This window comes from Celerinatantimonas sediminis (assembly GCF_046054195.1).
Classification (GTDB): Bacteria; Pseudomonadota; Gammaproteobacteria; order Enterobacterales; family Celerinatantimonadaceae; genus Celerinatantimonas.
In genome coordinates, this window is sequence record NZ_JBEQCS010000016.1 from 1 (window position 1) to 57,671 (window position 57,671).

A 57,671-nucleotide genomic window follows, 5' to 3' on the forward strand; every position below is an offset into this window, starting at 1 on the left:
AGAGCCAGAGCCAGAGCCAGAGCCAGAGCCAGAGCCAGAGCCAGAGCCAGAGCCAGAGCCAGAGCCAGAGCCAGAGCCAGAGCTAGAATCTGAACCAGAGTTCGAGTCAGAACCTGAACCAGAGCCTGCTGCGGATGCTTATGATGAAACACTAGCCGATAAAAGTGTCGAAGAAGCTCTAAAAGAACTAGATGAACAAGATATTGATGATGACGTCTTTGATTTAGGTGTTGATCAAAGCGATGATGACACTGAAAGTGATTTACCACCTATTCAGGCTAGTACCCCAGAAGATGAAGAAATTGATTCTATTTTTTCTGGATTTTCTGAAGGGGCATTTGATGAAAGCGAAGATGAACAGCCGGAGCTTCCAGGTCGCGATGAAGTGGATGAACGTGAGTTTGTCGATATCGATAAACTCATGAGTAGTGATGATGAAATCGCTAGCGATCATAACCCGTATACCGAGCCTAAATTAGATGTGGGTTTGGATGAATTCGCGGACATTCTTAACCGGGACAGTAATGATCCCGTTGATGTCGACGAAGATTCCGATGGGGCATCTAAGCTAGATCTGGCGCGAGCTTATCTGGAAATTGATGATGCTGATGGTGCAAAAGATATTCTCCAAGAGTTATTATCAGCACCGCAAACGGACGCTGTTCGTGAAGAAGCAGAGAAGTTATTAGCCCAATTACGTTAGAAAAAATCTAATGTAACGAGTGTGTTAACGGGTGATTCACAAAAAGGCGGTGACAAATGTCACTGCTTTTTTTATTATTAGCCGCTGATTGTTAAGTGGAAAGTAGTATGCGTATAGCTCTAGGCATTGAGTATGACGGTTCGAATTATTATGGCTGGCAGCGTCAACAAGAGGTTCCTTCGGTTCAAGAGTGTGTCGAAAAGGCCCTAAGTAAGATTGCCGATCAGAAAGTCGAAGTGTTTTGTGCCGGGCGAACGGATGCCGGAGTCCATGCAACGGGGCAGGTGGTTCATTTTAAATTGAACTGTCAGCGCCGTCTTGCGGCTTGGACTCTGGGGATGAACGCGAATTTACCAGGTGATATTGCAGTACGTTGGGCCAAAGAAGTCGATGATGAATTTCATGCACGTTTCTCGGCAACTGCAAGACGCTATCGTTATATCATCTATAATAGTGCTCATCGTGGCGCAATTCTTGGCAAGGGTGTGAGCCATTACCATTTTCCACTGAACGAAACATTAATGCATCAGGCTGGTCAATGCCTGCTTGGTGAACACGATTTTACGTCGTTTCGTGCGGTACAATGTCAAAGTCGAACACCATTTCGTAATGTTCACCATCTGAATGTTACCCGACAAGGTGATTTTGTTGTCATTGATATTAAAGCAAACGCTTTTTTGCACCATATGGTTCGCAATATTGCGGGTAGCTTAATTGAAATTGGACAAGGCAATCAAAGTGTTGATTGGATGGCAGAGTTGCTTGCGCTTAAGGATAGAAATAAAGCGGCAGCAACGGCTAAAGCGCAAGGGTTATATTTGGTTGAGGTTGATTATCCATCACAATATGGTATTCCTCACCCACATCCTGGGCCGCTATTTTATCAGGATTGATAAACTTTGACGCAGGTGTGCTTTACTTAGTACGAGTGCGTAACGATATATATTTAGAATAATTAAATCTGATAGATAAATGAATTAAGGATTCCGATGAGCTGGTTAGAGAAAATTCTTCCGAAAAGTAAAAGCGTCTCCTCACGACGTCGGAATATACCCGAAGGGGTTTGGACCAAATGTTCGTCTTGTGACCAAATTCTCTATCGTGCCGAGTTAGAGAGAAATTTGTATGTTTGCCCTAAATGTGGACATCACCACCACATTGGCGCGCGGGATCGGTTGGAACACTTTCTTGATAAAGGTTACGAAGAGTTAGGTTCAGAGCTCGAGCCTAAAGACATCCTTAAATTCAAGGATGCAAAACGTTATAAAGACCGATTAAGTGCGGCTCAAAAAGCAACCGGAGAAAAAGACTCTGTTGTTGCAATGAAAGGGGCTTTAAAAGGTATTCCGGTTGTTGCATGCGCATTTGATTTTAAATTTATGGCGGCATCAATGGGCTCTGTCGCTGGGGCAAGATTTGTTCGGGCTGTTGAATGTTGCCTTGCAGAAGGCCGTCCGTTGGTGTGTTTTTCTGCCAGCGGCGGGGCGCGTATGCAAGAGTCATTGTTTTCGCTGATGCAGATGGCTAAAACGAGTGCTGCGTTAGGTAAATTGCGCCAAAAAGGGCTGCCGTATATTTCGGTGATGACATACCCAACCTATGGTGGCGTTTCGGCTTCCCTTGCGATGTTAGGTGACATTAACGTCGGTGAACCTCGTGCGATGATTGGTTTTGCTGGTCCTCGCGTCATCGAACAAACGGTACGCGAAAAGCTTCCAGAAGGGTTCCAACGTAGTGAGTTCTTATTAGAGCATGGCGCGCTGGATATGATTGTTGATCGCCGCCAAATGCGCGAAAAACTGGCTTCAGTGATTGGTAAACTCGTTAATCAAGTTCCAATGGATGAAACAGTAGAGATTGCAGCTTCTGCCGTTTCCATGGAATTTGACGGTGAGTCAACTGACGAATAATCCAACATGACTCAAACCCAATTGATGAGCCGGTCTTTAGAAGACTGGCTCAGTTATTTAGAACATCATCACCCAATCGCCATTGATTTGGGGTTAGAACGAATTCGGATTGTCGCCCAGCGTATGCAACTCGATTCGCTAGCGATGCCTGTCATCACTGTGGCAGGAACAAATGGTAAAGGTTCCACTTGTCGTCTAATAGAGCAACTGCTTTTAGCCAACGGCAATAGTGTTGGCGTATATAGCTCTCCTCATATTCTAGATTATCGCGAACGAGTTCGAATTAACGATGGCCTTGTCGATGCCGAATTATTTTGTCAGGCATTTAGCGAAATAGAAAAAGCCCGTGCTGAGATAAGTTTGACCTACTTTGAAGTAGGCACCTTAGCAGCATTTTGGTTATTTCGCCGCTTTGCACCTGATTTTGTGGTGCTTGAGGTTGGCCTTGGCGGACGACTAGATGCGACCAATATTATCGATGCCAATGTAGCGGTTGTAACGACAATTGCCCTGGATCATGAAAAATTCTTAGGTAATGACTTGGCTCAGATTGGCCGAGAGAAAGCTGGCATTTTTCGCAGTCATGGCAAAGCCGTCACTGGCGATCCCCATATTCAATCCAGCGTTTATGAAGTTGCCAAATCTCTTGATTGCGAATTATTGGCAAATGGCGTGAATATTCATGCTAAGGTAAGTGCTGATGGTCAAACATGGCAATATTTAGGCAGTCAGGTTGAATATTCGCAATTACCCGTGCCCGATCTACCATTAGATAATGCAGTTGCAGCGCTAGCGGCAATCGAGCAACTTGGCGTAAGCTTAAACCAACCTCTGGTGCACGATTGTATCGCACATTGGCAGCTGGCTGGTCGAATGCAACGCTTACAAGATGCTCCGGTTGTTTATATCGATGTGGCCCATAACCCGCAGTCAGCCCAATATCTGGCGACTCAACTTAAGCGCCATCAATGGCATGGCAAAACCTACGCGGTTTGTGCCATGTTAGCCGATAAAGATAATAGCGGTGCCGTGAGTGAGCTTGACGGTATATTTGATAACTGGTTTATTGCCGGCTTATATGGTGATCGTGGTGATGACGGCAGTAAATTAGCCCAGGCACTGCAAGGTAAGCCTTTTGAGCGATTTGAACATGTTAATCAGGCTTATGAACATGCCTTAGCAATGGCGGATGTCTCTGATAGAGTGATCGTCTTTGGTTCGTTTGTGACGGTCGCTGAAGTTTTATCAGCACGTGGAGGTTTGTAGCGTGACATCTCAATTCAAGCATCGGCTGATTGGAACCATTGTTCTGGTTGCTTTACTGGTTATTATTTTGCCGGACATCATCGATGGCCACAAAGAGCCGGTTAAAGAACAGTTCAGTACCATTCCGTTTGCACCGCAACCGGCGCAAGAAAAACCACTGATGCTTGATTTGAGCAAACCATCTAATGGGGCGACCCAAACAGCTAAAGCTAACGTCACTGCTGAGCCCGAAGCTGCCTTACCTGCTAAGACCGCTGCGAGTACAACCGAACAATCTGACAACTCTGCAGCATCTGATAAAGCAGATGAAACTCACTCACAAGGGTTTACTGGAAATGGTTGGATTATCCAACTGGCCACACTTAAAAGCGCTGATAGCACAGAGCGGCTGATGGAAAAATTGCGCAATGCTGGATATCAGGCGCATAGTTATCCGCAACAACCAGTTGATGGCAAGCTGAACCGCATTTTCGTGGGGCCTGAGCTCTCTAAAGATGCAATGCAAGCAAAAATTGCTAAGTTAAAAGAGTTGACTGGTTTAAAAGGCTTTGTCAGACATTTTGACCCATTGGATAAATAGCAGACGTTTTTAACGTCTTAGTAACTATTTCAGTAAATTCTATTTTGCAGCGCACACTTTAGGTATTTTTCTGATAAAATGCCTTCGTTTTATAACAACCAGCTTCCTTATGAATTGGATTGATTACGTTATTATAGGCATTATTGCCTTATCGGCACTGATTAGTTTGGTGCGAGGTTTTGTTAAAGAAGCCGTTTCATTGGCCAGCTGGATTGCAGCTTTTTTTGTCGCCAGCCACTTTTATAGCGATGTGGCAAGTTATTTTACGTTGATTGAAAATCCGTATTATCGAAGTGGGGCGGCTATATTATGTTTATTTATTGCGACATTATTGATTGGTGCGTTATGTAACTATGTCTTGTCGCAACTTGTCTCGACCACTGGTTTATCAGGAACAGATCGCGTATTAGGAATTTGTTTTGGCGGTGTTCGAGGCGTATTTGTCGTTGCTGCTTTGCTATTTGTGTTGTCGTTTACAGCATTAACGAAGACACCGTGGTGGCAGCATTCGCAACTGATTCCAGAATTCACTGTCATAGTGCAGTGGTTCTTTGAGTTTTTAAAAGACTCATCGAGTCTTTTAACCCCCCCATAACTCTTGAAGCAAGAAGGAATCCCCTCATGTGTGGTATTGTCGGAATCGTCGGCTCAACCCCAGTTAATCAAAGCATCTATGATGCGCTTACTGTCCTGCAACATCGGGGACAAGATGCTGCTGGGATTGTGACTATCACTGATGGAAAATTTAAACAACGTAAAGCAAATGGCTTGGTTCGAGATGTGTTTGAGTTACGCCATATGCAGCGACTGAGCGGTAATATTGGTATCGGCCATGTTCGTTATCCGACCGCAGGGAGCTCGAGCGCAGCCGAAGCCCAACCATTTTATGTTAACTCGCCATATGGTATTGCACTTGCGCACAATGGTAATTTAACGAATGCTCACGAGCTTAAAGATGTGATGTTGACTAAAGCTCGTCGCCATATCAATACAACCTCTGATTCAGAAATCCTGCTCAATCTGCTCGCTTTTGAAATCGATAACCAGCTTGATAAAACGGATAAAACCGGACTTGAAATGCAGCCAGCTGATTTCTTTGCTGCGATTCGTCGGGTGAATGAGCAGACCCGTGGTGCATATGCGGTTGTCTCATTGGTGATTGGCCATGGGATGCTAGCATTTCGCGATCCTAAAGGGATTCGGCCGCTGATTTTAGGTCGCCGTCAAAGCGAAACTGGCCAGGTTGAGTATATGGTTGCATCAGAAAGCGTTGCTCTTGATGCGATTGGCTTTGAAGTGATGCGCGATGTTGCACCTGGTGAAGCTATTTTCGTCACTGACGATGGCCAGTTGTATACCGAACAGTGTGCTGAAAACCCAAGTTATCATCCATGTATTTTTGAATACGTTTATTTTGCCCGCCCTGATTCTACTATCGATAAAATTTCGGTATACGATGCGCGCGTTCGTATGGGTAGTAAATTAGGCCATAAAATCAAACAGCAATGGGATGATTTAGATATCGATGTGGTGATTCCAATTCCGGAAACTTCTAACGATATTGCTCTGCAAATTGCGATGATTCTTGATTTGCCTTACCGTCAAGGTTTTGTGAAAAACCGTTATATTGGTCGGACATTTATTATGCCTGGTCAATCTCAGCGTCGTAAATCGGTTCGCCGTAAACTCAATGCTATTGATGTTGAGTTTAAAGGTAAAAATGTTCTGTTGGTTGATGACTCAATCGTTCGTGGTACAACCTCAGAGCAGATCATCGATATGGCTCGTGAAGCTGGTGCGAATAAAGTGTACTTTGCCTCTGCATCACCGGAAATCCGTTTTCCAAATGTGTACGGAATTGACATGCCATCGGCAAATGAACTGATTGGCCATGGCCGTGAAGTTGATGAAATATGTCAGCTTATTGGTGCTGATGGATTGATTTACCAGTCTATCGAAGATTTGATAGCTGCTTGTCAAGAAGCCAACCCAGAGATCCGCGAGTTTGAAACATCAGTCTTTACTGGTCAGTACATTACCGAAGATATCGATCAACAATATTTAGATTATATTGATCAGCTTCGTAATAACGACAGCAAAGCGGTTGCAGCACAAGAAGAGGTCGCAAACTTAGAGATTTACAATGAAGATCACTAAGCTTTAAAGCTTTTCTTGGATACAAAGCCGCCTCATATTGGCGGCTTTTGTTTTACAACAAAGATTAACGAGATAGTCTACATCCTTTCTTTTTCACTCGCGTGGTTTTTGGTAAATTCATAGTCTATTCCCACTCAATGGAGGTTCTATGACCTTTCGTGCGTTGGTTGTCAATAAGAGTGATGACCACTACCAATGTGAGCTTACCCAATTATCCTCTGAGGCTCTTCCTGATGAAGATGTCCATCTTAAGGTCTTATATTCTTCTCTAAATTACAAAGATGGCTTGGCCATTACAGGTAAAGCTCCAGTTGTTCGCAAATTCCCAATGATTCCAGGGATTGATTTAGTCGCAGAAGTTATCCAAAGTCGTGATGAGCAATTTAAAGCAGGGGACAAAGTTGTTTTAAATGGCTGGAGCGTTGGTGAAAAATATTGGGGTGGGTTAGCAGAGTACGCCAATTTACGGGGTGATTGGCTGATTCCTTTGCCGAGCAAACTGAGCGCCGAACAAGCTATGTGGATTGGTACTGCCGGATACACCGCTATGCTCAGTGTGATGGCGTTGCAACAACACCATATTTCACCGGAGTCAGGACCAATTGTGGTCACTGGCGCTGGCGGTGGCGTGGGGAGCTTTGCCGTTTATCTCTTGGCCAAACTTGGCTTTAAAGTTATCGCTGTGACTGGCCGAGAATCATTGCATCCTTATCTTAAAGAGCTCGGTGCGTCTGAATTTATGGCCCGTGAAGAGTTAGATAAACCGGGCAAGCCTTTGCAAAAAGAGCAGTGGGCTGGGGCAATTGATTGTGTTGGGAGCCACACATTGGCGAATGTCTGCGCTCGAACCCAATATGGCGGCGTTGTTGCCTGCTGCGGGCTTGCTCAAGGGATGGATCTTCCTGCTTCTGTCGCGCCATTTATTTTGCGAGGAGTCACTCTTGCCGGCATCGACAGTGTCATGCGTCCTAAAGCAGACAGAATCAAAGCATGGGCACAATTGGCCGAACTAGTCGATGCGAATATGCTTGCTAAAATCGGGCAAACAATTCCTTTAGAACAGGCGCTGGATTATGCACATCAATTGATGGATGGTCAGGTAAAAGGGCGCGTAGCGGTTAAAATTGCCTAGAAATTTTACCAGATGAGATTGGTAACGGACTGTTCGAGCTGTCGATTAGTCCGTTTTTTATTGGCTATTGCTGGCTCTTTTTCGCAAATTTAATTCGATAGGTACTGGTGATTATTGCAAAACTAGCAAAGGTTCCTGCGCTAATTAATGCCGCATGTGTACCGTGACCTGCAAATAGATTAAATAACAAAGCAACTAACGCTGCTCCAGAGGTTTGCCCGACAAGGCGTGATGTGCTTTGCATGCCACTGGCGCCGCCACTTCGATGGGTAGGTGCTGCACTAATTAAAGTGTGATTGTGAGGAGCTTGGAAAAAACCAAATCCAATGCCACAGGCGAACATGCATATTCCAACGAAAACTAAAGGGACTCCTAGTGGCAATAATGCGCTGATGACAAGCCCAGAGGCAAAAATAAACATGCCAATCCCACCTAGCAGCCCACCATGGATCTTATTAACCCAACGCCCGGCTAACGGCGCCATGATGATAGTGCCAATGGGCCAAGGCGTTAGAAGCAATCCTGTTTGAACCTGATCGAGATGTAATACTCGTTGAAAATAAAATGGTAGCGCCACCATGGCTAACATTTGACTTGAAAATGCCAAAATACTCGTGATGACCGACCAGCGAAACATGGGCAGTTTTAAGAGATCTAATGGTAAAAGCGGGGCATCTAAATGCAGTTGGCTGCGGACAAAAACGCTGCCAACAACTATAAATATAGCCAGACTGATTAGAACCCAGCTTAGCGAAAATTGCTGCGCATAGCCCATCAACGCAAACATCAATGCACCAAAGCTTACCGCATTTAAGATAAGTGCAGAGAACTTAAATTGCTGTTTCCCTTTGATTGGATTGTCAGGTAAAAATCGATATCCAATAATAGCTGCGATAATCCCAATTGGGACATTGACCGCAAATAGCCAGGGCCAGTTTGCAATGGATAAAATAGCTGCCGCCAAGCTTGGCCCAGCAGCAAGAGAGCTTGCTACAACAAGCGAATTAATCGCCATCCCTTGGCCTAATAACCGTTTAGGATAGATGGTGCGAATAAGTGCGGTACTGACGCTCATGAGCGCTGCTGCTGCAACACCTTGCAAAATTCGAGCAATTGTTAATTCAGTGAGTGAACCGGCTTGAGCACACATTAATGAGGTTAGTGAAAATATCACTAATCCACACAGATAGATGCGCCGATAGCCAATCCGTTCGCCTAATGACGAAAGCGGTAAGAGCAGCATCACAATAGCTAGTTGATAAGCGTTGATGATCCAGATTGATGCGCTGTCGGCTATATTTAACGAATGGCTGATACTCGGTAATGCAACATTGGTAATGGTGCCATCCAATACGGCCATTATCAGCCCTAAAACAACGGTGAGCACGGCACCGATTCGTCGTGGCGAGGCAAGACCATCAAACGAATTACTCATTACTAATGTACCCCTTATGAACAGCTGTGATGTTATTCATCGTTTTTGGTAAGCAGGCAAGATTTGTCGTGCAAAATATGCCCTAACAAATCAAGTTAAGAGCACGGATCATAAAGGAATTTGTCGGTTCCGTCATATTCTTTGCAAAGCTATTTAAATAGTCGTTGTGTTTTCGCAACGCACTGTTATACTCAACTTAGCTTGAAAGTTAAGTTATTTATACCCACCATTTCGAAGTACCCTAGGGTGTGTGACAGCTAACTAGATGTTTAGCTTTTTGTATACTCTAAATCGTCCTCGTCCTGTAGTTGTAAGTAATTTGTTGCACTTCTGGCTGAATGACGTGTCTGGTAGGTTCCAGACACAAGTTATATTGTTTTATTGTTAGGAAATATTATGTCAAACACAGTGACTGGTACTGTTAAATGGTTTAACGAAGCAAAAGGTTTTGGTTTCATCGAACAGCCTAATGGCCCAGACGTTTTTGCTCACTTCAGTGCCATCGTTGGTGACGGCTTCAAAACTTTGAAAGAAGGTCAACGCGTTGAATTCGTAGTGACTCAAGGTAAAAAAGGCCCTCAAGCTGAAAATATCGTTGCCCTGTAATGGTGTGACTTCGAATTTTTGATAAAAAGGTCGCGTTTTGCGGCCTTTTTTGTTTGTGCAATTTCTCTAACTTTTTGTTAAATCACCAATATTTGATATAAAACACGCATTTTTTTGCTATATCAATGGACATAAATGCTGCGCTTGCTGAAGTGGAGCTACATCACCTTTCCCTTACTATTGCTCTTCTATATTTAACTAACCTTAAAGCCAACGTTGTTTTGAGTTTTCAAATGGCTGCGTTCATAGGCGTGTTGATGTCTCTGGGCCACAAGTTTGATTTCACGAGATAAAGCGGTCCGTTTAATCCCTTCCGGCTCAGATATAAGTGATTATAAAAATACATTTATTTATGAGGGATAGACAATGAAAGCGACTGTATCGATTCGAAACCTCGCGATAGGGATGTTAGCTGTTGCAACAATGGCTGTCACACCAATTGCTTCGGCGTTAACCGTAGGTTTTTCGCAAATTGGTTCAGAAAGTGGTTGGCGTACTGCTGAAACCCAATCGATTAAATCAGCTGCTCAGGAACGCAATATCGACCTTAAGTTCTCTGATGCGCAGCAAAAACAAGAAAACCAGATTAAAGCATTGCGCTCATTTATTGCCCAAGGCGTTGATGCCATTATTTTAGCTCCAGTGGTTGAAACAGGCTGGGACCAGGTTTTAAAAGAAGCAAAACGTTCAAAAATTCCAGTTTTTTTGGTTGACCGTGGCGTTAAAGTTCGTGATAGCAGCCTCTATGTCACAAAAATCGCGTCTGATTTTGTTGAAGAAGGTCGTTTAGCTGGCGCTTGGCTCGCAGCTAAAACCAGTGGTAACTGTAAAATTGCAGAGCTACAAGGCACGGTTGGCTCAAGTGCCGCTATTGACCGTAAAAAAGGTTTTGCTGATGTAATTAATCTATTCCCTCGCATGAGCATTATTCGTTCACAAAGTGGCGACTTTACTCGTAGTGGCGGCAAAAAAGTAATGGAAAGCTTCTTAAAAGCTGAACACGGCGGAAAAACTATCTGTGCCGTTTATTCCCACAATGATGATATGGCTCTAGGCGCTATTCAAGCGATTCAAGAAGCCGGGCTCCAACCTAGCAAAGACATATTTATGATCTCAATTGATGGGGTTCCAGATATCTTTAAAGCGATGATGGAAGGCCAAACAAACGCCTCAATTGAACTTAAATCTGATCTTGGCAAACCTACTTTTGATGCAATTAAAGAATATCTAGCCGGTGACAAACTGCCGAAATGGATTAAAACACAGGGAAATTTATATTTGCCCGATACTGCTAAAGAAGAATATCAGCGTCGTAGTGCTCAGTAACTTTCTGTTGCCTTAGTGTTCATAGGAGACAAGCCGTGTCTGATCCAATTTTACGTCTAGCCGGTATCGACAAGATTTTTACCGGAGTCCATGCCCTCAGTGATGTCAGCATGAGCATTGAACCGGGGGAAGTACATGCGTTATTAGGTGAAAATGGGGCTGGAAAATCGACCCTAATTAAAGTGATTACCGGGGTGTATTCGCTTGATGGAGGCAATATGTGGCTCGAAGGCCAACCTTTTGCTCCTAAATCATCTAGCGATGCCCAAGCGCATGGCGTCAGTACTGTCTATCAGGAAGTGAACCTGATTCCGACAATGTCAGTTGCCAGTAATTTGTTTTTGGAACGCCAACCAAGGCGTTTTGGACTCATCAACTGGAAAAGTGTTCATAACCAGTCTGTCGATTTACTCAGGCGGTTAAAACTTGATATTGATGTGGAAAGGCCGCTTGGCTCCTATTCAATTGCTATTCAACAGTTGGTTGCTATTGCGCGGGCTCTCGCGCTAAAAGCAAAAATCTTAATTTTAGATGAACCTACCGCAAGCCTTGATTCTAGAGAGGTGAAAATTTTATTTGATCTAATGCGCGAGCTAAAAAGCCAGGGAATGGCAATTATTTTTGTGACTCACTTTTTGGACCAAGTTTACGAAGTGAGCGATCGAATCACGGTGTTACGTAATGGCGAACATGTCGCGACGCATTTAACCAAAGAGTTGGCTCAGATAGAGCTAGTATCACTGATGCTCGGCAAAGCATTTGATAAAAATGCTGGAATGCAAAAACATACGAAAGTTCATGCAGATACCCCCTATTTAGATGTGGAGGGAATCGCTAAAAAACGAGTTTTAGACCCGATTAACTTAAAAGTCCACGCAGGCGAAGTGCTCGGATTAGCTGGGTTGCTTGGCTCAGGGCGAAGTGAGACTGTGAACCTGATTTTTGGTGCAATGCGCTCAGACCAAGGCAAAATAAAAATTAATGGTCACAACTGTCATATTCACTCACCTCGCCAAGCTATTCGCCAAGGGTTAGGGTTTTGTCCAGAAGACAGGCGCCATGATGGATTAGTTGGTGAACTCTCCGTCAGAGAAAACATTATATTAGCCCTGCAGGCTAAACGAGGTTGGCTAAAACCGGTTAGCGAAGCTCAGCAGCATAAAATTGCGGATTCGCTAATTAAACAACTCGGAATCGTCACTCCGGATGCCGAAAAACCAGCGGGCCAATTAAGTGGCGGCAATCAGCAGAAAGTAATTTTAGCGCGGTGGTTGGCGGCTAATCCTAACTTGCTCATTTTAGATGAACCGACACGCGGCATTGATATTGGCGCTCACGCTGAAATTGTGGCACTTATCCGCCGATTGTGTGAAGAGCAGGGAATGGCGCTCTTGGTCGTGTCTTCGGAATTGGATGAAGTGGTTAGTATTAGTGATCGCATCCTTGTGCTTCGAGAACGCCATCAGGCTGCTGAGCTTGAAGGAGAGCAAGTTAATCAACAGCAAATAATTGAGGCAATAGCATCATGAGTGATATTACAAATCATCATCGCCACATGCATTCCCCAGTTCAAAAACGATGGAATATGGCTATGTTACGTAAAGCTACGCTGCCTGTGACCGCTCTGATATTAATTTTTGTCTTTGATGCGATTTTTACGCCAGCATTTTTTAACCTTTCGTTTGTCAACGGCCATTTATATGGCAGCCTCATCGATATTTTTTATCGTGGTGCTCCGCTGATCTTGATGTCGGTGGGGATGGCTGTGGTCATTGCCACGGCAGGTATTGACTTGTCTGTTGGGGCGGTGGTTGCAATTGCTGGTGCGGTGATGGCGGTGATGGTTGATGCCAATCAGTATCCTGACTGGCTAATTGTACTGGCCACTTTGGGGGCTGGTTTATTGTGCGGCTTGTGGAACGGAATTTTAGTCGCCTTTTTGAAAATTCAACCGATTATCGCAACCTTGATCCTTATGGTCGCAGGCCGAGGAATAGCCCAGATGATCACAGGCGGACAGATCATTACTTTCCATAGTGAGTTATTTAAAGGACTTGGGGAAGGGTATTTCTTAGGGTTGCCGATGCGCGTTATTTTAGTTGCTTTGGCAGTTGTTGTAATCGTGGTTTTAATTAGGCGAAGTGCCTTGGGGTTATTTGTCGAATCAGTCGGAGGAAATGTATCAGCCAGTCGTTTAGCTGGGATTGATAGCCGTGGGATCTTAATTGGTGCTTACATGCTCTGTGGCTTATGTGCGGGCTTTGCGGGGATGATTATTACCGCTGATATTAGCGGGGCTGATTCAAATAATGCCGGGTTGTGGATGGAAATGGATGCCATTTTAGCAGTTGTGATTGGCGGTACATCACTAGCAGGTGGTCGGTTCTCCTTGTTATTAACTGTCCTTGGTGCATTGGTTATTCAGAGCCTTACTATTTCTATCTTAGTTAGTGGCCTGCCAGCTGAATATACCTTGCTTGTTAAAGCGGTGGTGATCGTTTTGATACTGTTAATCCAATCACCGCAGATGAAGCAAAAAATTATGACAAAATGGAGGGCTCGCCATGCGCGTCGATAAATGGATTTCAGTGATAGCAACGTTTGCTGTATTTATCTTGATCTGTGGCTATGGCGGCGTTAAATATCCAAATTTTGCATCAACCCTAGTCCTTGGCAACTTACTTACTGATAATGCTTTTGTGATCATCGCCGGGGTCGGGATGACGCTGGTAATTCTAACGGGAGGAATTGACTTATCAGTTGGCTCAATGATCGCGCTAGTTGGTGTTTTAACGGCAACACTGATTACGAAGTACCACTGGAATCCACTTTATGCAATGGCGTTTGCGCTGGTTTTAAGTAGCGCTTTTGGAGCCTTGATGGGGTACTTAATTGATGCTTTTGATCTACAGCCTTTTATTGTGACGTTGTCAGGAATGTTCTTTTTGCGAGGCCTGGCGTTTGTCCTCAGCCTACAGTCAGTGCCGATTTCAACGCCACTTGTGGATGATATTGCATCATTTGCGATTCCACTACCGGGCAGGGGATGGTTAACGTCATCGGCGATAATCATGTTAGCCGTTTTAGTGTTAGGTATCGTGATTGCGCACTTTACCCGTTTTGGCAACAATGTTTATGCCATTGGCGGCGATCGAACATCAGCTGAACTGTTAGGTGTACCTATTCGTAAAACTCTCGTAGGAGTATATGCATTTTCTGGTTTTACCAGTGGCATGGCAGGGGTCGTTTACACACTTTATACCTCTTCAGGGTATCCACTGGCAGCATTAGGTGTCGAGCTAGACGTTATTGCCTCGGTGGTCATTGGTGGCACGTTGTTAACGGGGGGCGTCGGTTTTGTCATAGGGACGCTATTTGGCGGACTTATTCAAGGGGTGATTCAAACGTTAATTACATTTGATGGTTCATTGAACAGTTGGTGGACAAAAATTGTAATAGGATTTTTGCTGTTCATCTTCATTGTTTTGCAGCGGATATTAACGAGTTCGTTTGGTAGAGCCTCACCAAGCCCTGCTTAAATATTGCTTTCAATTTTTTTATAACGGCTATACATTTGATTTTACTAAGATGTATAGCCGTTATGTTAATGCCATCAATAAATCGGTCAGTGCCTTTTCGGTGTCCGGGTATCAAAATATAAAGAAAACTGATGAATTAACATATTGATCATTTATTAGGAGTCTTTATGTATGCTGCCGCATCGGACAAGGTTGAAGATTTTGCCATCATGAAGCAATTGATGATGCAGTTTCCTTTTGCTCAGATAATTGATAGTTCGTTAAACGCCAGTAGCGTGCCAGTTGTTTGGCAAAATGATGAAAGTCGATATGGACACTTAATTGGTCATTTGGCTGCGGGCAATTCGTTATTAGAAACGGCTCAACAGCAGCGATGTTTAGTGATTTTTCAGTCAAATGATCACTATATTTCACCGAATTGGTATGAGAAGGGGCCTGCAGTTCCAACTTGGAATTATGCTAGTGTCCATGTTTGGGGAACCTTCAATACAGTGAATGATGAGCAGACAGAACAAATCTTAAAAGAGCAGATCCAGTGTTTTGAACCTGAACTAGTATCATCATCAAAAATGGCTGATGAGCAAGTTCAACAATCGCTGTTACACTCTATTGTTGGTTTTACTTTGTCTATTGAACAAATAAGAGCGAAGAAAAAATTAGGTCAACATCGAAGTGACGCTGACCAAAAAGGGGTGTATCAAAACCTATTGCACAGCAGTGAGCCGAACTCTCAAGCAATGGCTCAATTTTTAGCTCGTAATGGCATGGATAAAGGTTAATCACCATTGGCAAAAGGTTTACGAGCGATCATGACGGCTCGTTTAGGCGCTGGCAATCCTTCAACCGTTTTACTGGGATCGGTTGGGTCTAGAAATTGTTCGAGCGATTCATTGGTCATCCATTCAGTTCGCCGTTGTTCTTGGATACTTGTCACGCTGACATCGACACAGCGAACTTGCTCAAAACCACATTTTTCTAGCCATAAAGCTAGCAGATCAACGCTTGGTAAAAACCACACGTTATTCATTTTCGCATAGCGATCTTGCGGAGTAAGAACAGTATCTTTGTCTCCATCGACCACCAATGTTTCTAAAATTAACTCACCGCCTTGAACGAGCTGATCTTTGAGCTGAAAGATGTGTTCAATTGGTGAGCGACGATGGTATAAAACACCCATCGAAAATACGGTATCAAATGCTTTAAGTGCTGGTAGCTGTTCAATACCTAATGGCAACAGATGAATATTTTCTGGGTTGCCAGCGAGTTGTCGGATGGCTTCAAATTGCGCTAAGAAAAGTGACGATGGATCAATCCCTACAACAAATTCAGCATCAGCCCCGAGCATGCGCCACATGTGATAGCCGTTGCCACAGCCCACATCTAATACTTGACGATATTTAAGCGGACTAATGTGCTCGATTAGTCGCTCCCATTTCCAATCGCTACGCCACTCGGTATCAATATCAAAATCAAAAATATGATAAGGGCCTTTTCGCCAAGGGTGATAACTGCGCAGTAGATTTTCAACTTTGCGAATCTGTCCAGATTCTAAACCATCGACAGGCTCGATGGTTACGCCATCTTTGAGGTTAACTTTAGCACCGCTTTGATTGGGAAGTTTTGCTAATACTTTTTCCCAATTTGGGAGCAAGCCATGAGCTTGTTCATCTCGCCAAGTCTTCAGCTGTGCGGGCAAGACTTCCAGCCAACTGGCTAACGAACGCTTTGCTATTTGTGCGTAGAAATCCCCAAACTCAATCATTACTACTTCCTTTAATGGCGATTAATGACAAAAAGTTAAAGCATTGGAACCAAGTTTGCGCGTGTGCAAATCCAGCCGTTTTAAAACGCTCTATATGTTGATCAGAGGTATCGGTAAGAAGCACATTTTCAATGGCCGTGCGTTTTTGGCTAATTTCTAATTCGCTATAACCATTGGCGCGTTTAAAATCGAGATGCAATTCGCTAATCAAGGTCTGAATGTCAGAATCTTCAAAATGAACTTTCTCACTAACAATGAGGATGCCCCCTGGGAGCATGCCCTGATAAATCGACTTGATTAATTGGTCTCGCTCTTTTGGGGCGATAAATTGCAAAGTAAAGTTTAAAACGACCACACTCGCATTCTGAATTGAAACATCTTGAATATTTTTACATTGCAGAGTTACTGGCGTGTCGGAGCGAAAAGCATCAAGGTGGCTACGGCATCGCTCAATCATCGGTTGTGAGTTGTCCACCCCGATAATTTCGCAGCCATCTAAGTTAACATTGCGGCGCATCGCGAGTGTTGCAGCTCCCAAAGAACAGCCTAAATCATATAATTTTGAGTCTGCTTGATGGTAGTGAGCTGTGAGCTGACCTATGACTTCTAAGATTGTCGTATAGCCGGGAACAGAACGTTGAATCATATCTGGAAAGACTTCAACGACCTGCTGATCAAAGCGAAAATCACCGACATGGGCGATGGGTTTAGAAAAAATATTATCTGAGCGATGCATAGTTTTTACTATCTGTGGATGAAACAAGCCAAAATGCGCGGCAACTTTTGCCGCGGCATTTTAACGCGCTTTGTGGTGGCTGTCTTGTCTAATTGTCTATGGCAAGTAAAGTCAATTCGATTCGTTGCTAAGAGGATTAAGCATGAGCCTTAAGATAGTTAATGGCTCCTAATAGCGATGCAATTTGAGCTTGATTACAGATATCATCGTTGGCTTTGGGGCTGTCTGGATACACCTCGGTAGTGGTGTGATAGTTGGCATTAGTTAAGCTGCCACATAATCCTAATTCTTGCATCGCATACATGATGACGCCTTCGCTTAGGACTTTTGAGCCAATAATTTGGCCTTTAGCATCGGCTGGCGCAATATGCGTTACCGTTTTAACCGATTCAATGACCGCTTCAAGAAATCCTAACTGCGGGTTTTCAGTTTTACCAACGCAATAAAAGCCATCTGGGATCTGCTCGGGTTGAAACTCTTCGCCATCTCGAGCGGCCAGTGCAGGGCGAAATTCTTGTTCGTCGCTATCGGTTGTTTCATGAAGATCCATATGCAGTACGATAGGGCTTTTAATGGTTGCTACATATTCGCTCAATAATCTGGCTTCATCGGATGGTGTGTTCGGATAAAACGAGCGGTTAGGATCGACTGCATTAGGATTCCAGCGCTGAATATGTTCGTATCCCCAAGGGCTCACGCACGGCGTAATGACAATGTTAAACTCGTTTTGATATTGCTCGAGATACTCTTTGGCGAACAATAACGCACCTTGCACGCCGCTTGTTTCATAACCATGTACACCGCCAGTGACTAAAATTGTTGCTCGGTTAGCCACCCACTGAGCGCTTTTGATAGCCATCAGCGGGTAGCTTTTTTGATACTGAAGTTCGCCGTATTGCTCAGCAACACACGCAGATGGCAATTGTTGCAATTTATCTAAAACCTCATCTTTATAGCTGCGCTGATATTGTTGGCGTGCTCGCCATTGTTCTATTTGCTCTTTGCCCCATTTCTGACCGGGTTGTCCAATTGGATATTGCGTTGGCATGGGTTACGTCCTTTTTTATTTGTCCAAGACCTGGGTAATTTTCCCCAAGAGTAGAAGCGTTCAAATAGCGATGCAACTAATATTATTTAGCTATGAAAGCAAGCCACATTGTCGAAAAGTATTGGAGAATTGAGTGCTCTTTTTTATCGAATGGATGTGACTCGGGTGTTTTTTGAGCACTTAGGCGTGCTCCGGATAGTTTTATGGGCTGGCTATTCAGTTTTAGGTCGAAAATCCTATATAATGACTGCCTTTGGTAAGTCTGTATCAGGTTAGTTTTAAGTTGCTTTTCATCTTTATAACCATCAGACAAGAGAATCGAATTTTAATCTGCAACGGGAAGGCGTTATGCGCACTGTGTACTGTGGACAAGTCACATCTGAATATGAAGGCCAGGAAATTGACCTGGTTGGTTGGGTTAATCGACGTCGCGATTTAGGCGGTGTTATCTTTATCGATCTGCGAGATCGCGAAGGCATTGTTCAGGTGGTATTTGACCCGGATCGTGAGGATTCCTTTGCTGTTGCGAATACTTTGCGTAACGAATTTTGTGTAAAACTGCGCGGTAAAGTGCGTCTTCGCCCAGAAGGTCAAGTTAATAAAGATATGACCACTGGTGAAATCGAAGTGTTGGGCATAGAGCTTGAAATTCTAAACCGTTCTGCACCAGTGCCATTGGATAGTAATCAGGAAAACAGCGAAGAGCTGCGTCTTAAATATCGTTATATCGATTTACGTCGCCCTGAAATGACTCAGCGCTTGATGTTTCGTTCTAAAGTAACAAGCTTTATTCGTCGTTATATGGATGATCATGGCTTTTTAGATATTGAAACACCGATGTTAACTAAAGCGACTCCTGAAGGGGCCCGTGATTACTTGGTTCCGAGTCGAACGAACCGCGGTAAATTCTTCGCACTTCCGCAGTCGCCTCAGCTGTTTAAACAGTTGCTGATGGTTGCAGGTATGGATCGTTACTATCAAATTGTGAAATGTTTCCGTGACGAAGATTTACGTGCGGATCGCCAACCTGAATTTACTCAGGTTGATATTGAAACTTCATTCATGACCAGTGATGAAGTTCGCGAAATCACCGAAGCACTGCTTCGCAATCTGTTTAATCAGTTGCTCAATGTCGATTTGGGCGATTTCCCAATTATGACCTGGCATGAAGCGATGCGTTTGTATGGCAGTGATAAGCCAGACCTGCGTAACCCTATGCAGTTCATTGATGTCGCTGATTTATTAAAAGACGTTGAATTTAAAGTTTTTGCCGGACCTGCGAACGATCCAAAAGGGCGGGTTGCGATGCTGTGTGTCCCAGGTGGTGCTCAGTTATCTCGTAAGCAATTAGATGAATACACTAAATATATTGGCAAATATGGTGCTAAAGGCATGGCATGGATGAAAATCAATGATGCCAGTGCTGGCGCTGAAGGCGTCCAGTCGCCTGTTGCTAAGTTCTTAACTGCCGATATTATTGAAGCACTGATTAAACGAGCGAATGCTCAATCGGGTGATATTCTGCTCTTTGGTGCTGACAGCTACAATGTTGTTTGTGATGCCATCGGTGCTCTGCGCCTGAAAGTGGGCGAAGACTTAGGACTTGTTGAAAAAGGCTGGAAACCACTGTGGGTGGTTGATTTTCCAATGTTTGAAGAAGCGGATGGCCGTTTATGGGCAATGCATCATCCATTTACAGCGCCTGTCCCTGGTGTGACACCACAACAACTGCGTGAGAATCCAGCAGATGTTTTATCGAACGCCTATGACGTGGTGTTAAATGGCTTTGAAATTGGTGGCGGTTCAGTTCGTATTCATCAACAAGAAATGCAGTCTGCGGCATTTGAGGTATTGGGTATTAATGAAGAAGAAGCGCAAGATAAATTTGGCTTCTTGTTACAAGCTCTGCAGTTCGGTGCGCCACCACATGCAGGCCTTGCATTAGGTCTGGACCGATTAGTGATGTTGATGACGGGCGCTTCCAATATTCGTGAAGTAATGGCATTCCCTAAAACGACCACTGCTGGGTGTCCGCTCACCGATGCGCCAAGTGTTGCCAACCCTGAAGTGCTCAAAGAGTTGGGAATTGAAGTTGTCGCTAAAGAAAATAGCGATGAATAATTTTAAGTTCAATAGCTCGCTTTTTTAGGGAGTTATTTACTAAAAATGCAGATAAAGGCCGTGTATTCGGCCTTTATTGCAAATTAGATATTTAAAACTGAAGTGGAGAACCGTTATGGCAGGTCACAGTAAATGGGCCAACATTAAACATCGTAAAGCTGCACAAGATGCCAAACGTGGAAAAGTCTTTACCAAGTTGATCCGCGAGCTTACCGTCTCTGCTCGTGAAGGCGGCTCTGATGCCGACAGCAACCCACGCTTACGTGCGGCTATTGATAAAGCTTTATCCAATAATATGACACGAGATACCGTGGACCGTGCAATTAAACGCGGTGCCGGTGAACTTGATGGTCAAGAATTAGAAACCGTTACCTATGAAGGCTACGGCCCGGGTGGCACGGCGGTGATGGTTGAGTGCATGACCGATAACCGTAACCGTACCGCAGGAAGTGTGCGTCATGCCTTTAGTAAAAGCGGTGGCAATTTAGGAACCGATGGTTCAGTGGCTTACCTTTTTGATAAAAAAGGTGTCATTAACTATGAACCGGGGCTTGATGAAGACGAAGTCATGGAAGTTGCCTTAGAAGCGGGTGCTGAAGACATTATTACGAACGATGATGGTAGTATTGATGTCTATACGACACCAGAGGATTTTGGCCACGTCAAAGATGCGTTAGACAAAGCCGGTTTCAGCTCAGTCAATGCCGAAGTGACTATGGTGCCATCAACTACCGCAGAATTAGATGCGCAGACTGCTCCAAAACTGATGCGGTTAATCGATATGTTAGATGATGACGATGATGTTCAGGAAGTTTATCACAACGCTGATATTTCAGATGAAATCATGGAAAGTCTCGATTAATGGCTATTTTTTTGGGAATTGACCCCGGATCGCGGTTAACTGGTTTTGGGGTTATTCAGTATCAACATGGCAAGGCTGAATATTTAGGCAGTGGTTGCATTCGCATGCAAAAAGAACCGTTACCTAATCGCTTAAAAACAATTTATCAGGGGGTTAGTGAGATTATCACTCAGTATCAACCTGATGAATTTGCGATTGAGCAGGTGTTTATGGCGCGCAATGCTGATTCGGCATTAAAACTCGGTCAAGCCAGAGGTGCAGCTATTGTCGCGGCAGTCAATTTTGATCTTCCGGTTTTTGAGTATTCTGCCCGGCAAATTAAACAGTCAGTAGTAGGCACCGGCAGCGCCGAAAAAACACAAGTTCAGCAGATGGTAATGCAGATGCTTAAATTAAATGCAACGCCTCAGGCTGACGCCGCTGATGCTTTAGCTGTTTCTCTTTGCCATGCTCATACTCGCCAAAGTTTAATTAACATGTCTGGCCAAGCAAGGAAGACAGTGCGACGACGGCTGCGATAATTTAATAGTTAAGGTGGGCTGTCGTGGTTTCTTTTTATAGGGATTAGCAAAGATAAGCCACGGTGAAATAATATATTATTTTAACTTTAAAGAGTTAACTTGCTAGCTATATAAAAAATATAAATTTAATTAATTACCAATAGATACAGTGAACGGCGTTCCATATTGATGCCAATGCACAGCACTTAAATAGGCAACGACTAATAACAGATTCATGGCCGCTGCTAATATATTGTGCATCACCATTAACCAATCTTTATAAAGAACTAATAATGCTAACAAAATAAAAAGTTCAATGTCTAACATGACCATCGGGTTGGCTTGGGGGCTGTGCAGGGCAACATAGCCATACATCAGGTAAACCAATAACACTCTAAACCTTGCGTGATTAAGAACAATAATCGATGCAGAAATTAACGCCGCAATGGTTCCTTGGTAGCTTCCGACACCAGTAGGGTATAGACTAGCTACACTGAGCATGAGCAAAGGAAACATAACGACATATGTTTTTTGCTCAAACGAGAGAGTATTAGCACTGCTCAGTAACATATTATTTAACAATCCGTTGCTAATTAACCATGAAAAATGAGTTTATCCAATTAGCAAATTTAAAAATGTTAACTTGGTAGGCTCGGCTATTTTTATGACGAATAATTGTTAAAAATGTGAAGTTAGGCAGGTTGTTACTTGCTGCTTAAATTTGTACGAATGAGTTAATAAATTATATTTTTTAGTTTGTTATAAGTATTTAACGCATTTCTAACAGCAGCGTAAACTTGTGTTTAGTATAATTCAAACGCTCAATCTGAGCTGTACTATAAGAGAGATTATATGCCACATAAAATGAGTGAAGCGTGGAGTCTGTTCTCGCCTGTTCAAGGAGAAGATTTAAATGTGTTTGCAAGCTCAATGAAAGGAGGCAATGTACACTATGAGCCGTTAGAAGCTGCTCATCAAAGTGGTAATGGAACGAACTATGCGTTCTTTTGTAATGCTACAACTGATGAGAAACAATACCCTGTCATGGTTAATATTTATTGTAGTGCCAATGGCCATGTGAACGAAATAAAAGTAATCCGGCTCGAATACTAATTTTGACCGACAGACATAACTGTCTGCCGGTTCAAGTTGTCCCGAAATTAACGATTTCTATATTTATTCAATAGCTCTAAAGGAATATGACAATAGTCATCAGGGTGAAGGGTCAACCGGTCTTGATGTTCGTCATCACTGCGCACGTAATTTTTTAATGGCAACACTTCTACTGCTATTTTTGCTGAGTCATCGCGACTATCAATATAATCTCTTGCTCGCGCTAAATGTTCACTGTTGCGGCTATAGATACCGGTTCGGTATTTTGGTCCTTCGTCAATACCTTGCTTATTAATGCTATAAGGGTCAATGATTTCAAACAAGTAGCCTATGATTTTTGAAATACTGAGCACATTCGGGTCAAATACTGTTCTGACACACTCTGCATAGCCATCATATTCGCCTTGGGTGGTTTTATTATATTGGCCATTGGCTCGGCCAGCTTCTGTTTCGACAACTCCTGGTAGATGTTTAACAAACTCCTGAACGCCCCAAAGGCACCCACCAGCGATGTAGATCTCTTGCATTTTGTTTCTCTAGATTTCTTGATTAGTTAAGTAAAATCCTATCATAATTTAACTAATTTATAAAAAACAACCACATTGAGGCTTTTGTATATTTGCTATCGCGTAATTAAAGCGATTGGTTAAGTGAATATGCTGATTTTGGGAGCAGTGATATGGGAATAAAGTCAGTGCCAGAATATGATAGGGAAGTAAGCGGGCCAGTTGTACGAGTCTGTTGTTGAGCTGTATTAGTGCCCCGCAAATGCCATCGGCGAGCTTGACATAAATCCGTGCCATGTCCCTGCCGTTAGAAATGCCAAAATAACTACAATATTAATAAATCCAGCAAATAGATTATGAGCAACCATTAGCCAATCGTTATATAAAAGAAGTAGGGCCAGGAGTAAGAAAAGCTCTAAATGAAGCATTGTAAGCGCTGTTGAATGACCATTATGCAGTGCCACATAGCCATATAGTAAATATGCAAGCCAATAGCGAAACTTAGGCTGGTTGAGCCCAATAATTGCGATTGTTAGCCCGCCAATAAATAGAACTTGTAAACTGGTATCGTTTGTTTGTTCGATATAAATAAGATTTAGCACAACAAAAGGCAAAAGCAGGACGTAGGTCTTTTGTTGAAAGCTTAGCTGGTTTGCTAAGGATAAGATCATTGTATGATTCCTGCCCAATCCATTGTTAAGCTAAGTGTAGCCTAACAAAGACCTGCAAAAGACTGGCTTGCCAAGAGCTATTAAGAATTTTGATTAAAATGAGAGATTCTGCTCATTATTTGAGGCTGTTGCTTAAATTTATAAGCTAAAGTTATATTTTTTTGCGTAATTATGCGCTGAGACAATGTGGATTTTAGTAAAACGAGCCTCTATCTATTAGTAGGCTCGTCTATGGTTTAGAGATGGCCGTTTTATTGAATATATGGGTTGTGGGCTCGTTCTTCACCTATGGTTGATTCAGGGCCATGTCCAGGGATAAACACATACTCATCTTCTAAGCTCAGCAGATTGGTTTTAATCGAAGAAATTAAATCTGGGTAACTGCCTTGCGCAAAATCAGTGCGACCAATTGAATGATGAAATAACACATCACCCACCCAAGCGAGGCGGTGTTGATGGTCAATAAATATGATGTGTCCTGGTGTGTGTCCTGGGCAGTGTTTGACACTTAATGTCAGCTTGCCAATATGAACCTCTTCTCCAGCATCAAGCCAGCGCTGAGGCGTAAACGGCTTTGTTTGACCAAAACCAAACATCTGGCACTGCTGCTCTAAACTATCGAGCCAGAACTTATCGGCAATATGAGGCCCTAAAATCGGCGCTTTAAAGTATTCAGCAATTTCTGTGGTGGCACCCACATGATCCAAGTGGCCATGAGTGAGTAGGACATATTTGATTTCAAGACGTTTACGTTCAACTGCATCAATAATCGTTTGAGCATCCCCTCCGGGGTCGACAATTGCTGCTTCATTGGTTTGGTCGCACCATATTAATGAACAATTTTGTGCAAACGGCGTGACGGGAATAATTTGATAAGCCATAAATAATCTTAATTAACAACAGATAATTTAAGTGTAACGCAATCACGTCAATAGCTGAAATGATAAGGACTTATTTAATAGAAGAGAGAACGTATGAGATAAAATGGTTGCGGGGGCCGGATTTGAACCAACGACCTTCGGGTTATGAGCCCGACGAGCTACCAGACTGCTCCACCCCGCGACAGGGGACTTAAATTGGTTGCGGGAGCTGGATTTGAACCAACGACCTTCGGGTTATGAGCCCGACGAGCTACCAGACTGCTCCATCCCGCGACAATATAAGATTATCGGATTGGTTGCGGGGGCCGGATTTGAACCAACGACCTTCGGGTTATGAGCCCGACGAGCTACCAGACTGCTCCACCCCGCGTCCGATGCTGCGCATGATAGGGGTTCGGCTTTTTAAAAGCAAGAAGAATTCCAATATTTCGATTCAACCGATTAATTTACGATCAATTCGTGAAATACTACGTCTCAAAGCCAAAGCAAGCTATACTAGGCGCCAATTTTTAATGTAAGTAGATAAGAGCATATGCCAGAGTATTTTGCATCGGCCGCCAAAGGTTTAGAGCCATTAGTTGAATCAGAATTACGCTCGCAGGGGATTACCGACCTAAAAGTGACCGGTGCCGGCGTGCAATTTAAAGCCAGTCAAGAGCAGGCTTATCGGTTTTGTTTATGGAGCCGTTATGCATCACGGGTGATGCTTCAGCTTTCTAGTTTTGCCATTAATGATGTCATGGATTTGTATCTAGGTGCTAATTACATCGGCTGGGAGCAGCTGTTTAGTGCCGAACAGACATTCGTCGTGCATTGTTCTGGTACAAACCAAGTCATTAATAATAGCCAGTTTGGAGCGCTTAAAGTTAAAGATGCGATCGTGGATCGCTTTAACACTAAAGCGGGTACTCGGCCAAATGTCGATCGTCAGAATGCTGATATTCGCATTGTATTACACATCCATCGCGATCAAGGTGCTATTTATTTAGATTTAGTCGGTGCGCCACTGAATCAGCGTGGTTATCGTCAGGTTCAAGGCAGCGCGCCACTTAAAGAAAACTTGGCTGCGGCATTGGTTACAAGAGCTGATTGGCAAAATGGGCCACTGGTTGACCCCATGTGTGGCTCGGGTACTTTACTTATAGAAGCGCTGCTCATCAAAGCCAATATTGCACCAGGCTATTTTCGAAACGAATACCTGTTAGCAAACTTAAGTGACTTTGACAGCGTTGTTTGGCAAAAGCTTAAAGATGAAGTTAATGAAAGCGCAGAGCAGGGGAAAGCTCGATTAGATTGTCACCTTTACGGGTATGATATTGACTCGGCAATGGTGAAGATGGCTCGGCGTAATATTCAAGATGCAGGCCTTGCAAAATGGATTACGGTCGAGCAAAAAGATGCGAAGAATCTAGTCAATCCAGAGCCCGAAGCGCAAACAGGTTTAGTGCTTTCAAACCCGCCATATGGTGAGCGTTTAGATGAAGTCCCGGCGTTAACGGGATTATTTAGCTCGTTAGGACGCCAGCTTAAAGCTGAATTTGCAAACTGGCGTGTAGCAATGTTGTCTTCATCGGTCGAGCTGTTGGACTATTTACGTTTGCGCTCAGACAAGCAATATAAATTTTCCAATGGTCCACTTGATTGTACGTTTAAGTTATATCAACTATCGAAAACACCAGTTGTAAGCGATGGTCAACGTTATGCTCAGGACTTTATCAACCGATTGGCTAAGAATCAGAAACGTTTGAACAAATGGCTTAAACGCGAAGGGCTTGAATGCTATCGACTCTATGATGCGGACTTACCTGATTACAATATGGCCGTTGATCGTTATCAGGATTATTGGGTGATTCAGGAGTACCGAGCGCCTAAATCGATAGATGCCAAAAAAGCCAGCCAACGTTTATTTGATGCTGTTAGCGGCATTGTTGAAGCGGGATTAGCACAAGCGGACAAAGTGATTGTAAAACAGCGTGCTCGTCAGAAAGGGCGTGATCAGTATCAGAAGATGGATACACAGAGTAACCGCTTGGTAGTCAATGAATATGGGGCGAAATTCTACGTTAACTTGCAGGATTATCTCGATACTGGCTTATTTTTAGATCACCGTAATATGCGCCGTTATTTAGCGCAAAATAGTCAAGATAAACGGGTGCTGAACCTATTTGCTTATACCGGAACAGCCAGTGTGCAAGCGGCCCTTGGTAAAGCGAAATTAGTTACAACCGTTGATATGTCCAACACTTATCTTAATTGGGCAAAAGATAACTTTCGTCTCAATCATCTGACGATTTCTGATCATGAGTTTATTCGAGCAGATTGTTTAAAATGGCTAAGTGAACAGAATAATCGTCAATATGACCTGATTTTCTTGGACCCTCCAACATTTTCTAACTCGAAAAAAATGGAAGATGTCTTTGATGTCCAGCGTGACCATGTACAGTTGCTAAGCGATGCTATGAAACTTTTAAGTGAGGATGGCACGTTGATATTTTCCAATAATAAACGGCAATTTAAGCTTGATGAAGATGCGCTTAAACAAGCTGGTTTTACCTGGACCAATATCTCCAAAGATTCGCTTAGTGAAGATTTTCAGCGTAATAAAGTAATTCATCAATGTTGGTTAATTGGCCATGATAAGGCACAATGATGGCCAATAGATACATGTAATGTTATCCATTTAAAGCAATAGCGTTAAACGCGCTGTTGCTTATCATCGAAAGAAGAATTAATCGTGTTATTAAGTTTACAAAATGCCATGTTGGCATATGGCGACCATCCACTTTTAGATAATGCAGATCTAAAAATCCATCGCCAAGAGCGGGTTTGTTTGGTCGGGCGCAATGGTGCTGGTAAAAGTACCTTACTTAAAGTTCTATCGGGTGATGTTCTGCTTGACTCAGGCGATCGGCAGGTCGTCAATGGTGTCGTAATTGCAAGATTGCAGCAAGACCCACCGAGCGCAACAGCGATGAGTGTGTATGAATATGTCGCCAGTGGTAATGAAGAACTCGGGCAGATGCTCTCGGACTTTCGTCAGATAAGCCTTAAAGCGGCCACAGATTCAAGCGAGCAAACGTTAAACGCAATGGCTCGACTCCAAGAACAAATTGAATCTCGCGATGGTTGGAATTTTGATAATCAAATTAACCGTGCTATCTCATGGCTTGGTCTTGATCCTGAACAATCACTTCAGGGATTATCGGGCGGTTGGCTGCGTAAAGTCGCTTTAGCCAAGGCATTATCTTGTCAGCCTGATTTATTGCTCCTAGATGAACCAACCAACCATCTGGATATCGACACTATCAGCTGGCTTGAAGATTTTCTGCTTAATTTTTCTGGCACTATTGTCTTTATCAGCCATGACCGAGCATTTATTCAGCGTCTAGCGACACGTATTGTCGATATTGATCGCGGTGTTTTGACTTCTTGGCCTGGAAATTATCTGCAGTATCTCGAAGGTAAAGCAGAGTGGCTGCGGGTCGAAGAAGAGAAAAATGCTCAGTTTGATAAAAAATTGGCAGAGGAAGAAGCGTGGATCCGTCAAGGAATTAAAGCGCGGCGAACTCGTAACGAAGGACGGGTTCGAGCATTAAAAGCATTGCGCCAGGAGCGCCAAGATCGAGTTGAGCGCCAAGGTGTTTCACAAATGCAACTGGATGAAGGGGCTCGTTCTGGCAAATTGGTCTTTGAGGCTGAGAATCTTGGGTTTTCTTGGGGCGATAAAACCATCATTAATGATTTTAGCTTTCAAGTGCAACGCGGCGATAAAATTGCACTGGTTGGCCCTAATGGGGTTGGTAAATCAACACTACTTAAATTACTGTTAGGTGATCTGCAGCCAACTCAAGGCCATCTTCGAGTTGGGACAAAGCTTCAATCTGCCTATTTTGATCAGTATCGACAAACGCTAGATGAAGAAAAATCGGTTATGGACAATGTGGCCGATGGTAAGCAGGAAGTGACCGTCAACGGACGAAGCCGTCATGTGATGGGATATTTGCAAGATTTTCTATTTCCGCCCAAACGTGCTTTTACGCCAGTTAAAGCGCTTTCTGGGGGGGAGAAAAACCGTCTGTTATTGGCTAAGTTGTTTCTACGGCCAACGAATTTATTAGTCCTTGATGAACCAACCAATGATTTAGATGTCGAAACGTTGGAGTTGTTAGAAGAGTTGATTGCCAATTATCAGGGAACTCTGTTTATTGTCAGTCATGACCGTGCTTTTATCGATAATACGGCGACCCAAGTTTGGTTTTTCGCAGGTCAAGGCGAAATTCAAACTGCCGTTGGTGGTTATCAGGATTTAATGCGCCAGATCAGTCGCCAACGAGATGTCGCTCAAGTTATCGAAGAAAAACCAACTAAGAGCACTGAGAAAAAATCTCGCCAGACATCTTCAAAAAAATTATCGTACAAATTGCAACGGGAGCTTGAAGAGCTGCCGGAAAATATTGCTCGTGTTGAAAACGAGTTAGCCATGCTTCAGGAACAAGTCAACCAACCGGATTTTTTTACGCAGGACGCGCAAATGACCCAACCGGTTTTGGATCAGCTCAAACAAGCTGAAGACGCTCTGGAGACACTGTTCAACCGCTGGGAAGAATTGGAAGAATTAAAAACGCAATGAAGTTAAAAAAATTACTGCGCTATTTACCGCTAATGGCTCTATTAACTACTGGATATAGTTTTGCAGATGTAACGGTGGAGCCTTATTTTGATGTCGTCAAGGAAATACCTGTTGGCAGTGATACAAGTTTATCTCGGGCTCAACAAGATTTAAAAGGTGCCGCGATGAGTGCTGACGGAGATCACATTGCTGCCAATGCGCAATATATCCGCACCCCGTTTCGCAGCTATGACATTAACCGCCCATATACTTTTCAGTATGGTTGCCAATATTCAACTTATATCTGTGATTTAGATTGGGAAGGGGATGATAGTTCATCAGCTAATAATGGTTTCTATGATTATCGTGAAGCTATAAAAGATGCTTTTAATAACGGTGATGACTCATACTCTTCTTATTTTCTTGCGATGGTAAGTGGCGACTCTGATACGTCACTTTCCTCTGATTATAGTTGGACTAACTCTAGTTCTTTTCCTTATACCGAGTCGACTAGTAGTACTGTTCTTTCTAGATTCTATGGATTGGATAGTGATCAAGACAAAACCCACGACACAGTTATTACTGGGATGACCACAAGTACGGTGGAGATTGGTGGGGTTTCTAACAAATATTGGGTCACTGGGTATGATTTTGCTCCGGGCAGTAAAACTTTACCAACTGGCTTTGTCGAAAGTTTAGATGGCACCTATCGAATTACTCTGACACCTAGTTATACAGACACTAATGGTGGATTATCTGCAGGTTATACGTTTTTAACATATGGCGATACTTTATATGTAGCAGGAATGAGCAGTACGGCAGCGGCTAGTTCAAATAACTTTGAACGATGCTATGAAGATGGTGATAGCGATGGAAGTAGTTATTATCAATCGTGCCCAGGTATTCGTACTAACGCTGCTGTTTGGTCATTAGGCAGCGTATCCTTTTCTTCTAATGAAGATTCTATCGAACCGACAGCTGTTGGTAGTGATTGGTTAGATAGCGAAGATAATGTTCCATATACAGCAGCAGCTCTTGATGCAAACAGTTATGGAGCTTTAGCTGGCTATAGCACATATGATGATAATGATAGTAATATCTATTCATTTGGGGCTTCAGCAGTTTATACCACTGATGGAAGTTCGATTACTCGGTACCAACTAAGCGGAACAGGATTAATCACTAATAATGATGATGATGATATTCGGGACCAATGGGCAGTTGGTATCACTAACCCCATTGACTCTAGCGTCTATGTGATTGGTAATGAGCGCTACACAACTGATAAAGCAAGCTCTGAGCATAACCAAGCCGTTAATATGTTTATTAGCAAATTGACTAATGTTACGGATGGGGTTCCAACAAGCGGAGCTGGAACGGTTCAATGGCCGCTTAAGAACCATCAGTTTACAGGGGCAAATAATGAAATTATCGCCATCGACCATGATACTGGGATTGCTGTTGGGCGTCAGGATGCATCAAGTCAAACGCAAACCTCATATAATGGCGTGACTCGTCGCCAGCAGGCGTTCTTGTTTGATGTCCCCGATTATATGGCAGATACCAGTAATGTTGATGATTACGTTTGGTCACTGGCGAGCCTTACCTGTTATACGGAAGATGGCACAGCAAAACGGCCATACTATCGGATTACTAATGTTCGCTCTGTAAGTGTCACTGATAAGGGTATTTATGTACTCGCGTCAGGTACGAAATTCTCGTCAAAACAAAATATTATCGATGGCTATGATGGTACTCCTGTTGTATTGCAATTAATTCACAGTGATGATAAGAATCTGCCAGTTAACAGTGAGCTGTCATCATGCCCTTCATATGAGGCGGATACAGGTAAATATAGCCGCCAAGGTGCGGATAGTATTTGGTTAACATTGTTGTTAATACCGGTTATTTTTGTGAGATTGTTCACAAAACAGTCAAAAAGTTAGGCTTGTTCATTAATAGATCAAATAGTTAGTCTAATCTTTACAATTTGCTCTTTGACGTAACCATCAAGGTTAGCGATATTAGACAGGAAGGCGATGAAAATCCCTTCCTGTTTTTTTGAACTACCACTGAAGAGGGTTGCTCTATGAAAAGACAAAAACGTGATCGTTTAGAACGAGCTCGGGCAAAAGGTTATCAGGCAGGGTTGGCTGGGCGCTCAAAAGAAGCGTGCCCGTATATGCAGGCTGACACCCGAGGGTATTGGTTTGGAGGATGGCGTGATGCGTCTGAAGAGCAAAGTGGCGGTGCACTGTTACTTTAGCAGGACAACGACGATAGTTTAAACAAGCTTTGCCTGAAAGCCCGGAATTATCCCGGGCTTTTTTGGTTCTACTATTTAATATTTCGCAGATAAAATCGCTGACAAAGTGAATCGAGTGAAGTCTCCAGTGTAATTGCTTCGCCATCTCCCAAACTGCAATCAGCTTGAGTCAAGAGTTTATCATCGGTGATATTTTTTATTGCAAATCCACCTTTGGTACTTGTAATAAGCTGCCACTGGTTTGCGTTTTTGTTGCATCGACTCAGATAAAAACGGCTGTTGGTGTATGTCAGGCATTGACCTGTTGCACCATTTTCTATTTTCATAGCACCACTTTTGAGCGATTTAACGATCCATTTTTGACTTTTAAGGTTATCCCATGCTTGCTGAATCAGTGCTCCATCACTATAAGTGATTAATCGGCCGCTATCTCCATTGACGATAGCAATAGGGGTAGTAAAGCTAAGTTGCCAATTTTGACACTGTTTCTGAGCACATTTGCTCGTAAGTGGTGTTTGAGTTTGGGCATTGATTAGTTGATAACTCCCGTCGCTGTTGGCACTTAATTGCCAGCGCTGGCAATTGGTATTTTGCCATTGTTGCCAGAGTCCATGACCACATTGTGTATTGGTTAAGGTTAAGCCAGCTTGATTGACCAAGCGGTAAAGATTATTAGGAAGTGGGTCCAATGTTCCTTGAAGCGTTGTTTTTTGATTATCAGCGATAGTTAATGTAACGCTGACTCCAGTGGGATGAATTTTCATTGGCCCATTTTCACCAGAAGGGACCGCAATTGCACTGCCACTTGCAACCGGTTGACCAAATACCGGTAGGCCATTGCTGGCAAAGGTAAATGGCTGAGCGCGAAGTGCACGTTTGGTTGAACAGCCATCATCAGCACTGGCATTACCATGATAAGTCAGCCAATATTGACTGCCATCTGGAGATTTAAAAAAGCCATTATGTCCGGGCCCATACACACCATTAGCTTTGGTAAAGACCGGATCCGGATATTTAGTCCAATCATCAGGATTCAGGGGATTTTTCCCCGTTAGCTCTAATAACCCCAATTTGTAATCAGGGGTTTCACAGTAACTGGCTGAATAAGTGATAAATACTCTGCCATTATGGACTAGAGCTTCAGGGCCCTCGTTCACATTCATACCGACCCGTTCCCAAGGTAGAGCAGGGCGAGTAAGCAGCGATGCGGCGCTACTAAGGGTCCAAGGATTCGACATCTGAGCAATAAAATCACGTTGCTCATCATCTACCCATTGGGAGTATAAAAGGTAAAGTTTACCGTGATAAGACAGATAGCTGCCGTCGATATTCCAGCTATCTGGCATCATTGACCCCTTGTACTGATAAGGGCCCATTGGGTCATCACCAACGCTTTCTAAAACAGAGAGATGTTGATGATCGTAGTTTGCGCTAACACCAGAGGTAAACATCATGTACCAACGCCAACCATTGGGACCTTTCAGACGGTGAAATTCAAAAGCCCAAAAATTACAACAGCGGCTACTATCTGTTTCTGACCATACAGTGACAGGTTTTGCATCGGCAAGTCCTGCAAGTGTTGCCGATTTACGCATTAATAACTGCGAGCTCCAAGTGGTGGTTGCGGCATAGTAGTTGCCGTCATAGTACTCAACCCACGGGTCAGCACCGTTTTCATAGATGGGGTTAGTAAGAGTTTTAGCCGCATAAGACAGCGGTGAGAGCAATAGAGCGAGGCTAAATATAATAACAAAACGCTTGAATAGATGGTTCATCATTAACAATCCTTGCTATGCGATGGGGGTCTATTCAATTTAATTGACAAAAAACTCAAAAATAGTGATCGTCATAGCGTTTGTTAATGATAAAAGAATAAATAATGATTTGGAAAATAAGAAACAAAAAACCCGACAATGCCGGGCTTTCATAATTTAAATAAAGAGAATCGACTAGAAAGAGCTCGTATCTTTAAAAAGGCCAACTTTTAAATCTTTAGCCAGATAAATCTCTTTGCCATCGACTTTCACTCGACCATCTGCAATGCCCATCACCAGACGACGGTTAATGACACGTTTAAAATCGATCTGGTAGGTCACTTTTTTAGCTGTTGGCAGGATCTGACCGGTAAATTTCACTTCACCAACACCTAATGCACGCCCCTTACCTGGACCGCCTTGCCAACCTAAGAAAAAGCCAACGAGCTGCCACATTGCATCAAGTCCCAAACAACCAGGCATAACAGGATCGCCCGGGAAATGGCAACCAAAGAACCATAAATCAGCGTTGATATCTAATTCGGCGACAATTTCACCTTTGCCGTGCAGACCGCCTTCATCACTGATATGGACAATTCTATCCATCATCAGCATATTTGGGGCAGGGAGCTGACTATTCCCTTCGCCAAATAATTCACCGCGACTACAGGCTAATAATTCGTCCCGGGTAAAACTATGTTTGCCGAGCTCTTTTTGTGATTTAGGTTGTTGCGACATAATTCTCTTTTCATTAAAAAAATTGCATGTACTTTAGCTGACCAGCAAGGGCTAGACAACCGCTTAGAGCGCTTTTTTTAAAAAACGTTGTAAAAGCAAGGATAATATTCCGCGATGATGGTGATTTTCTATATCTGCCATTGCGCGTGAGCGTTGTTCAACCGTGCCTAAAATACCTTTTTCTGAGCGAGCAGAGCCCGCATTTTGATCAAACAAAAGCTCGATTGCTTGATTAACATGTTCAACTGGATAAAGAGTCAGCTTCTGTGTTTTGACCGCTTCGACTAATTCATCGGTTAAATTAAGCTGCGTTAGGTTAGCGGCCGGTAGAATAACAAAGTGGCGATTATCCGGGTCAACTAACTGACAGACCTGATAAAAACCTTCAATTTTTTCGTTAACGCCGCCGACGGCCAAAACATTACCCATTTGATCCACGGCCCCCGTGGTAGCAAATGACTGGTTAATTGGTTGATTAGAAAGCGCCGATAACACCACCATGAGACTTGCAAGCGATGCACTATCGCCGTCAATTTCATGATACGACTGCTCAAAAACGATTGTTCCCGAGACTGGGAATTGGCTATCGCGGGCAAATTGTCGAGTTAAATATCCCTGAATAATCATCATTGATTTTGCATGGATATTCCCGGCTAGTTCTGCTTTGCGTTCAACGTCGCTTAAATCACCATCACCGGGCTGAACTGTTGCGGTGATCCGCAGCGGCTCGCCAAAAGAGCGGCTAATGCCTGGGCTTTCCAAAACTGATAACCCGTTGATTTGACCGATGGTTTTACCGCTTAGCGATAGCTTGATATGCCCATCTCGATAACTGCGCAGCGACCAGCGTTGCTCGCCATTACAACTCTGGTTGAGTTGCTGATAAGCCTCTTTTAGGTTTTCCAGAGTAAGACCATTTTCTAAGCTTTGGGCATATTGTAAAAGGTGTGCAAGCTGCGAAAAATCCTGAGCAAGATAACACTGGTGCTCACATTCACGGCTGCTTTGGCGTAAGAGCCAAGTGCACAACTCAATATCATCTGGCATTGGTATCTGGGCTTGGTTAAAGAGCGCGCTTAACCAGGCTTGACAATGTTCTGAACTGGCATCGATATCTTCGGCTAATTCGCAGCGAACGGATGTGTTGTCCCATAACCGAGGATATTCATTCAGCAGTTGATCGAGAATTTCGCAGTCGCCCCAAATTAATAGTTTTAAATGAATTGGCGTTGGGCATAAATCGACATGTGCAGGCCAATGCTGAAGTTCTTGCCAGTCAAATAGTTGTTGTTCCACTATGGCATTAAGGGCATGCCATAAATTGCGCTGAGAAATTAACTCTTCTGCAGGAACCGCTAAAATCCCTTGATCTGCACGCCATAAAAGACCGCTTTTATAGCGATTTAAATCCATTTTCAAAGAGCCATCTTTGAGCTCACTTGGATAAAGCCCAAACAGATTTTGCCAGCTCAGGTTCTGGGCAATCACTAATTCACTGTTTGAAGAACTGTTGAGCAATATCTGCTCGCTCTTTTTCGTCTCTGCATGCTCGATGCGCTTGGCTGAATCTTTTATATCAATTGCCAGAGGAGTCTTAGCATGAGGTTGATAAAGTGATTGAGTCCACTCGCCCAAGTTAATAAATTCAGGGGTTTGCACCAACATTAATCGAGCATTTTTTTGCGCAGAAAAGTAATTCAGTGCACGTTTAAAGCCGGGTTGAAGTTGGGCAAAGGGGCAGTTAATTTGAGCTAATGGCTGCGGTAAATCAAATTGAGCTTGTAGCGAGCGAGCTTCAATAGCAGAAACGGTCAATAGATGATGCCTCAAAAAACGAAAATATTTAGAGTATATAGATGGATTAAATTAATTTGTGGTTTCTTGTTCAAGTGGCCACCCACCCAACAACTGCCAGCGGTTGACTATATAACAGAATAGTTCGGCTGTTTTAGTTGTATCGTAGAGCGCACTATGTGCTTCTTTTTGATCAAATTCAATCCCAGCTGTTTTACACGCTTTAGCTAATACAGTTTGGCCTAAACTGAGTGCGCTTAACGTTGTGGTATCGAAACTTACGAATGGATGAAAAGGGTTACGCTTAATATTAGCGCGCTCTACTGCTGCATTAACAAAGCCCATATCAAAAGCTGAGTTGTGTGCAACCATAACGGAGCGATTACATCCATATAATTTCAATTTGCGTCGGACTTCTTTAAAAATCGATTTTAACGCTTCGCCTTCGTCAACGGCCATGCGAAGCGGATTGTAGGGGTCAATACCGGTAAACTCCAGCGCACTTTGCTCTAAATTTGCCCCTTCAAATGGGTGAACGTTAAAGTGCAGAGTTTGTCCGATAATGAGCCGATTCTCACTATCGACATCGATAAGCGCTGCTGCAATTTCTAACAAAGCATCGGTTTTAGCATTAAAGCCTGCGGTTTCGACGTCGATAACAACTGGGTAGTAACCACGAAAACGGTTAGCAAGAAATGAATCGGTATTATCTGTCATAAAAGCTGTTATCAATGAATCATCCCGCTATTATTACAGATGGTGGCGTTAAGTGCGAATCCGATTAAAGTATTTTAAATCCATGCCGATACCAGCCTGTAGGATATTGTGAGGCAGTATGAAGCGACGAGTTATATTTTGCGGGGTTTTCTTGACGACGTTAGTCCATGCCAGCAGTGGATTGCGTTTGTTTCAAGCAACAATGGATGATTCCACGTGGGTGGTCTCCGAGTCCACGCCGCTGGTTTGCCAATTAGACCATGTGATCCCATCATTTGGGGTCGCTCATTTTGTGAGTAAAGCCAACCGCCATATTAATATGGATTTTTCGCTGGATATGCGACGGATCACGGCTCAGACTCATCAAGTACTGTTGCGTAGTGTTCCACCGCCGTGGCGACCGGGACGTTCGGCTCAAACGGTTGCGACGCTGAACTTTTATCAGCAATTTGATGGGCGTTTAGAAAATCAACCGGTTTGGCAGATGCTCTCGGAACTCGACAGTGGAAATTTCCCGACCTTTTATTTCAACGATTGGTATTCTGGCGGTGAAGCAACTGCGGTTGGATTGTCTTCAATCAACTTTAAAAGCCACTATGATCAATTTATGCAATGCGTAAGTCGGCTGCTTCCATATTCATTTAATGATATTGCGTTTACTGTTTTGAACTATCAACAAAATAGTGACCAACTCACTAAAGAGTCGAAGCAGAAACTGACGATGGTAGGCAATTACGTTAAGTATGATCCGAAGATCGATATGATTGAGATTAACGGGTATACCGACAGTTACGGCGGACGCTATCCGAACCAAAAACTATCAGAGAAACGAGCTCAGAGTGTTAAACAATTCTTTGTCTCACAAGGCGTTGATGCCAGTAAAGTTGAGGTCACAGGCTATGGCGAAAAACGCTTTATTGCCTCGAATAAGACATTACTAGGGCGCGAGAAAAACCGTCGTGTAGTTATCTCTTTAGGTAAAGAAAATGGCTAAGCATCCATGTGCTTAGCCATTTATACTTTATGCAGTTAGCCAGCTAAACCTTTGCCAGCGCCTTTTTTCTCAATCAGCTCGATTGAGTAATTATCAGGGTCTTTAACAAATGCAATGACGGTTGTACCGCCTTTGACTGGGCCTGGTTCACGCGAAATGATCCCGCCCTTGGCGCGAATTTTATCGCAGGTGGCATTGATATCGTCAACTTCGATAGCAATATGGCCATAACCTTCACCGAGGTCATAACTTTCTTTACCCCAATTATAAGTCAACTCAATCACTGCTTCTTCGCTCTCTGGTCCATACCCAACAAAGGCAAGATTGTATTTATATTCAGTATTTTCGCTTTGACGAAGTAACTGCATATCCATCACATTAGTGTAAAAATCAATTGAACGTTGCAGATCGCCAACTCGTAGCATGGTATGTAAAATTCGCATTATCGACCTCAAATCGTCAGTGAATAAAAAGTTAGTTGTATGATAACGAATTATCCTAGGCTTTGGCGAGTTCAGTTTAAAGAACTCTATAGTAGTTGCGGATATTGAAAAATAAAAAACTCAACTAATTTGCTGCTTTGCCAACCTTTTCCTAGACTCAATAATGCTCTTCAATCGAGGATAGGACGCCAATGAACTTCCATTCAATTCGAATAAAAATGATGTTGCCCATCTTATTGTTGGCAGCAATTCTTGCCGGATTGTCGATTTTGATGCTGTATATGAACTCCGAGCAAAAAAAGGCCATGATCCATCAAAGTGAGAATTACTTTGAGGCGATATCTGTGGTACTCAATGCTGATAGGGATCTTTATCAAGCTCGTTTAGCACAAGAACAAATGCTAACCAATAATATCTCAGATAAATTGCGTGAAGATTTTGATAGTAACGCACAGCAAGTATTGGATAGATTTCAAAAGTATCGCCAGTACTTATCGTCAGACCCAAAGTTATTGGCTCCATTCGCGTCGTTTGATGAACGCTATAAACAGTGGCTGGACGCAAGTCACAGTGTAATGACTGGCTTTACTAGCAGTAATGAATTAGCTAATAAGTTTGCAGCCCTTGATGAAAAATTCTTAAAGATTCGCTCAATGTTGGATGTCGCTGGCGAAAAATTGCGAACCCATACTCGCGCTGCTGAAACTAAATCAAATGTTTCGGTGAATGATATCGAGCGCTATGTTGAAGCGGTTACCGAGGTGCTCAATGCAGACCGTGATATTTATCAAGCGCGTCTTGCTCAGCAACAAATTATCAATGGTGTCGGAGATTTTGCTCAAAACCTAAAAACATTTGATGAAAATGCACAGCAGGTCATTGCTCGTTTTAATAGCTATCGTAGCCACCTAGCGTCAGAACCAGAGTTAACCGCTAATTACAGTAATTTTGATATGTTATTTAACGAGTGGTACCAGCAAAGCCAACAGCTCTTGGGCTCACCGCTTGCTAAGCAGCGCCGAGAGTTACCCGAGTCGTTTAAAGTTGCAGATCAGAAATTTGGCGCTATCCGTGAACTGCTGGACCAAGCAGGTGATGCGGTGCGAAAACATGCTCGCGATGCCGAAAAACAGATGCTTTCGCATATGGCTGAACTACAACATGTCGCTTTGGTTGTCATGGTCGTTGCCTTTATCGTGGCTTTAGCCTTTGGTTTTTATGTCCCTCGTAAATTGACCAACGATATTGAAAACGTCACACGCCGAATTAAAGAAATTGCTGAAGGCGATGGTGATTTGACTCAGCGAATTAATTCCAATGCTAAAGATGAGCTCGGCTCATTAGCCCATCAGTTTGATGATTTTGTCGAGCGATTACGTGTGATCATCAGGAGCGTCAGCAATCAATCGAATGCACTCGGGGGAATGACCGACTCGCTGGGTAATGTCTCAGATAAAGCGAAAAATATTACTCATTCGCTAGTTAAAACATCTGAATATATTGTCAGCGCCGCCAACGAAATGACGATGTCAAATCAACAGATGGAAGAGACAGCGAGAACCTCAGCCGAAGAGGTTGATCACTCTATGGCTGTTTCTAAACAGGGGCAAGAAGCGGTTGTCTCGGCGAGCAGAGCGATTGAAAGCTTATCGGATGATATTGAGAAAACACTGACCCGCTCAAGTGAACTCGAACAAAGTTCTTCAGCAATTAGTTCCGTGTTAGAGGTGATAAGAACGATTGCTGAACAAACCAATTTGCTGGCGCTAAATGCGGCGATTGAAGCGGCTCGAGCTGGAGAGCAGGGGCGTGGTTTTGCTGTGGTTGCAGATGAAGTACGCACGTTAGCGACTCGCACTCAAGATAGTACCAATGAGATTGAAACAATTATCGATCAACTTAAAAACAATGTAACGGCCTCTTCTAATTCGATTCAGGGATGTCGTAAAAATGCTGATGGCGCGATAGCGACATTTAATGAGGTTTCTCAAATATTTAATACCTTGTCTGGCTCATTCCAGCACGTACAAGAGATGGTTCAGCAAACTGCGCAAGGCGCTTCAGAGCAATCGACTGTTTCGCAATCGATTATGCATAACCTGTTAGAATTGAAAGAGCAAACCGATGGTGTAGAGGAAGTCTCAAATATGGTGAGTTCTCACTCTGAGCAGATTCAGGAGCTATTTCGTAAATTAAATAGTAATGTCGGCAGTTTTAAAGTGTAGTCGTTCAACTAAAAGCCCGGCCAAATATAAATGGCTGGGTTTTTTAAGATGATTCTGCGTGACTCTTAGCTCCGTTTCTTCAGTTATTAATTGAGTTTCTATTCCTTATGAAGAAGAAAAATGGAAATTGAGTTGGGTAATAATGATCCAGGATATAAATTTAAAGTTCGTCGTGAGTTTTAAATAAGAGAGCACTCAAGCTGGGCGAGGATAATTTTAACTTGTCATAAATTCAGCAAAACGATTCAATTTAGAAAGTTAGTCTGTCCTGCATCCTAGCAAAACAGGTTATGTGATTTAGATGAAAATGAAAAAATTAGCACATAACATATGGATATTTGATGGCGATACTGTTTCATTTTTAGGCCTTCCATATTCTACTCGAATGACCGTAATAAAGCTTAACTGCTCAAAGGTGTGGGTGCATAGTCCCGTTAAATTAACACACTCAATACAAATGGCGCTGAAAAACATAGGGGAAGTGCAATATCTAATTGCTCCAAACCATTTACATCATTTGTTTCTATCTGATTGGATTAAAGCGTATCCGAATGCTGAAGTATATGGTACACGTGAAGTGATAAAAAAACGCTCTGATATTTCTTTTACCGGTGTTCTCAATGAGGAAAATATTTGGGATTGGAGTTCTGACATAGCGCAGGAGCTATTTTCAGGATCTGTATTAATGCAAGAGTGTGTATTTTTTCATAAAACTTCGAAAACACTTATTGTTACTGACTTAGTTGAAAATTTTTCTGGAAAAAATTTTAACTTTTGGCAACGAGTTATCGCTAAAAGTATTGGCATTCTTGCTCCCAATGGGAAAGCTCCTTTGGATTGGCGTCTAAGTTTTGTATTTCATAAAACGCAAGCTCGTAAACATGCTGTTAGAATGTTAGCCTGGGACACGAAAATATTAGTTATAGCACATGGAGAGATTGTGACGGAAAATACCGATAAGTTTCTATCTCAATCATTTAAATGGTTAATTTAAGAGTCATATCAGATAGAGATATTTCCCTTTTACTTATTTGGGTTAATTTTAAGTGATGTCCAATAGTCGTAAGCATGAGGCACCGAAAAAACTTAAAGAGTGGCTGAATGATATCCCTGATGGGGAATTATATGGCGTATACATCTCTGATGACCAAAAAGTTTGGTGTGCTTGTGGTCGATTTGCTCACTCTTCAGGTGCAATAAACACATCTTGGTCTGATTTTTTAGCTGGCGAGCTAAATGAGTTAGTCACAAAAACAATGGGGCAACACGTGTTGCATGAAGTTATTTGCTACTAAAGAGTCAAATAATCACCAAAGGTTAATAACCTCTAGAGACAATGAGTAGAGCCGTAAAAAGAAAAATAGTTATTGATAACATTGAGTACTGCTGGGTACTTGATGCAAATTCTATTGATGGATTTCATCCAACTCATATTCGCGTACATCGAATTGGTACAACGAGTGGCATTTTATATATAGACCCATACAATTGGCATTTTGAGGTTACGCCCAAATTCATCGCTCAAGCAATATCATTTGCATTAGATTCAGGCTGGGATCCAGTGAAAGAGAAAAAGAAAATGTATGTTTCTTACTTAGATGAAAGTTATAAAGTTTTACCGCAAGGGATTAAATTTGGCTACCAGCTTAATAATCCATCAAAAGATGTGTGATACACACTAAAAAAGTCTGGCACTAGAGGTCATTAATGATTGGTGAGAAAAACAGTCCTCATTTCGTTATTGGTAGTTCACGTAACGGTGATTACCAAGAAGTTGATATTTATTACGCAGAACAGCTGCTTACACCAATAGATAATGTTCTCTATCTGCCACAGTTTATCGCATCGTGCGCTCGGAATTAGAGCAAATTATCTCAGGTAATATTAATCCAGACGCATTTTTTTAAATTTTGGACCAACGATGGATGACTGTGATGCAACCATAGAATTAAAACAAAATATTGCATTCATCTCTTGCGAAGTAAACAACACGAACTTTCAATTTACAATCCAGCTTGATAAATTAATTTCGATATATACATTGCTATTGGCGTCTCTTGAATACTAAGGCTTAATGTGTTGGAAAAAGCAATAATTTAGTATTTCATGGCCATAGTCATTGGCAAAGACTATTTTCTGGCAATGGTATCATTGACTTATATGTGCAAGAGTTTTGATTTAGGAAAGAGCAAATGGGTGTCTATTCACAATCAGATGGATACATTCTGTGTAAGGACGAGTCAGTTTGGGATCGTATAAAAGAAAAACTCGCTAGTCATCCGCAAGAGCAAAAAAAGAAGAATCGCCCCGTTATATTTAAAAATTCGAGTGGTTTTATCTATAACCCTGTTACAAAAAAAGTCTACTTTTCTGTTGATGATATAAAAGCACGCACTATGCCTGATGTGCTCAATTTTTGGGAAGATTTGGTTGTGTTTTCAGAATGCGAAGCGTTATTTCTGGTTCACTCGATTGAGAGCCATCTCCCATTAACGCCATTTAGAAAATATCAGGCGGAGTGGATAAAAGAGCATGACTATAAAAATATGCCTTCCTATTCATTTGAATCGAATGTGAAGCTGTCATTTTTTTGGGAGTCTCAATTTAAAGATGAGAGTGATTACTTGACGAACAGCTCTATTAACAACAAAAAGCAAAAAAAATCTGATTATCCTTGGCTGGAAGACGAAGTGAACCGGTGGGATTTTTATTGTAGTTTATATGGCACGCCAAAAACTAACGTTTAGTGTTTTTGCAACTAATGGACCCATGTTTCTAACAGAAACGATGCAGAACGTATCATCAATCGTTTCTATTTAACCCCTAATGGGGTGATGCTTTTGAGTGTATTTAAATGTGAAAGAGGTTAATGACCTCTTTCACATTTAATCACTCGTTTTTTCTTTATACTCACACAAATCTTCAATTAAACATGAGCCGCAGCGGGGTTTTCGGGCAATGCAGGTATAACGACCTTGCAAAATTAACCAATGGTGGACATCCACTTTAAATTCACTTGGAACAACTTTAAGCAGCTTTTCTTCTACTTGATTCACGTTTTTCCCGATCGCAAATCTGGTGCGATTACACACTCGAAAAATATGTGTATCGACCGCGATAGTTGGCCAACCAAATGCAGTATTAAGCACAACATTTGCTGTTTTTCTACCAACGCCGGGGAGTGCTTCAAGTGCTGCTCTATCTTCAGGAACTTCACTATGATGCTGTTCGATTAAAATATGGCACGTTTTTATGATGTTTTCGGCTTTTGCATTGTATAAACCAATGGTGCGAATATATGGTTTTAATCCATCGACACCCAATGCATAAATTGATTCGGGGGTATTAGCGACTGGATAGAGCTTCGCAGTTGCTTTGTTAACTGATACATCGGTTGCTTGTGCTGAAAGCATCACCGCGATAAGTAGTTCAAATGGGCTCTGATAGTTAAGTTCAGTGGTTGGTTTTGGGTTTGCATCGCGCAGCCGGGTTAAAATCTCCCGGCGTTTTTCGTTATTCATGAGGCAGATACTTCATTAGCTGATTGAACTTGAGAATTTTGCTGAGCAATTCGTTTTTGTTCTCGGGCTTTAAGACGTTGATCAATGACATATTTTAACGCAATTAATAAGCCTAAACCGATGAATGCTCCAGGTGGCAAAATGGCCAGCAACATATGTTGATTAAAGTGAAATACTTCAATTCTTAGCGAGTTTGCCCAGTCTCCAAGCAATAAATTAGCACCATCAAATAGCGTACCGTTACCAATAATTTCTCTCGCGCCGCCAAGAATTAATAAGATAGCGGTAAATCCAAGTCCCATCATCAGGCCGTCAAAGGCAGCGGCTGGGGCACTATTTTTAGCCGCAAACGATTCAGCACGGCCAATAATAATACAGTTGGTGACAATTAGCGGAATGAAAATGCCCAAGTTTAGATACAAATTGTATGTGTAGGCATTCATTAAAAGCTGCACACAGGTTACTAAACTGGCAATAATGGTTACAAATACAGGAATTCGAATTTCATTAGGAACCCAACGTCTAATTAGTGAGATTAAAGTATTGGATGCCACTAATACGGCCATTGTCGCAACCCCCAGGCCAAGCGCGTTGGTCACTGTTGCGGTTACCGCTAACATCGGGCAAAGCCCTAAACGTTGCACCAATGCAGGGTTATTTTTCCATAACCCCTGAAGCGCTATTTCGCGATATTCACTCATGAGTTATCTCCACAATGTCGTTGGCTGGTAATAATTTCATCAAACTTAAGCTGATTGAGCTCTAGCGTATGTTTAACTGCTTTAACAACGGCTCTCGGGGTAATTGTTGCACCGGTAAATTGGTCAAACATACCCCCATCTTTTTTAACCGCCCAGCGTTTATCATCAGCACTTAACAATTTTTTATGGGCAAAAGATAAGATCCAGTTCGATTTACGCAGTTCAATTTGATCGCCTAAGCCGGGAGTTTCATTTTCACTAATCACTCGAACCCCATAGATTTGGCCATTAGCCATTACCCCAACAAGTAGACGAATCGCACCGTTATAGCCATCTGGGGCGGTAGTTTGGTAAGCGATACCTTTAACCGTTTGGCCTTGTTTAGCTATCCAGACTTTGTGCCAATTGTTATTACCCAGATAGTTAGGATAACGAATTTCTCGGCAACTTTTGAGTAAATCTTGGTTGACGTATTGGCTTGGCAATACTTGCTTAAGAGACCGGCTCAACTTTTGCTGCTGTTGAGCAATAATTTGTGGCCCCGTAAGTTGATTGGTCAGCACGACAAATAGTGTACAGATAAGCGCGAACAGGGCTAAGAGAATCGCATTTTTGACAACTGGATTACTCATGTGATGATTTTCCTTTGTATCCATAAACGCGAGGTTGGGTAAAATGATCGATGAGCGGAACGCACATATTTGCAATTAAAACAGCAAATGCCACACCATCGGGATAACCGCCATAGTGACGAATCACAAAGACCAAAATTGCCGCTAATGCTGCATAGATAATGCGGCCTCGATTGGTCGTTGATGCGGTGACAGGGTCGGTCAGGATGAAAAAGGCTCCAAACATAGATGCACCTGAAAGCAATTCTATGGTGGGCGATGCTATTTTGCTCGGATCTAGCAGGTGACCAATCAGAGCAAATAACCCAAGAGTGACAAGAAATGCGACAGGAATATGCCAGCGGACAATGCGTCGAATCATTAAAAATAGTCCGCCGATTAAAAAGGCGATATTAATGGGCCCCCACGCGATACTCCCAATCGAGTTAAATAGTGGCGAAGTCATCGCCGCTTGTGGCGTTTGATTAATCGTAAGTCCAGTACGAATAGCATTTAATGGCGTTGCCTGACTTACTGCATCGGCATGCGCAAGCTGATGGAGGCTAAAACCATCGATCGTAAATCCACTAAAAATTAGATGAATACCGTCACTTAAGCTAAATGGAACTTGCAACAAAGAGTGGGGCAAAATCCAACCTGTCATCGCAACAGGAAAGGAAATGAGCAAAAAGACATAGGCGGCCATTGCTGGATTAAATATATTCTGTCCTAGGCCACCATATATGTGTTTTGCCAATACGATAGCGAACACAGTACCTAACACGGCAACCCACCATGGCGCATATCCCGGAATCGAGATACCCAATAAGATGGCGGTAACTAACGCGCTATTGTCACTAAGAATGTGAAAAACTGGGCGCTTGCGTAAAATAAGCACAAGTGCTTCACAAAGCCAGGCAGTTACAAGGCATAACAGGATCTGAATGATATGACCAATGCCGAAGAAATAGTACTGCGCTACGATCCCTGGTAAACAGCCAAGAGCAACCTGCGCCATGATAGCACGGGTTGACTGCGTTTGGCGCTTAAACGGCGAGCTGAGGATAGCCAATTTCATGAGTCTGATGATTCCTCGTTCACATTGTTAGATGATTTTTGTGCTGCTAGCTTTTTCGCCTTTGCTTTAGCGACTGCGGCGGCAATAGCGGCTTTTCGCGGATCCTCGTCGCTTGTTTTTGGCTGAGCCGATGATTGCTCAGTGTGCGCTTGTTGCTCAGCTTTTTTCGCTTTAGCTCGAGCAACAGCTGCGGCAACAGCAGCTTTTCGCGGATCTTTGTCACTTTCCGCTGGCTGAGCCGACGGTTGTTCAGTTTGTGCCTGTTGCTCAGCTTTTTTTGCTTTAGCTCGAGCAACAGCTGCGGCAACGGCAGCTTTTCGTGGATCCTCGTCGCTAGCTGTCGGCTGAGCCGATGATTGCTCAGTTTGCGTCTGTTGTTCAGTTTTTTTTGCTTTAGCTCGAGCAACAGCTGCGGCAACAGCAGCTTTTCGTGGATCCTCGTCGCTAGCTGTCGGCTGCGACGATGATTGTTCAGTTTGCGCCTGTTGCTCAGCTTTTTTCGCTTTAGCTCGAGCGACTGCGGCGGCAACAGCAGCTTTTCGCGGATCCTTATCGCTCGCCGCTGGCTGAGCCGATGGTTGTTCAGTTTGTGCTTGTTGCTCAGCTTTTTTCGCTTTAGCCCGCGCGACAGCGGCGGCAATGGCGCCTTTTCGCGGATCTTTATCGCTCGCCGCTGGCTGAGCCGATGATTGCTCAGTTTGTGCCTGTTGCTCAGCTTTTTTTGCTTTAGCTTGAGCAACAGCGGCGGCAACGGCAGCTTTTCGTGGATCCTCGTCGCTCGCTTTTGGCTGAGCCGATGATTGTTCAGTTTGCGCTTGCTGCTCGGCTTTTTTCGCTTTCGCCCGTTCAACTGCCGCATTTACCGCCGATTTTCGCTCACTGCTTGAATTGGCTGTTTTAGGCTCAGAATTCTGATTTTGTTGTTTGGCTTTTACACGAGCAATGGCTGCTGCTATTGCATCAGAATTTTCATCACTTTGTGATGCCGTGCGAGCGGCTAATGCTTCTTTATGGCGATTTTCACGTTCTTGTTTTTCGCGCTCTAATCGCTGATTGCGCCGCTCTGTTCGCTGGCGTGCATGTTCGGCATCTATTTCTAACTGATGCTGAGATCTGATTTTCGCTTTACCTTGGCGATAGTATTGGACAAGTGGAATATCACTTGGACAAACATAAGCACATGCACCGCATTCAATGCAGTCTTTTAAATGATATTGCTCCGCTTTATCAAGCTCATCGCCTTGAATAAACCAATAGAGCTGCTGCGGCAATAAATTGATTGGACAGGCGCTGGCACATTCACCGCAGCGGATACATGGGCGTTCATCAGACGGTTTGCCAAATTCGCGCTCATTGCCGTACAGCACGCAGTTAGTCGTTTTTATCACCGGGATGGATGGCTCGGGCAGAGTGTATCCCATCATTGGCCCACCAATGATTAAGCGTGGATGTTTAACCTGTTTATCCGCTATTAACGCTTCAATAGGTGTACCGATATTAACCCACATATTTTTGGGTTTTTTTATGCCTTTACCTGCTAAGGTTACGATTCGGCGCATTAATGGCTCGCCAAAATCAATGGCGCGGTGAATGGCGTAAACAGTCCCAACATTGAGCATTAATACACCCAAATCAGCTGAAAGCCCACCTGCTGGAACTTCTTGCCCGGTTAATATTTCCGTAAGCTGCTTTTTACCACCAGATGGATATTTAGCCGGAATTGCACGCACCATAAATTGCTCACCCGCTACCTGTTGCATTGCAGCTATCGCTTTGGGTTTATCATCTTCGATGGCGACGATAGTTAATTCTGGGTTGGTGATTTGTTGGACCCATGCGATACCTTGTTTGAGCTCATCTGCATAATGCTGCATCAATGTATCATCGGCGCTGATATAAGGTTCACACTCGGCGCCATTAATAATTAACAAATCGGTTTTTTGCCTAGAGGCGATTTTAATCGCGGTCGGAAATCCTGCGCCACCCATGCCACAAATACCAGCTTGATGCACCGCATTAACGAGCGCTGTGCGATCACTGGTATCTTTTACGGGTTCGAGTTTATACCACTCATCTTTGCCATCACTTTGCAGGATAATGGCTGTCTCTGCGATAGCTGAAGGGTGGTTGGTCGGCCGCTTTTCAATAGCAACGATAGTTCCTGATGTTGGCGCGTGAACTGGCGGAGCGGAGTACATATAACTGTGCGTTAACGGTTGCCCGGCGAGCACTCTGTCACCGATTTTAACGCTCAGTTCACCATCCTCACCTATATGTTGGTGTGGATGAATAATGTATTGACCGTTATGTTCAAATTGAGCCGGATAAGCTGTACTGATTTTATTTTTGTGTGTTTTAGGATGCACGCCACCTTGAAACGACCACAATTTGCCTTCACGAATCGCTTGTAGATTTTTTAACGTCATCAACGGCTCTCTACTTCAACTACAGGGATACTGTTAAGTTTCCAATCCCAATTTCGCGTGGATTGAATCAATGGTTTCATTTCAATGCAATCGGTTGGGCAGGGCGCAACGCAGAGCTCGCAACCAGTGCATTCACTGGCAATAATCGTATGCATATGGCGCGTACTGCCAACGATGGCGTCAACTGGGCAGGCTTGAATGCATTTCGTGCAACCAATACAGGCATCTTCGTGAATAAAAGCGACTTTCTTTTCGTGATCGATAACGTGATCGGAATTCTCTAAAGGCGGTTCCACGCCTAATAAATCAGCAAGTTTTTTAATTGTAACTTCGCCGCCTGGAGGGCATTTGTTAATGGCATCGCCATTGGCGATTGCTTCGGCATAAGGGCGGCACCCTGGATAGCCACATTGACCACACTGAGTTTGTGGTAGAATTTGATCTACCTGATCAGCCAAAGGGTTACCTTCGACTTTAAAGCGAATCGAGGCGTAACCTAAAATTGCTCCAAAAATTAAACCTAGCAGCAATAAAGCAAGTGCTGCATATAAAATAGTCATCATAATTATAATTTGATAAGTCCGGTAAAGCCGAGAAATGCCAGCGACATCATTCCTGCTGTAATCATCGCTACCGATGCACCTTTAAACGGAGCGGGTGTATCAGCCAGAGCTAAGCGCTCGCGAATTGCTGAAAATAAAATTAAAACCAGAGAAAAACCAACCGCTGCACTAAATCCATATAAAACTGAAGTGATAAAATCATGGTTTGCGTTGACGTTGATTAAAGCCACACCTAAAACCGCACAGTTTGTCGTAATGAGAGGCAGATAAATACCTAATAATCGATAAAGCGTTGGGCTGGTCTTTTTGACGAACATTTCAGTAAATTGCACAACGACCGCGATTACCAAAATGAATGCCATGGTTCTTAAATAGAGCAGGCCTAACGGTAACAATATGTAGTGATCCACCAGAAATGAGCACAACGAAGCTAGAGTGAGCACGAACGTTGTTGCCATCGCCATTCCGGCTGCGGTTTCAACTTTTCCGGATACGCCCATAAAAGGACAGAGACCCAGAAATTTTACCAGCACGAAATTATTGACTAAAACTGTGGCCACAAAAAGTAAGAAATAGTGCGTCATGAGCTCGCAAATAATGTCACATAATACTTACTATTATCGTTGTTTAACGCCGACATAACAACACCCAAACCTATAGGGATTTACATAGTTGGTTATTGAGTAATCTGTCCAGTAGGGAAATCGCTAAAATGCCTTTAATTGATAAATTCCTGATCTAGATCAACGGGAGAGTTTTTCGATAGACACCATATGTAGTGTTTTGTGTACTATTAAGGGACTAGATATTGAAATGGTGAAGAAAGATGGATTTTCAACCGATCGTCGAAAAACGCGACGGAAGTCGTGTTCCTTTTGATTCAAAACGCATTTATCAGGCAGTCTTAGCTGCCAGTCAAGCTTCTGAACCTGTTAGCGATGAATTCGCAAGTTCAGTAGCTCAAGCCGTCTCTTTACGCTTTACTGATGACTCAACTGTTAAAATTCAACAAATTCAATCAGCTGTTGAAGAACAACTGATGCAAAGCCCTTATCGTCAACTGGCAAGGGCTTATATCGAATACCGTCATGACCGTGATGTTGCTCGCGACCGTCATAGTCAATTAAACCGCGATATCACCGGTTTAATGGAACAAAGTGATGCTGATATCCTTAATGAAAATGCTAACAAAGACGCGAAAGTGATTCCAACTCAGCGTGATTTGTTGGCCGGGATTGTAGCACGTCATTATGCTAAAAAGTACATTCTACCTCGCGATGTGGTTCAGGCGCATGAACGCGGCGAGATCCATTATCACGATCTCGATTATTCGCCTTTTTTCCCAATGTTTAACTGCATGCTCATTGATTTGAACGGCATGTTAACCAAAGGCTTTAAAATGGGTAATGCGGAGATTGAACCCCCTCGTTCTATTTCAACGGCCACTGCCGTAACTGCGCAAATTATTGCTCAGGTTGCATCTCATATCTACGGTGGCACAACGATTAATCGAATCGACGAAATCTTAAGTACCTATGTGACTCGCTCGTATGAAAAACATTTAGAAGTTGCTCGCCAATGGGGCATTAGTGATCAACGAGCTTATGCCGATGAGCGCATTGAAAAAGAATGTTATGACGCATTTCAGTCTTTGGAATATGAAATTAACACATTGCATACTGCCAATGGACAGACGCCATTTGTCACCCTCGGTTTTGGCTTAGGCACTTCTTGGCAGTCTCGATTAATTCAACGTTCTATCTTGCAAAACCGCATCGCCGGTTTAGGCAAAAATGCAAAAACAGCCGTCTTTCCAAAACTAGTATTTGCCATTCGTGAAGGTGTGAACCGTAAACCAGGCGATCCTAACTATGATATTAAACAGCTCGCTTTGAAATGTGCCACTGAGCGGATGTATCCAGATATTTTGAACTATGACCAAGTCGTGAAAGTAACTGGCTCATTTAAAACTCCAATGGGATGCCGCAGCTTTTTAGCACCCTATGAAAATGAAGCAGGTGAAATGGTACATGATGGTCGTAACAACTTAGGTGTTGTGAGTATCAACTTGCCACGTATTGCACTAGAGGCAAAAGGCAGTATTGAAAAATTCTATGAAATTTTAGACCAGCGTCTAGCGATTAGCTTTAAAGCCTTGATGACTCGTATCGATAGATTGGCAAATGTCAAAGCACGTGTTGCGCCAATTCTGTATATGGAAGGCGCATGTGGTGAACGCTTAGGCCCAGATGAATCAGTGTTAAAACTATTTAAAAATGGTCGTGCGTCAATTTCTCTTGGTTATATCGGTGTACACGAAGCAATTATTGCGCTGTATGGGCAGAATCAGCATATTTTTGATGCTGAAGAGCTTCGAGCTCAGGGCGTTGCAATGGTCAAACGCCTGCATGATGCGACCGAGCAGTGGAAACAAGAAACTGGCTATGGCTTCAGTTTGTATGCCACTCCGAGTGAAAACCTCTGTAATCGATTCTGTAAATTAGATACCCAAGAATTTGGAGTTGTTGAAGGGGTTACCGACAAAGGTTATTACACCAATAGTTTCCACTTGGATGTTGAGAAAAAAGTAAATCCATACCAAAAATTGCAGTTTGAAGAAGCTTATCCTCCATTAAGTAGCGGTGGGTTTATCTGTTATGGCGAATATCCAAATATGCGTCATAACATTGAAGGGCTCGAAAACGTTTGGGATTATAGTTACGACCATGTGCCATATTACGGCACTAACACCCCCATAGATGAGTGTTACGAATGTGGTTATAAAGGCGAATTTACTCCAACTAGTAAAGGATTTGAATGCCCACAATGTGGCAACCACGATAGCGCTAAAGCATCGGTGATTCGCCGAGTCTGTGGTTATTTGGGCAGCCCAGATACACGACCATTTAACTATGGTAAACAGCAAGAAGTTCAACGTCGGGTGAAACATTACTAATGCATTATTGCCGCTACTATCCAGTTGATGTGGTGAACGGTCCGGGAACTCGTTGCACGTTGTTTGTTTCCGGCTGCACTCATCAGTGTAAAGGTTGCTACAACCAATCTACTTGGAGTTTTGACTCGGGTATGCCGTTTACTCAGGCTATGTCACAACAGATTATCGATGATCTGAGTGATACCGATATTCCTAGGCGCGGCTTAAGCTTAAGTGGCGGCGACCCGCTGCATCCGAATAATGTTCCGGCTGTGTTAGAGCTGGTAAAACGGGTTCGCAGTGAATGTCCTGGAAAAGATATCTGGTGCTGGAGTGGCTACGAGATCGAACAGCTAACTGAGCTCCAATGGCAGCTCGTTGAATTGGTCGATGTGTTGGTTGATGGGCGCTTTGAAAAGGATAAGTTGTCGGCACAGCTACCTTGGCAGGGCAGCAGTAATCAGCGGATCATTCATATTGATGAGTGGTTAAAGCAACAAAAAAGCGCTTAAAAGCACCCAAATTTAGCTAATCTTGAGCCCTGGTTTTTCCGGGGCTTTTTTGTGCCCTCAAAGTAACGATTAAATTATCAACTTAAAGGAATGTAAAACGTACTGTGAAATTGCCCAAAAGCACATATATTAACAATCATCTAAGCTCGTATGGTTCAGTTTTATATTTGACCTGATCATTGGGAAAGTTAAGAGGTATTACTAAGGAGATCAATATGATCCGAGTGCACCATCTAGAACATTCGCGTTCGTTTAGAGTGCTCTGGTTGTTAGAAGAATTAGGGGTCGAATACACGGTTGTTCATTACCAGCGCGATCCAAAAACACAGGCAGCGCCCGAGGCATTAAAACAGGTGCATCCGCTCGGTAAATCTCCTGTTATCACCGATGGTGAGATTACTATTGCCGAATCGGGCGCCATTATTGAGTATCTCATCGACCGATACGGTGATGGCAAAATGCGCCCAACACAACCTGAAGCATTATTAGAATATCGCTACTGGCTACATTTTGCCGAAGGCTCTCTTATGCCTTTATTGGTGATGAAGCTCGTATTAAACAAAGTTGAACAAGCTCCAATGCCATTTTTTGTGCGTCCTATCGTGCGCAAAGTTATGTCTGCGATAAATAGTAATTTTACTCAGCCCAGATTGGAACCGCAGCTGGCGATGATTGAAGCGCATTTACAAGATAGAGGCTGGTTTGCCGGACATGATTTGAGTGGGGCAGACATTCAAATGGCGACTTCGCTATTGTTAGCAAAATCGCTATTAGGCGATTTGAACAATTATCCACAAACCCAAAATTATTTAGAGCGGGTAGAGCGCTTGCCTGCTTATCAGCGTGCTAAACAAAAATATTAATCACAAACGAAGCGAACAATGAGCCGATGAACGCAGATGTTCATCGGCTTTTTGATTAGAAGACTTGAAGAAAAGGTTTTACAACAGTTGAAGCATAAACGCCTGCTTCAACATAAGGGTCTTGAGAGGCCCATTCTTTGGCTTTTTCAAGTGATTCAAATTCAGCAATAACGGTTGAACCGGTAAATCCGTTTGGACCTGGATCTTGACTATCAATTGCAGGCATTGGGCCTGCGGTGAGCAGACGACCTTCATCTCTTAATAGCTGCAGACGGGCTAAATGAGCTGGACGAACACTTTGTCGAGCCGCGAGGCTCTGCTCAACATCTTCAGAGAAAATCACATAGAACATAATTAATCCTTATTTTGATCGGCTGTCTCTTTGGGCAAATAGCGATAAATATAAACGACAGTACCAATGGTGAATAACAGCGTAGCACCGAACAGACCAAAGACTTTAAAATCGACCCAGATCTGTTGGCTTAACCAAAACGCGACATAAAGATTGGATATTGCACAAATAGCGAAAAAGACCGCCCAAGCTAGATTAATACGGTTCCAAACTCTCTCAGGCAATACGATTTCTTTGCCGAGCATCTTTTTAACAACAGGCGCTTTAAATCCAAATTGCGATACCAATAAAATGACGGTAAACAGGGTGTAGATAACCGTTACTTTCCACTTAATAAATACATCATTATGTAGAGCAACCGTCAGACCACCAAAAACCACAACAGCTAAAAAGGTGATTAAGTGGCTTTTTTCAATCCGTTTATATACGCAGTAATAGATGACTAACATAATTGCTGTTGCTGCAATCAATGCGCCACTTGCCATATAAATATCGTACATTTTATATACGATAAAAAAGACAATTAACGGAAAGAATTCAAGTAGTTGTTTCATACCAGGACCTAAGTGTGGGTAATAATTCTACAATTTATTATTACCAATGCGTCTTGTTGTCATCATAGCGTGTCACCATAAAAGGTCAACTGACAAGCACCTCTGATAACTGCGCTATCACATAAAACTAAGGCCCATTGCTGGGCCTTAAATATCGTTATTTAGCTGTTGCAGCTTTCATGTTTGAGGTGAACGTTTTAAGTTCACTTAACATGGTCTCTGGTGAGTCGAGATTATTCTCGATAATTTTAACCACGGCAGAGCCTGATATCGCGCCTGCAGCACCAGCGGCAATAGCCGCTTTTACTTGGCTTGGTTCAGCAATACCAAATCCTAATAAGGTGCGCGGGGCATTGGCAGCTTTTAGCACATCTAACAGATGGTGCACTGGTTTACCTGCTTTGGTTTCAGTACCTGTCACACCCGCACGGCTAACCAAATAGGTATAACCGGAGCCTAATTGAGCAACTTCTTTTAACGTTGCATCATCCGCGTTTGGTGGGGCAATAAAAATCGATTTAATGCCATATTTTTCAGCCGCTGTTCGATAAGGCGCTGATTCCAAGGTCGGCACATCGGCAATTAGAACCGAATCAACGCCAGCGTTTGCCAGTTTTTGATAGAAATTATCAATTCCTGTGCTGTAGACAAGGTTTGCATACAGTAATAATCCCATTGGAATATCAGGGTGACGTTGGCGAATGATTTGTAGCATTTCAATGCAGCGTGATGGCGTAGAACCATTACCTAGTGCTCGAACGTTCGCATTTTGAATAGTTGGCCCATCAGCAACTGGATCGGAGAACGCAAAACCCAGCTCCAGTGCGTCAGCACCACCTGCTATGAGTGAATCAACAATTGCCAAAGACTGTTCGAAGTTTGGATCGCCCAATGTTACAAAAGGAACGAATGCGCCTTGGTTTGCGGCATCAAGGCGTTCAAACATAGTATCGTAGCGGCTCATTGAAATTCCTCCCGGTGAGCGAAAATATCAGCAACCTGGAAAATATCTTTGTCACCACGACCGGAGATATTTACGACTAACAGTTGTTCTTTTTGTGGATCTTGTTTAATCAATTTAAGTGCATATGCCAGCGCATGAGATGATTCAAGAGCTGGAATAATCCCTTCGTGACGAGACAATTCTTCAAATGCGTGCAGAGCTTCATCATCGGTGACTGAGACATAATCTGCTCGGCCAATACTATTTAGATAAGCATGCTGCGGACCAACCGATGGAAAATCAAGTCCAGCTGAAATTGAATATGACTCTTCAATCTGACCTTCATCGCTTTGCATCAGCAATGAGCGCATCCCAAAGAACACACCTTCTCGGCCATGTTTCAGTGGTGCACCATGCTGACCGGTTTCAATACCTTTACCCGCAGGTTCGACGCCAATCAGTTTGACACTTTCATCAGGGATAAAATCGGCAAACAAGCCAATTGCATTTGAACCACCACCCACACAGGCGATAACTGCATCCGGCAGACGACCTTCATGTTCGTTAAGTTGCTGCTTAACTTCTTCACCAATCATTTTTTGAAATTCACGAACAATGGTTGGGAATGGGTGTGGACCAGCTGCTGTGCCGAGCATATAGTGGCTGGTTTCATAAGTGGCTGACCAGTCGCGAAGCGCTTCGTTACAAGCATCTTTTAAGGTCGATGAGCCACTGTGCACGGGAATAACTTCTGCGCCCATTAAGCGCATTCTAAATACGTTTGGTTCTTGGCGCTCCATATCTTTAGCGCCCATATAGATGCGGCATTTGAGGTTAAAAAGGGCACATGCTAAAGCTGTTGCGACACCGTGCTGACCGGCACCTGTTTCGGCGATGACCTCTTTTTTGCCCATGCGTTTGGTTAACAGGGCTTGGCCTAAAACTTGGTTAGTTTTATGAGCACCGCCATGGAGCAGGTCTTCGCGTTTTAAATAAAGCTTGGTGTTGGTCCCAGCTGTTAAATTTTGGCATAAGGTTAAAGGTGTAGGACGGCCAGCATAATTGTTCAGCAATGATGAAAATTCACTGATAAATTCTGGGTCCTTGCGAGCATCTATAAAAGCTTGCTCGAGTTGATCAAGCGCTGGTAGTAAAATTTGCGGAACATATTGTCCGCCAAATTCACCAAAATAACGATCTAGTTGACTCATAATATTTTCTCTAATTCTAATAATGGCGCAATTGGGTAAATACTTCTTTAATCAGCGCAGGGTCTTTGATTCCCGGATGACTTTCTAACTGAGAGTTAAAATCTAATCCTAATGCGCCTAATTTGGCTGCCCGCTCAACATTGTTCGGTCCAAGTCCACCAGCTAGCATTGCGTGCGGCAGAAACTCTTTGACGAGTTGCCAGTCAAATGTCTGGCCAGTCCCGCCGCACAGATCGGCAATTTGCGAATCAAATAATACGCGATCAACATTGGCTGGAATTTCGGGGGCACTATTGCTGACTCCAACTGCTTTCCAAATTTGGGTGCTCTGGGGCAATAGGTCTCTAAGTTTGGCAATGTCATCACTGCTTTCACTGCCATGGAGCTGCACTGCAAACAGGTTTAATTGTTTTGCGATTGTGGCAATAGTTTCAACGGCTGTATCGGCAAAGACTCCAACAAATTGCAGTGGCGCACTATTGCAGATGGCTGTGGCCTGAGCAAGCTCAACATAGCGTGGTGAGCGCTCAACAAAAATAAGTCCACCAAACACAGCGCCCGCCTCAAAAGCGGCCTGTGCATCGGCTGGACGAGTTAAGCCACATACTTTATTTTCGCCTAAGATCATTCTCCGGCAGGCCATTTCAATATCAGTCTGTTCCATAATTGAACTACCGACTAAAAAGGCATTCACCAGATGGCTTAAGCGGTGGACATCGGCATTGGTATAAATACCTGATTCCGAAACAATCAGTCGATCTGATGGAATTTGTGGTGCTAAGCGTTCAGTACGTGTTAAATCAATCGACATATCACGTAAATCACGGTTGTTAATCCCGATGACTGGCGCATCTAACGCAATCGCGCGCTCTAACTCTTCTTGGTTACTTACTTCAGTTAGATAATCAAGCCCTAACGAGCGAGCGGTTTGTGCGAGTGTCTGATAGAGCTCATCGTCGAGTACCGAAAGCATTAATAAAATGACATCGGCTTGATAATAACGAGCC

The 57,671-nt window shown here is 43.2% G+C and carries 56 protein-coding genes and 3 tRNA genes (1 of these 59 running past the window's edge); 31 read left to right on the forward strand and 28 right to left on the reverse strand.

All coding sequences use genetic code 11. The features are described from left to right. From ABTQ23_RS15985 to acuI, 8 genes are all read left to right on the forward strand, one after another. Positions 1–703, forward strand: a 703-nt coding sequence (locus ABTQ23_RS15985; RefSeq protein ID WP_408616750.1) for a FimV/HubP family polar landmark protein, incomplete at its 5' end; no start/stop codon positions are given. Positions 704–810: 107 nt separating this feature from the next. Next, complete coding sequence (gene truA / locus ABTQ23_RS15990) at positions 811–1,596, forward strand: tRNA pseudouridine(38-40) synthase TruA (protein WP_408616751.1); 786 nt, start codon at positions 811–813, stop codon at positions 1,594–1,596. Positions 1,597–1,692: 96 nt separating this feature from the next. Further along, positions 1,693–2,613: an acetyl-CoA carboxylase, carboxyltransferase subunit beta gene (accD, locus tag ABTQ23_RS15995; RefSeq protein WP_408616752.1), complete on the forward strand. Its 921-nt coding sequence runs from the start codon at positions 1,693–1,695 to the stop codon at positions 2,611–2,613. Positions 2,614–2,619: 6 nt separating this feature from the next. Beyond that, positions 2,620–3,879, forward strand: coding sequence for a bifunctional tetrahydrofolate synthase/dihydrofolate synthase (gene folC, locus ABTQ23_RS16000; RefSeq protein ID WP_408616753.1), 1,260 nt, complete (start codon positions 2,620–2,622; stop codon positions 3,877–3,879). A 1-nt stretch (position 3,880) separates the two neighbouring features. Beyond that, a complete protein-coding gene (locus ABTQ23_RS16005; protein ID WP_408616754.1) occupies positions 3,881–4,459 on the forward strand; it encodes an SPOR domain-containing protein in 579 nt (192 codons plus the stop codon). 109 nt (positions 4,460–4,568) lie between these two features. Then, a complete protein-coding gene (locus tag ABTQ23_RS16010) occupies positions 4,569–5,054 on the forward strand; it encodes a CvpA family protein (protein WP_408616755.1) in 486 nt (161 codons plus the stop codon). 26 nt (positions 5,055–5,080) lie between these two features. Continuing rightward, the gene (purF, locus tag ABTQ23_RS16015) at positions 5,081–6,616 is read left to right on the forward strand and encodes an amidophosphoribosyltransferase (RefSeq protein ID WP_408616756.1); all 1,536 of its coding nucleotides are present in this window, start codon (positions 5,081–5,083) and stop codon (positions 6,614–6,616) included. Positions 6,617–6,764: 148 nt separating this feature from the next. Further along, positions 6,765–7,748, forward strand: coding sequence for an acrylyl-CoA reductase (NADPH) (gene acuI / locus ABTQ23_RS16020; protein WP_408616757.1), 984 nt, complete (start codon positions 6,765–6,767; stop codon positions 7,746–7,748). Positions 7,749–7,812: 64 nt separating this feature from the next. On the opposite strand, the gene ABTQ23_RS16025 is transcribed toward acuI, so the two are convergent. Further along, on the reverse strand, positions 7,813–9,183 hold the full coding sequence (locus tag ABTQ23_RS16025) for an MFS transporter (protein WP_408616758.1): 1,371 nt from the start codon (positions 9,181–9,183) through the stop codon (positions 7,813–7,815). Between the two features lie 396 nt (positions 9,184–9,579). Between ABTQ23_RS16025 and ABTQ23_RS16030 the strand changes: the two genes are divergently transcribed. The 6 genes from ABTQ23_RS16030 to ABTQ23_RS16055 all read left to right on the forward strand — a co-directional run bounded on the left by ABTQ23_RS16030 (position 9,580) and on the right by ABTQ23_RS16055 (position 15,433). Next, positions 9,580–9,789, forward strand: coding sequence for a cold-shock protein (locus ABTQ23_RS16030; protein ID WP_408616759.1), 210 nt, complete (start codon positions 9,580–9,582; stop codon positions 9,787–9,789). Positions 9,790–10,155: 366 nt separating this feature from the next. Further along, positions 10,156–11,115, forward strand: a complete 960-nt coding sequence (locus tag ABTQ23_RS16035) for an ABC transporter substrate-binding protein (RefSeq protein WP_408616760.1) — start codon at positions 10,156–10,158, stop codon at positions 11,113–11,115. 35 nt (positions 11,116–11,150) lie between these two features. After that, on the forward strand, positions 11,151–12,644 hold the full coding sequence (locus tag ABTQ23_RS16040) for a sugar ABC transporter ATP-binding protein (RefSeq protein ID WP_408616761.1): 1,494 nt from the start codon (positions 11,151–11,153) through the stop codon (positions 12,642–12,644). Further along, on the forward strand, positions 12,641–13,693 hold the full coding sequence (locus ABTQ23_RS16045) for an ABC transporter permease (protein WP_408616762.1): 1,053 nt from the start codon (positions 12,641–12,643) through the stop codon (positions 13,691–13,693). The genes ABTQ23_RS16040 and ABTQ23_RS16045 overlap by 4 nt, the downstream gene beginning before the upstream one ends. Then, entirely contained in the window at positions 13,680–14,654 is a 975-nt protein-coding gene (yjfF, locus tag ABTQ23_RS16050; RefSeq protein WP_408616763.1) for a galactofuranose ABC transporter, permease protein YjfF, read from the forward strand. The genes ABTQ23_RS16045 and yjfF overlap by 14 nt, the downstream gene beginning before the upstream one ends. Positions 14,655–14,821: 167 nt before the next feature. Next, positions 14,822–15,433 carry an FMN-binding negative transcriptional regulator gene (locus ABTQ23_RS16055; RefSeq protein ID WP_408616764.1) on the forward strand — a complete coding sequence of 204 codons (612 nt, stop codon included), beginning with the start codon at positions 14,822–14,824 and terminating at the stop codon, positions 15,431–15,433. On the opposite strand, the gene cmoB is transcribed toward ABTQ23_RS16055, so the two are convergent. The 3 genes from cmoB to ABTQ23_RS16070 all read right to left on the reverse strand — a co-directional run bounded on the left by cmoB (position 15,430) and on the right by ABTQ23_RS16070 (position 18,200). Further along, positions 15,430–16,416, reverse strand: a complete 987-nt coding sequence (gene cmoB, locus ABTQ23_RS16060; protein WP_408616765.1) for a tRNA 5-methoxyuridine(34)/uridine 5-oxyacetic acid(34) synthase CmoB — start codon at positions 16,414–16,416, stop codon at positions 15,430–15,432. The two genes, ABTQ23_RS16055 and cmoB, sit on opposite strands and share 4 nt — an antisense overlap. Beyond that, the gene (gene cmoA, locus ABTQ23_RS16065) at positions 16,409–17,152 is read right to left on the reverse strand and encodes a carboxy-S-adenosyl-L-methionine synthase CmoA (protein ID WP_408616766.1); all 744 of its coding nucleotides are present in this window, start codon (positions 17,150–17,152) and stop codon (positions 16,409–16,411) included. The genes cmoB and cmoA overlap by 8 nt, the downstream gene beginning before the upstream one ends. Before the next feature lie 136 nt (positions 17,153–17,288). Then, positions 17,289–18,200, reverse strand: a complete 912-nt coding sequence (locus ABTQ23_RS16070) for a M14 family metallopeptidase (RefSeq protein ID WP_408616767.1) — start codon at positions 18,198–18,200, stop codon at positions 17,289–17,291. Between the two features lie 348 nt (positions 18,201–18,548). Here ABTQ23_RS16070 and aspS point away from each other — a divergent pair, with 348 nt between their 5' ends. From aspS to ruvC, 3 genes are all read left to right on the forward strand, one after another. Beyond that, on the forward strand, positions 18,549–20,321 hold the full coding sequence (aspS, locus tag ABTQ23_RS16075; protein WP_408616768.1) for an aspartate--tRNA ligase: 1,773 nt from the start codon (positions 18,549–18,551) through the stop codon (positions 20,319–20,321). A 115-nt stretch (positions 20,322–20,436) separates the two neighbouring features. Then, entirely contained in the window at positions 20,437–21,183 is a 747-nt protein-coding gene (locus ABTQ23_RS16080; protein ID WP_408616769.1) for a YebC/PmpR family DNA-binding transcriptional regulator, read from the forward strand. After that, positions 21,183–21,704, forward strand: a complete 522-nt coding sequence (ruvC, locus tag ABTQ23_RS16085) for a crossover junction endodeoxyribonuclease RuvC (RefSeq protein WP_408616770.1) — start codon at positions 21,183–21,185, stop codon at positions 21,702–21,704. The genes ABTQ23_RS16080 and ruvC overlap by 1 nt, the downstream gene beginning before the upstream one ends. 129 nt (positions 21,705–21,833) lie before the next feature. Here the strand turns inward: ruvC and ABTQ23_RS16090 are convergent, their stop codons facing one another. Beyond that, complete coding sequence (locus ABTQ23_RS16090) at positions 21,834–22,253, reverse strand: hypothetical protein (RefSeq protein ID WP_408616771.1); 420 nt, start codon at positions 22,251–22,253, stop codon at positions 21,834–21,836. Positions 22,254–22,535: 282 nt separating this feature from the next. Between ABTQ23_RS16090 and ABTQ23_RS16095 the strand changes: the two genes are divergently transcribed. Further along, positions 22,536–22,796: a hypothetical protein gene (locus ABTQ23_RS16095; protein WP_408616772.1), complete on the forward strand. Its 261-nt coding sequence runs from the start codon at positions 22,536–22,538 to the stop codon at positions 22,794–22,796. Between the two features lie 47 nt (positions 22,797–22,843). On the opposite strand, the gene ABTQ23_RS16100 is transcribed toward ABTQ23_RS16095, so the two are convergent. The 6 genes from ABTQ23_RS16100 to ABTQ23_RS16125 all read right to left on the reverse strand — a co-directional run bounded on the left by ABTQ23_RS16100 (position 22,844) and on the right by ABTQ23_RS16125 (position 25,224). Beyond that, positions 22,844–23,323, reverse strand: a complete 480-nt coding sequence (locus ABTQ23_RS16100) for a peptide-methionine (S)-S-oxide reductase (protein WP_408616773.1) — start codon at positions 23,321–23,323, stop codon at positions 22,844–22,846. A 227-nt stretch (positions 23,324–23,550) separates the two neighbouring features. Further along, the gene (locus ABTQ23_RS16105; RefSeq protein ID WP_408616774.1) at positions 23,551–23,973 is read right to left on the reverse strand and encodes a hypothetical protein; all 423 of its coding nucleotides are present in this window, start codon (positions 23,971–23,973) and stop codon (positions 23,551–23,553) included. Between the two features lie 251 nt (positions 23,974–24,224). Continuing rightward, positions 24,225–24,854 (reverse strand): MBL fold metallo-hydrolase, encoded by a 630-nt coding sequence (locus tag ABTQ23_RS16110; RefSeq protein ID WP_408616775.1) that lies wholly within the window; start codon positions 24,852–24,854, stop codon positions 24,225–24,227. A gap of 104 nt (positions 24,855–24,958) precedes the next feature. Next, positions 24,959–25,035: transfer RNA gene (locus ABTQ23_RS16115), tRNA-Met, on the reverse strand. 15 nt (positions 25,036–25,050) lie between these two features. Next, positions 25,051–25,127, reverse strand: a tRNA-Met gene (locus tag ABTQ23_RS16120). 20 nt (positions 25,128–25,147) lie between these two features. Continuing rightward, positions 25,148–25,224, reverse strand: a tRNA-Met gene (locus ABTQ23_RS16125). 162 nt (positions 25,225–25,386) lie between these two features. On the opposite strand from ABTQ23_RS16125, the gene rlmKL reads away from it, so the two are divergent. The 4 genes from rlmKL (at position 25,387) to rmf (ending at position 31,729) form a co-directional block, all read left to right on the forward strand. After that, a complete protein-coding gene (gene rlmKL / locus ABTQ23_RS16130; protein ID WP_408616776.1) occupies positions 25,387–27,504 on the forward strand; it encodes a bifunctional 23S rRNA (guanine(2069)-N(7))-methyltransferase RlmK/23S rRNA (guanine(2445)-N(2))-methyltransferase RlmL in 2,118 nt (705 codons plus the stop codon). A gap of 81 nt (positions 27,505–27,585) precedes the next feature. Then, positions 27,586–29,484 carry an ATP-binding cassette ATPase Uup gene (uup, locus tag ABTQ23_RS16135; protein ID WP_408616847.1) on the forward strand — a complete coding sequence of 633 codons (1,899 nt, stop codon included), beginning with the start codon at positions 27,586–27,588 and terminating at the stop codon, positions 29,482–29,484. Beyond that, a complete protein-coding gene (locus tag ABTQ23_RS16140) occupies positions 29,481–31,409 on the forward strand; it encodes a DUF3466 family protein (protein WP_408616777.1) in 1,929 nt (642 codons plus the stop codon). Before uup ends, ABTQ23_RS16140 begins: the two co-directional genes overlap by 4 nt. A gap of 143 nt (positions 31,410–31,552) precedes the next feature. Further along, complete coding sequence (gene rmf, locus ABTQ23_RS16145) at positions 31,553–31,729, forward strand: ribosome modulation factor (protein ID WP_408616778.1); 177 nt, start codon at positions 31,553–31,555, stop codon at positions 31,727–31,729. A gap of 71 nt (positions 31,730–31,800) precedes the next feature. Here rmf and ABTQ23_RS16150 read toward each other — a convergent pair whose 3' ends face one another. The 4 genes from ABTQ23_RS16150 to rnt form a co-directional block, all read right to left on the reverse strand. Continuing rightward, positions 31,801–33,507 (reverse strand): family 43 glycosylhydrolase, encoded by a 1,707-nt coding sequence (locus tag ABTQ23_RS16150; RefSeq protein WP_408616779.1) that lies wholly within the window; start codon positions 33,505–33,507, stop codon positions 31,801–31,803. Between the two features lie 171 nt (positions 33,508–33,678). Further along, a complete protein-coding gene (gene fabA, locus ABTQ23_RS16155; RefSeq protein ID WP_408616780.1) occupies positions 33,679–34,221 on the reverse strand; it encodes a 3-hydroxyacyl-[acyl-carrier-protein] dehydratase FabA in 543 nt (180 codons plus the stop codon). A gap of 63 nt (positions 34,222–34,284) precedes the next feature. Then, complete coding sequence (locus ABTQ23_RS16160; protein ID WP_408616781.1) at positions 34,285–36,036, reverse strand: AAA family ATPase; 1,752 nt, start codon at positions 36,034–36,036, stop codon at positions 34,285–34,287. Between the two features lie 51 nt (positions 36,037–36,087). Then, entirely contained in the window at positions 36,088–36,732 is a 645-nt protein-coding gene (rnt, locus tag ABTQ23_RS16165) for a ribonuclease T (protein WP_408616782.1), read from the reverse strand. Between the two features lie 118 nt (positions 36,733–36,850). Here rnt and ABTQ23_RS16170 point away from each other — a divergent pair, with 118 nt between their 5' ends. Next, entirely contained in the window at positions 36,851–37,726 is an 876-nt protein-coding gene (locus tag ABTQ23_RS16170; protein ID WP_408616783.1) for a flagellar protein MotY, read from the forward strand. Positions 37,727–37,761: 35 nt separating this feature from the next. On the opposite strand, the gene gloA is transcribed toward ABTQ23_RS16170, so the two are convergent. Further along, the gene (gloA, locus tag ABTQ23_RS16175) at positions 37,762–38,169 is read right to left on the reverse strand and encodes a lactoylglutathione lyase (RefSeq protein ID WP_408616784.1); all 408 of its coding nucleotides are present in this window, start codon (positions 38,167–38,169) and stop codon (positions 37,762–37,764) included. A 191-nt stretch (positions 38,170–38,360) separates the two neighbouring features. Here gloA and ABTQ23_RS16180 point away from each other — a divergent pair, with 191 nt between their 5' ends. From ABTQ23_RS16180 to ABTQ23_RS16200, 5 genes are all read left to right on the forward strand, one after another. Further along, entirely contained in the window at positions 38,361–40,394 is a 2,034-nt protein-coding gene (locus ABTQ23_RS16180) for a methyl-accepting chemotaxis protein (RefSeq protein ID WP_408616785.1), read from the forward strand. Positions 40,395–40,701: 307 nt separating this feature from the next. Continuing rightward, the gene (locus ABTQ23_RS16185; RefSeq protein ID WP_408616848.1) at positions 40,702–41,388 is read left to right on the forward strand and encodes a DUF4336 domain-containing protein; all 687 of its coding nucleotides are present in this window, start codon (positions 40,702–40,704) and stop codon (positions 41,386–41,388) included. A gap of 55 nt (positions 41,389–41,443) precedes the next feature. After that, positions 41,444–41,689: a hypothetical protein gene (locus ABTQ23_RS16190; RefSeq protein WP_408616849.1), complete on the forward strand. Its 246-nt coding sequence runs from the start codon at positions 41,444–41,446 to the stop codon at positions 41,687–41,689. A 41-nt stretch (positions 41,690–41,730) separates the two neighbouring features. Further along, entirely contained in the window at positions 41,731–42,066 is a 336-nt protein-coding gene (locus tag ABTQ23_RS16195) for a hypothetical protein (RefSeq protein WP_408616786.1), read from the forward strand. A 520-nt stretch (positions 42,067–42,586) separates the two neighbouring features. Then, complete coding sequence (locus tag ABTQ23_RS16200; protein ID WP_408616787.1) at positions 42,587–43,141, forward strand: hypothetical protein; 555 nt, start codon at positions 42,587–42,589, stop codon at positions 43,139–43,141. A 138-nt stretch (positions 43,142–43,279) separates the two neighbouring features. On the opposite strand, the gene nth is transcribed toward ABTQ23_RS16200, so the two are convergent. From nth to rsxA, 7 genes are read right to left on the reverse strand one after another with little or no spacing between them, the layout of a single operon-like run. Next, a complete protein-coding gene (nth, locus tag ABTQ23_RS16205) occupies positions 43,280–43,915 on the reverse strand; it encodes an endonuclease III (protein WP_408616788.1) in 636 nt (211 codons plus the stop codon). Further along, entirely contained in the window at positions 43,912–44,616 is a 705-nt protein-coding gene (locus ABTQ23_RS16210) for an electron transport complex subunit E (protein WP_408616789.1), read from the reverse strand. Before ABTQ23_RS16210 ends, nth begins: the two co-directional genes overlap by 4 nt. Continuing rightward, positions 44,613–45,248, reverse strand: coding sequence for an electron transport complex subunit RsxG (gene rsxG / locus ABTQ23_RS16215; RefSeq protein WP_408616790.1), 636 nt, complete (start codon positions 45,246–45,248; stop codon positions 44,613–44,615). Before rsxG ends, ABTQ23_RS16210 begins: the two co-directional genes overlap by 4 nt. Next, complete coding sequence (gene rsxD, locus ABTQ23_RS16220; protein ID WP_408616791.1) at positions 45,241–46,305, reverse strand: electron transport complex subunit RsxD; 1,065 nt, start codon at positions 46,303–46,305, stop codon at positions 45,241–45,243. The genes rsxG and rsxD overlap by 8 nt, the downstream gene beginning before the upstream one ends. Continuing rightward, entirely contained in the window at positions 46,302–48,731 is a 2,430-nt protein-coding gene (gene rsxC / locus ABTQ23_RS16225) for an electron transport complex subunit RsxC (RefSeq protein WP_408616792.1), read from the reverse strand. Before rsxC ends, rsxD begins: the two co-directional genes overlap by 4 nt. Continuing rightward, a complete protein-coding gene (rsxB, locus tag ABTQ23_RS16230) occupies positions 48,731–49,294 on the reverse strand; it encodes an electron transport complex subunit RsxB (RefSeq protein ID WP_408616793.1) in 564 nt (187 codons plus the stop codon). Before rsxB ends, rsxC begins: the two co-directional genes overlap by 1 nt. Before the next feature lie 2 nt (positions 49,295–49,296). Further along, positions 49,297–49,878: an electron transport complex subunit RsxA gene (gene rsxA, locus ABTQ23_RS16235; RefSeq protein WP_408616794.1), complete on the reverse strand. Its 582-nt coding sequence runs from the start codon at positions 49,876–49,878 to the stop codon at positions 49,297–49,299. 242 nt (positions 49,879–50,120) lie between these two features. Here rsxA and nrdD point away from each other — a divergent pair, with 242 nt between their 5' ends. The 3 genes from nrdD to ABTQ23_RS16250 all read left to right on the forward strand — a co-directional run bounded on the left by nrdD (position 50,121) and on the right by ABTQ23_RS16250 (position 53,604). Then, complete coding sequence (nrdD, locus tag ABTQ23_RS16240) at positions 50,121–52,250, forward strand: anaerobic ribonucleoside-triphosphate reductase (protein WP_408616795.1); 2,130 nt, start codon at positions 50,121–50,123, stop codon at positions 52,248–52,250. Further along, a complete protein-coding gene (gene nrdG, locus ABTQ23_RS16245) occupies positions 52,250–52,741 on the forward strand; it encodes an anaerobic ribonucleoside-triphosphate reductase-activating protein (protein WP_408616796.1) in 492 nt (163 codons plus the stop codon). Before nrdD ends, nrdG begins: the two co-directional genes overlap by 1 nt. Before the next feature lie 215 nt (positions 52,742–52,956). After that, the gene (locus tag ABTQ23_RS16250; protein WP_408616797.1) at positions 52,957–53,604 is read left to right on the forward strand and encodes a glutathione S-transferase family protein; all 648 of its coding nucleotides are present in this window, start codon (positions 52,957–52,959) and stop codon (positions 53,602–53,604) included. Between the two features lie 55 nt (positions 53,605–53,659). On the opposite strand, the gene ABTQ23_RS16255 is transcribed toward ABTQ23_RS16250, so the two are convergent. The 5 genes from ABTQ23_RS16255 to trpCF all read right to left on the reverse strand — a co-directional run. Then, on the reverse strand, positions 53,660–53,956 hold the full coding sequence (locus ABTQ23_RS16255) for a YciI family protein (protein WP_408616798.1): 297 nt from the start codon (positions 53,954–53,956) through the stop codon (positions 53,660–53,662). A gap of 2 nt (positions 53,957–53,958) precedes the next feature. Beyond that, the gene (locus tag ABTQ23_RS16260) at positions 53,959–54,510 is read right to left on the reverse strand and encodes a septation protein A (RefSeq protein ID WP_408616799.1); all 552 of its coding nucleotides are present in this window, start codon (positions 54,508–54,510) and stop codon (positions 53,959–53,961) included. Positions 54,511–54,667: 157 nt separating this feature from the next. Then, positions 54,668–55,474 (reverse strand): tryptophan synthase subunit alpha, encoded by an 807-nt coding sequence (trpA, locus tag ABTQ23_RS16265; protein ID WP_408616800.1) that lies wholly within the window; start codon positions 55,472–55,474, stop codon positions 54,668–54,670. Further along, entirely contained in the window at positions 55,471–56,664 is a 1,194-nt protein-coding gene (gene trpB / locus ABTQ23_RS16270; protein ID WP_408616801.1) for a tryptophan synthase subunit beta, read from the reverse strand. Before trpB ends, trpA begins: the two co-directional genes overlap by 4 nt. A 16-nt stretch (positions 56,665–56,680) precedes the next feature. Continuing rightward, a protein-coding gene (gene trpCF, locus ABTQ23_RS16275) for a bifunctional indole-3-glycerol-phosphate synthase TrpC/phosphoribosylanthranilate isomerase TrpF (protein ID WP_408616802.1) crosses the window boundary here: on the reverse strand, positions 56,681–57,671 show its 3' portion. The gene runs 389 nt beyond the window's last position; 991 of the gene's 1,380 nt are visible here — the last part of the coding sequence; its start codon lies beyond the right edge, outside the window — the gene reads right to left on this strand; the stop codon is at positions 56,681–56,683.

What these genes read in the sequence shown, in the direction of transcription:
- truA (WP_408616751.1), top strand. Translation starts at nt 811, where the DNA reads ATGCGTATAGCTCTAGGCATTGAGTATGACGGTTCGAATTATTATGGC.
- accD (WP_408616752.1), top strand. Translation starts at nt 1,693, where the DNA reads ATGAGCTGGTTAGAGAAAATTCTTCCGAAAAGTAAAAGCGTCTCCTCA.
- folC (WP_408616753.1), top strand. Translation starts at nt 2,620, where the DNA reads ATGACTCAAACCCAATTGATGAGCCGGTCTTTAGAAGACTGGCTCAGT.
- ABTQ23_RS16010 (WP_408616755.1), top strand. Translation starts at nt 4,569, where the DNA reads ATGAATTGGATTGATTACGTTATTATAGGCATTATTGCCTTATCGGCA.
- purF (WP_408616756.1), top strand. Translation starts at nt 5,081, where the DNA reads ATGTGTGGTATTGTCGGAATCGTCGGCTCAACCCCAGTTAATCAAAGC.
- acuI (WP_408616757.1), top strand. Translation starts at nt 6,765, where the DNA reads ATGACCTTTCGTGCGTTGGTTGTCAATAAGAGTGATGACCACTACCAA.
- ABTQ23_RS16025 (WP_408616758.1), bottom strand. Translation starts at nt 9,183, where the DNA reads ATGAGTAATTCGTTTGATGGTCTTGCCTCGCCACGACGAATCGGTGCC.
- ABTQ23_RS16030 (WP_408616759.1), top strand. Translation starts at nt 9,580, where the DNA reads ATGTCAAACACAGTGACTGGTACTGTTAAATGGTTTAACGAAGCAAAA.
- ABTQ23_RS16035 (WP_408616760.1), top strand. Translation starts at nt 10,156, where the DNA reads ATGAAAGCGACTGTATCGATTCGAAACCTCGCGATAGGGATGTTAGCT.
- ABTQ23_RS16045 (WP_408616762.1), top strand. Translation starts at nt 12,641, where the DNA reads ATGAGTGATATTACAAATCATCATCGCCACATGCATTCCCCAGTTCAA.
- yjfF (WP_408616763.1), top strand. Translation starts at nt 13,680, where the DNA reads ATGCGCGTCGATAAATGGATTTCAGTGATAGCAACGTTTGCTGTATTT.
- ABTQ23_RS16055 (WP_408616764.1), top strand. Translation starts at nt 14,822, where the DNA reads ATGTATGCTGCCGCATCGGACAAGGTTGAAGATTTTGCCATCATGAAG.
- cmoB (WP_408616765.1), bottom strand. Translation starts at nt 16,416, where the DNA reads ATGATTGAGTTTGGGGATTTCTACGCACAAATAGCAAAGCGTTCGTTA.
- cmoA (WP_408616766.1), bottom strand. Translation starts at nt 17,152, where the DNA reads ATGCATCGCTCAGATAATATTTTTTCTAAACCCATCGCCCATGTCGGT.
- ABTQ23_RS16070 (WP_408616767.1), bottom strand. Translation starts at nt 18,200, where the DNA reads ATGCCAACGCAATATCCAATTGGACAACCCGGTCAGAAATGGGGCAAA.
- aspS (WP_408616768.1), top strand. Translation starts at nt 18,549, where the DNA reads ATGCGCACTGTGTACTGTGGACAAGTCACATCTGAATATGAAGGCCAG.
- ABTQ23_RS16080 (WP_408616769.1), top strand. Translation starts at nt 20,437, where the DNA reads ATGGCAGGTCACAGTAAATGGGCCAACATTAAACATCGTAAAGCTGCA.
- ruvC (WP_408616770.1), top strand. Translation starts at nt 21,183, where the DNA reads ATGGCTATTTTTTTGGGAATTGACCCCGGATCGCGGTTAACTGGTTTT.
- ABTQ23_RS16090 (WP_408616771.1), bottom strand. Translation starts at nt 22,253, where the DNA reads ATGTTACTGAGCAGTGCTAATACTCTCTCGTTTGAGCAAAAAACATAT.
- ABTQ23_RS16095 (WP_408616772.1), top strand. Translation starts at nt 22,536, where the DNA reads ATGCCACATAAAATGAGTGAAGCGTGGAGTCTGTTCTCGCCTGTTCAA.
- ABTQ23_RS16100 (WP_408616773.1), bottom strand. Translation starts at nt 23,323, where the DNA reads ATGCAAGAGATCTACATCGCTGGTGGGTGCCTTTGGGGCGTTCAGGAG.
- ABTQ23_RS16105 (WP_408616774.1), bottom strand. Translation starts at nt 23,973, where the DNA reads ATGATCTTATCCTTAGCAAACCAGCTAAGCTTTCAACAAAAGACCTAC.
- ABTQ23_RS16110 (WP_408616775.1), bottom strand. Translation starts at nt 24,854, where the DNA reads ATGGCTTATCAAATTATTCCCGTCACGCCGTTTGCACAAAATTGTTCA.
- rlmKL (WP_408616776.1), top strand. Translation starts at nt 25,387, where the DNA reads ATGCCAGAGTATTTTGCATCGGCCGCCAAAGGTTTAGAGCCATTAGTT.
- ABTQ23_RS16140 (WP_408616777.1), top strand. Translation starts at nt 29,481, where the DNA reads ATGAAGTTAAAAAAATTACTGCGCTATTTACCGCTAATGGCTCTATTA.
- rmf (WP_408616778.1), top strand. Translation starts at nt 31,553, where the DNA reads ATGAAAAGACAAAAACGTGATCGTTTAGAACGAGCTCGGGCAAAAGGT.
- ABTQ23_RS16150 (WP_408616779.1), bottom strand. Translation starts at nt 33,507, where the DNA reads ATGATGAACCATCTATTCAAGCGTTTTGTTATTATATTTAGCCTCGCT.
- fabA (WP_408616780.1), bottom strand. Translation starts at nt 34,221, where the DNA reads ATGTCGCAACAACCTAAATCACAAAAAGAGCTCGGCAAACATAGTTTT.
- rnt (WP_408616782.1), bottom strand. Translation starts at nt 36,732, where the DNA reads ATGACAGATAATACCGATTCATTTCTTGCTAACCGTTTTCGTGGTTAC.
- ABTQ23_RS16170 (WP_408616783.1), top strand. Translation starts at nt 36,851, where the DNA reads ATGAAGCGACGAGTTATATTTTGCGGGGTTTTCTTGACGACGTTAGTC.
- gloA (WP_408616784.1), bottom strand. Translation starts at nt 38,169, where the DNA reads ATGCGAATTTTACATACCATGCTACGAGTTGGCGATCTGCAACGTTCA.
- ABTQ23_RS16180 (WP_408616785.1), top strand. Translation starts at nt 38,361, where the DNA reads ATGAACTTCCATTCAATTCGAATAAAAATGATGTTGCCCATCTTATTG.
- ABTQ23_RS16185 (WP_408616848.1), top strand. Translation starts at nt 40,702, where the DNA reads ATGAAAAAATTAGCACATAACATATGGATATTTGATGGCGATACTGTT.
- ABTQ23_RS16190 (WP_408616849.1), top strand. Translation starts at nt 41,444, where the DNA reads ATGTCCAATAGTCGTAAGCATGAGGCACCGAAAAAACTTAAAGAGTGG.
- ABTQ23_RS16195 (WP_408616786.1), top strand. Translation starts at nt 41,731, where the DNA reads ATGAGTAGAGCCGTAAAAAGAAAAATAGTTATTGATAACATTGAGTAC.
- ABTQ23_RS16200 (WP_408616787.1), top strand. Translation starts at nt 42,587, where the DNA reads ATGGGTGTCTATTCACAATCAGATGGATACATTCTGTGTAAGGACGAG.
- nth (WP_408616788.1), bottom strand. Translation starts at nt 43,915, where the DNA reads ATGAATAACGAAAAACGCCGGGAGATTTTAACCCGGCTGCGCGATGCA.
- ABTQ23_RS16210 (WP_408616789.1), bottom strand. Translation starts at nt 44,616, where the DNA reads ATGAGTGAATATCGCGAAATAGCGCTTCAGGGGTTATGGAAAAATAAC.
- rsxG (WP_408616790.1), bottom strand. Translation starts at nt 45,248, where the DNA reads ATGAGTAATCCAGTTGTCAAAAATGCGATTCTCTTAGCCCTGTTCGCG.
- rsxD (WP_408616791.1), bottom strand. Translation starts at nt 46,305, where the DNA reads ATGAAATTGGCTATCCTCAGCTCGCCGTTTAAGCGCCAAACGCAGTCA.
- rsxC (WP_408616792.1), bottom strand. Translation starts at nt 48,731, where the DNA reads ATGACGTTAAAAAATCTACAAGCGATTCGTGAAGGCAAATTGTGGTCG.
- rsxB (WP_408616793.1), bottom strand. Translation starts at nt 49,294, where the DNA reads ATGATGACTATTTTATATGCAGCACTTGCTTTATTGCTGCTAGGTTTA.
- rsxA (WP_408616794.1), bottom strand. Translation starts at nt 49,878, where the DNA reads ATGACGCACTATTTCTTACTTTTTGTGGCCACAGTTTTAGTCAATAAT.
- nrdD (WP_408616795.1), top strand. Translation starts at nt 50,121, where the DNA reads ATGGATTTTCAACCGATCGTCGAAAAACGCGACGGAAGTCGTGTTCCT.
- nrdG (WP_408616796.1), top strand. Translation starts at nt 52,250, where the DNA reads ATGCATTATTGCCGCTACTATCCAGTTGATGTGGTGAACGGTCCGGGA.
- ABTQ23_RS16250 (WP_408616797.1), top strand. Translation starts at nt 52,957, where the DNA reads ATGATCCGAGTGCACCATCTAGAACATTCGCGTTCGTTTAGAGTGCTC.
- ABTQ23_RS16255 (WP_408616798.1), bottom strand. Translation starts at nt 53,956, where the DNA reads ATGTTCTATGTGATTTTCTCTGAAGATGTTGAGCAGAGCCTCGCGGCT.
- ABTQ23_RS16260 (WP_408616799.1), bottom strand. Translation starts at nt 54,510, where the DNA reads ATGAAACAACTACTTGAATTCTTTCCGTTAATTGTCTTTTTTATCGTA.
- trpA (WP_408616800.1), bottom strand. Translation starts at nt 55,474, where the DNA reads ATGAGCCGCTACGATACTATGTTTGAACGCCTTGATGCCGCAAACCAA.
- trpB (WP_408616801.1), bottom strand. Translation starts at nt 56,664, where the DNA reads ATGAGTCAACTAGATCGTTATTTTGGTGAATTTGGCGGACAATATGTT.